Origin of the sequence: Niallia sp. Sow4_A1, assembly GCF_052116745.1 — a bacterium.
GTDB classification, from domain to species: domain Bacteria; phylum Bacillota; class Bacilli; order Bacillales; family Cytobacillaceae; genus Niallia; species Niallia hominis.
Window position 1 is genome coordinate 1 of record NZ_JBQKKM010000032.1, and the last position, 57671, is coordinate 57671.

Genomic DNA, 57671 nt, shown 5'->3' on the forward strand with positions numbered 1-57671 from the left:
TTTTCCAGCTACCGCGCTCTCGCTTGGTGGCCTTTTTGTCTAGTTGGGGGACGAGTCCCCCAACTAGACAAAAAGGATATTTATTCTCCCACAAACATTTTACTCATACTTTCCTGAAATCCCTGAAAAATTGTTTGCCACGTTTATTCAAACTAAAATCCGGAAAAACTACCAGAGCAATATAATTTACAGAATGGATTAATTTGTTTATGATTACGCTTATACTTTTAAAAAGGAGCATAAATAGATGATTAAAAATGAGCTATTATCTTCGTTTACCTTGCCCAATGGAGTAACACTTAAAAACAGAGTAGTTATGGCTCCAATGACCAATTTTTCTTCCAATCAAGATGGGACTGTTACAGAAGCAGAAGTGAACTATTATGCACATCGTTCTCCGGGAGTAAGTATGGTCATTACTGCATGTACAAACGTTACGCGTAATGGCCAAGGTTTCCCAGGTGAATTTGCTGCCTATAGTGACGACTTTATCCCTAGCCTAACGAAATTAGCTTCACGTATTAAAGAACAAGGCGCAAAAGCAGTTCTCCAAATTTTCCATGGTGGCCGGATGTGTCCTCCTGCCTTAGTGAATGGGGATGTTGTGAGTGCTAGTAACATACCTGCTGAAGGAAGCGGAAATCCAACTCCACGAGCTTTATCAGTATCGGAAGTCGAAGCAATCATTGATGCTTTCGGGGAAACTACACGTCGTGCGATTGAAGCTGGTTATGATGGTGTGGAAATTCATGGAGCAAATGGCTACCTTATTCAGCAATTTTTCTCTCCTCAATCCAATCATCGTAAAGATCGCTTTGGCGGAAGCCTTGAAAAACGAATGACTTTTCCATTGGCGATTATCCATCCATGACACTCCTAACCGAGGCTAATATCAGATTTATATTTCAACATGTGATTCATTGATTACAGTAGCTATAATGTCTACAATTTCATTGATATTCTTAGCTTCACCAAATTTAATCATCGGAATAGAAGCATTGACTATCTCTAATGTGTTAATAATAATCTCAGCACGGTCAATCGAGTTTGCTCCTAATTCTTGTAAGCTATCCTGAATCATAATATTTACACCCTCAAGTTCAGGAACAATCTCATAAATACTTTCTTTAATAACTTTAAATATTTCGTTTTTTAGCATATTCATCTACATCCTTTTCACTCAAATTATTTGTACTAAAAGAGTATATAGAAGCATATTTTATAATATAGGAGATGCATTCTTTGTTTGTTGTAATAGACGTACTTCTATATGTTAATTAGGCATTATAATTGATTACTTAAATATCTTCGAAAATAGGTTAAAAGAAACCCATTTTAAGCTAAACAGTGAAAAAATCCGATTTTTTTCATTATACTTGTCTAGGATTTATGTATAATTTCTCAATTTTTTCTTTAACTTCTGGACGATGAAAGGTTATATCATGCATTTTAATCTCTTGTTTAACAACTTCAGAAATTTTTTTTCGATGCTCGTTGACAAGTTGATCCTTTAATGAAACTAACGATATTCTAGGTTTTTCTGCAATGATTTCAGCAAGCTCTAGTGCTTGATTTAATACCTCTTTACGTGGATATACTTCAAAAGGGATACCTCTTTTTTTTAGCTCCTCCCCACGAAAGGTTCTAGCACTCATCAAAATGTCTTCAGCCAGAGCTATTCCAAATTTAGCAGGGAATATATAAGTTGAACCAAAACCTGGTGTAAATCCGAAATTCATAAAGTTAGCAGTATAAACACTTTCTTTTGAAAAAATTACGAAATCCGAAAACATCGCAAACGCTAAACCGCCACCTATTGCATGCCCCTGTACAGCAGCTATTACAGGAATTCTACAATCTAAAGGAAGGCTATAGATATTAGTAGTTCCAGGTGAAATTTTATCAAAATTAGCCTTTCCTTCCTGAATAGCTAATAAAGCATCCTTCGTGCCCCCTGTCGCAAAGTAGTTATCATAACCAGTAATAACCATTACTTTATATTTAGAATTTTTATCAACTTCCGCAAATGCTTCCCTAATTCCTAGTAACAATTCATTTGTAAATGTATTTTTGTTTTCTCTGTCTTGCATTTTTATTAATGCAATTCCTGGTTTGATTTCCTTTAGCTCTACTACCGAATTCATTATTCAACCCTCCCATGGATACACTCCATTTTCTACAAATTGATAAATCCGACTTAAGTTATCTTTATCTGTAAATATCTGCTGATTAGCAGTAACAGCACCATTCTTACTCTTGATAAGCATGTCATTTAGGTCACCCATATAGTTTTTATAATGTTGAATTGCCGATTTAGGCAGCTTAGTTAGGCGAGTAAGATGTTGTTTTAAGAGCACATTACTTTTTGCCTGATATGCATCAACTAATCCCCAGTTATGAGCTTGCTTTACATCTATGCCATTTGTTTTAAGAGTTAAATAATGTGCTCTTTGATAACCTATTTTACGTGTCAGAAAAGGTAGAACCATTGCTGGGTATAAACCAAACAATAACTCGGACAAGCTAAATACAGCAGTTTCGTCAGCTATAACAATATCGCTTGCAGCAACAAATCCCACTCCCCCAGCATTGGTAGTTCCACGTACATGTGAAATGGTAACAAACGGACCATTCGTCATTTTCAACCACAAGTCATAAAGTATATCTGGTCTATAGGCTTGTTCACTACTTTGCTTCATGTCTACTTCTTGTAAATCTGCACCAAAACAGAATACTTCTGGGGAACCTTCAAAAATAACGATACTACTTCTTTCTTTACATATCTTCATAACCTGTGTACATTCTCTTATCAGTACCTCATTAATTGTATTTTTTGCCTCTGGACGATTAAATTGTATAAAACAAATAGGATCTTCAAACCGGACTTTTAGTGTTTTCCACTCCAACCTTATACCCCCACTTGAAATTTACTTTACATTAACCTGCATCACTAATTCGTATACAGCGGTAAACTCACCCTAATTTCTAATGTATTATTCTGTATGATTGCTTGAGTGCTTCCACCCATCTGTTCGGCAAGAAGCTTTACTATAGATAGCCCTAGACCGCCAGATTTACTTCTTGCTTGATCCCCAGTATAGAAACGTTCAAAAAGCCGTTCCCCCTCATTTGCTGTCAAGTTTTCTACCTGGTTTTTGAAGGAAATAATGGCATTTTCCTCCATAAGTAAACTTACTTGGATTTGCCCTTGTGAATGTTGAATACAATTATGAATAAGATTTTTTATTATTCTTTGAACCAAATGTTTATCAGCTAAAACGAAAATAGATGGTGTCTGATTTAATTGAATGGATAATTTATTTTCTTCCAGGTAGGGAATAAAAGTCACAAGACATTCTCCTACAAGGCTATTAAGGTTTGTTCGTTCTAAATTAATCATTGGCTCAGCATTTGAAAGATAAGAGTACTCAAAGAAATGTTGAATCAAATTTTCTAAGTCTTCTGTATGTTTTTCAGCAATTTTAAGCCTTCTTATTTGCTCTTGAGACAACTCTTCTCGTTTCATTAATTGTTGATAGCCCTTAATTGCAGTAAGTGGCGTTCGCAAGTCATGAGAAATATTAACGATTAATTCCTTAAACTTCTTATCTTCACGTATACTTTTAAGACGAATATTCTCTTCGACCTTTAGATATTTGTTAACAATAGTTGTCAGTTTATTAATGTCTTTATTTATTAATTCAACACTTACAGGCTGACGGGTATGTTCTCTTAAACGTTTTTCAAGCTGCAAATTTATTTTACGGAGTTGTAGTTGCATAAGTCCGATATAGATGACTAATACAAGAATTATTACTATTAAAATAACAACTACAATATTCACTTCTGACCAGCCTTCCAATTATTTAATTTCTGACTTTCTAAAAACTCCATTTGTAATGCTAAGCATCCATACAATAAATAATAGGCTGACACCAATAGCTTTTAAAATATCAGCTATTTCTGAATCCATGAAAAGATCCTGATTATTTACAGAAAACGGTGTAAAAGAAAGGATATTTTCTATAGCCGAAATTTCAGTCCCCAAACCTCCTAGTATTTGTAAAACCATGATAATACCGAAGCCTAAGAAGATAACTAACGAAGTCTTTCTTACGATAAACGCAAGAAGTATACCTATACTCATTTGGGAAGCATATGCTAACATCATAACAAGCATAATAACAAGCATTTTTCCTACTACTGCTCCTGTTAAATTTAGTTCTGTCTGATTTGCTAAAATATGAAGGAATATCGATGCAGAAAACGGTTCGGAAAACTCCGCTCCAGTGGAAAACGCAATGATTGTAACGACCGTGTACGGTAAAATCATAAGGAATACTAATAAATATAAAACAATCGCTTTACTAATAATTACAACGCCTCTACTATTGCCACAAGAGGAAATCGTATCATTTATTGATTTGTTACTAAAATCGCTACATATATAGATACCTGCTAAAAATGGTCCAACAATTGCTATTGTCATAACATCACTTAATCCTGATATGGGTCCACTTATTTCAGCACCTACTTTTCCTTGAGCCACTAAATAGGATACTAATGTCACAATTGCGGCGGCAGCCCACATAATTAAAAACAATATTTGAATAGATTTAGACTTTTTTAATTTATATAGATCAGCCTGAATGATATTAATCATTTTTTTCACCTCCAATAACAGAAATAAAATAGTTTTCTAACGTATCTCCCTCTACAGAAAAATTTGTTGCAATAATTCCGTTTTCAAAAATAGTCTTGGCAACTTTTTTCTTATCATCAACATAGCTATAAAGTTTTATAGTCTTATCAGGCATTATTTTATAATTGGTAGTGCCTAATTCTGTTTCTAATATAACTAGAAGATCCTCCGGGTTTTCACATTCAATAAGAAGATGTCTCTGACATTTATTCTCCAGCTCTTCTAGCGTTAAGGTTTGTTTGATTTCTCCATCATGGATAATAATATAATCTGTTGCTACCTGATATAACTCAGGGAGATTATGACTTGAAATAATAACGGTTATATGTCTCTCTTCACATAGCTTCTTAAGTAAAACTCTTATTTCTTTCACACCAATTGGATCTAGCCCATTAATTGGTTCATCAAGAATAAGTAATTCAGGATTATTAATCAAAGAAACTGCAATTCCCAATCTCTGCTTCATACCAAGTGAAAAATCTTTAACCTGTTTTTTTCCTGTATCACCCAATCCCACTAACTGTATTAGTTCATCCTCAATTTCTTCATTCGAAATACCTCGTAAAACTCTATGATATCTGATGTTTTCCTTTGCTGATAGACTGAGGTTAACACTCGGTGATTCTATCATGCACCCAATTCTCTTACGTTCAGCTTGAATATCTTTAGGACTTTCTTTCCCAAAAAGCTCCATTTTCCCTGATGTCGGAAAACTTAGACCTGCAATAATCCTCATTAAAGTACTTTTACCAGCCCCATTACTTCCAATTAATCCATATATTTTTCCAGATTCTATTGTAATGGAAACATTTCGTAACGCATCTGCCTTACGAAATGTTTTGGTAATATCGCTTGTTTTTAACATATAATCTATCATCCATCATCACCTCAATTCCAAATATAATATCTAAAAGTTAAGAAAAGGTTAAGAATAAAAAAAGGGTTAAGAAAATTTTTTCTTAAGCCTTATACATGCGATATCCTAATCCCCATACTGTTTCTACATAGTCGATATCAGGGTTAACCGTTTTTAATTTATTTCGCAAATTACTGATATGTGTTTTTACTGAATTATCATCTCCTAAATATTCTTTATTCCATAAAGATTCATAAATATTACTTTTCGAATAAACTTTTCCAGGATTCCGCATTAATAATTCCATGATGAGATATTCCTTTGCAGTTAGGTCTAATTTTACTCCAGATAAAGTAAGTTCTTTATTCGTAATATCTAAGTTTAAATCTCTATACTTCAATACATTATTTGCTTTCTTCTGACTATTATAATGACGTAGGTTAGTCATTATTCTAGCGGAAACTTCTCCTAAGTTAAATGGCTTTGTTATGTAATCATCGGCACCTAATCTTAATAAGTCAATCTTCGTTGAAACCATATCTTTAGCCGAAATAATGATTATCGGAATGTCGTGAAATGCTCGAATTTCTTTTAAAATTTCCTCGCCACTTTTATATGGAAGCATGATATCTAACAAAATCAAGTTGTATTGATTCTTTTTAGCTTCCATTAGACCTTCCATTCCATTAAGTTCAATGCTCACTTCATATCCTTCATCTTTTAAAAACTCTGCTAGCAATCTACTTACATCTTCATTATCTTCAATAATCAGTATTTTTTCCATTTGTGATTAATATAGAAGTAGTGCTGTTTTCCTGCACTTTACTTCCAACTGTATGTGATCCTAAAATACAGTTTCTCCTTTCCTTCATTTTCTAGTTTATAATTAAATAAAAATTGCTACTCTGAAAGTCTCTTGTTGTCCGAATTTTAAACCTATTAAGCTATTCGACCAAAGGATAGTATAACCCTCTTATTTCTTTATTTACTAAACAAATTGCTTCTAAAGTTTTATAAATTTAACATCATTCCCTTACCCCAAGTCCTATATTGTTGCTATTTTGTTTAAACATACCAAGGTACTAAAGAGAATTCATAAGAAGTAACAAATAAATAAAGAGGATGTTTAAAAAAATAGAACACCCTCCGTTACTGAAATTCATTTGTTAGATGACTCTTCAAAACTTTCATAATAGTAAATATTCTTAAAATAACTTATTCACTTTCCAACATAATAAGTTTCCGTCGGCCCTAAATAGCTAGCTGCCGGCTTCTTACCTTCTGGATAGATTACTAGCTTTTCTAATACATATCCTGGGCTTACTGCATAAATTCTTAGTGTATTCAATCCTGCTTTACACTCGATTCGATGACAGTATCGATGGATATTATTCAGCACATCCACTCCCCAATTATCACTTTCCCCAACGATATATTCTTCTGGGATAATATTAACAATGTTGATGTCATCCTCATTTGCTTGGATACCACAGAATAACGTATTATCCTTTGTAACTGGATTAGAAGGCTGTAGATATAATTCTACTTCATAGGCTCCAGCTTCCTGTATGACAAAATGATATTCCAGATAGGGTGCATCCTCCCCTACTGAAAAATGCTTGGTTGTTGGAAAAGCCTTCACGGCAGATAATGTTTTGCCATAGCCTTCAAGCACTTCAAATCGATACATGTCCCCCTGTTGATTCACTGCTTCCTTGTTTAGAAAATAATGCTCGGCTTCTATCGAAATATAGCCATTCGTATCTATAAAAGTCCGCTCAGGGAATTCTTTGTAATCATTTTGGGCTGCGTATACTAGAATGGTACACGTACCACAAGGCATTTCTACGACAATACGCCCCTCTGAATCGTCTCCCATTTCCTTACGATTAATGCTCACCTGAATGACTTCCGATGTTTTATCTCTACCATCCAAACTACCACTCGTTTTCGAACATGTTAGCCATTGGTTTTCACAAGTAATCATAAAGTCTGCATTTTTGTCACTTAAGCTAGAAATAGTGAATGTCGCTTCCTCTATATGCGGCTGTAGAAATGCATCTAAATACAGTGTATTATTATGCCATGCTGGGCCTTCCGAATGCTGATTCGTCCCATCTATGGAAACAATTAATCTCGGTTTATTAGCGGGGAACACTTGCATAAGAATTGGGTTTTGACATCCTTCTTCATTCCAGTTCGTAAAACCGATATGCTCAGACATCCCCATTCCATACCACTTCCCATTATCAATGGTATGATATTGCTCAACCAGTTCTCTATCTCTGGTCAAACACGCTCTAATTTGTTCCGCTAATTTGTTTGCTTCCATTTTACCAAGCTTGGCATCATCATGATTTTTCCCGGTAAGAAGCCACATCTTCTGCAAGTTCAAGTTTCCTACAGCAGGATAATAGACTAAAGAGAAAAACTTTGGTAATTTCTCTGAATCCACTTGTTTATATAGTGCCTCTGCAGCCTTTAAAAGATAATCGATTTGCTGTAATGTCTGATCTGTTTCCCTATAATGAACAGGATGATAGACTTCTGCATTCATATGCTCTGGTCTGCGATTATGTGCCATTTTCGTGTAGCCTGTTAGGAGTTCAAAAACCTTCTCCTTTTTCACTTCATTAAATACACCGTCAAACTGGGTATCAATCCATTTTCTCGTATAATCATCTGTCTTATTTTTGGCAGAGGTTCCCCATTTTTCAAAGTCATAAGCCAAATCTAAGAAATAAGATAACGGGAATTCCTGTGTAGCAATATCTCCTACATTTACAATCCATAAATCCCGAACACCAAAATCGTAAGCCATTGTCATCTGTTCCCATATCTTCGGAAGATACGAACTATTTATCCATTCATAGGAAATGGGTCCACCATGATAATCAAAATGATAGTACATCCCATAGCCACCTGAATGGCTGCGCATTTCTTCTGTTGGCAATGTACGCAGATTTCCATGGTTATCATCACAGAGCATAAGAATGATATCTTCAAGCTCCTCCGATCCGATTAAGCCAGCCGTATGTTCATCCCCATAAAAGAAGGGTTCTACTTCTTTATATAAAGCTAGCATTCTTGGAACTTCGGAAAGATTTGGATTGATATTTTCTCGGATTAATTGATTTTGCGTTTGGATGACATTTCGCAGTAATTCGATATTATCTGCAAGGGTAGCATCTTTCCCCATAATAGTTGTATCCGCTTCCCCACGCATCCCAACCGTAATGACATTTTCAAAGTTTCCGTTCCGCTTCAGACCATCTTTCCAAAACTTCGTAATGCCTTCTCTATTTGCAATAAAATTCCAGGCGTCTCCATAAATAGAGTCCTTCCCACGCAAATATTTATATTCCTCTCCATTTCGCAAACAAGGCTCATGATGGGACGCCCCCATGACTACCCCATATTCATCTGCTAATACTGCATTTAACAATCCTGGTCCATCCTCGCTAAAACGAGCAGACCACATAGCTGGCCATAGATAATTTCCTTTCAATCTCAGCAATAATTCAAAAACATGGTCATACATTTCCGCATTAAAGCCGCCAAAATTCTTCGTCGTCCAGTTTCCAAAAGCAGGCCATTCATCATTGATAAAAAAACCACGGTAACGCACAGACGGCTCTTTCGAAAGATATTTTAAATCTCCACTTAATGAGAAAGACTCTTTATGCTTTGGTTTAACATCACACCAATCCACCAACGGAGAAACGCCAAGGAGCTCTGATAAATGAAATAGCCCGTAGATTGTTCCACGCTTATCACTCCCAGCGATTACTAGTGCTTTTTCTACATCTTCAAAGGGATTTTCAATGACTTGAAATAAATAAACTTCCCTCTTTCCTTTCACTTCTGACAGATCAATCAGCTGTTTCTCTTCCAATTCATGAAGCATTGGGCTATGGTTCAAGGTTCCATATAAAACAGCATGCTTTCCAAGCTTCTTTCTATCCGAAGTCGCTTGTGGTGCATAGCCAAACACTAACTCCACATCCCCCATAACCTTTCTAGCAATTTTATGTATTCCACTAAATGCCTCTTTTTCTTGGTAAATTAAGGAGCCAGTATGATCAACTGCTGTTACACTTTTTAACATGTCTCTGTTAATCGTAAATTCCATATAAACACCTCTTCTATTGGTTAGGTTTATGACAGATTTTTTACTAGTGGTTGATATCATTGTAAGCGATTACCATTAGTTCTATAACAAATAATACCATATTCTATTTTCCATATGTGCAAAAGAATACAAATTACAGCTTTCTATTAAAAAAAACAGTAGGATTCCCTACTGCTCAGCACTATTTATTTCATCTTTTAGATCCTGAATTCATTCATCTCTAGTCTTTTCAAAAAAAGCATTCACCCGCTTCCCAATAGCCTCCTCTGAAACCGTCAAAAGCTTACCATCACCGACAATCTGCTTCCCTTTCACATACACATCCTTGATAGCATTTGGCTGCATCGAATAGACAATATTTGCAATTAAATTAGTTTTTGGTAATAATGACAAATCATTCGTATCAATCGCCACAAAATCAGCTTGCATTCCCTGTTCTAATTTTCCGATTGGCAAACGCAGGATTTCTCCAGCATTTTTTGTGCCCATATCAAATACTTGCTGGGCATTTACAATCGTTCCATCCAATCTATCAACTTTTTGCAAAATCGAGCACATTCTCATTTCCTCAAAAACAGAAATGCGATTATTGCTACATGCACCATCTGATCCCAATGTAATGTTCACACCTGCCTTCACCAAATCAGGAATCTTTGTAATTCCATCAGCTAGAAACATATTGCTAGATGGACAATAAGCAAGAGATGTGTTTCTAGAACCAAGGAGGTCTATTTCAGCTTGTTCTAGCCAAACCAAATGAATCGCGATCATTCGCTCATCCACTACTCCTAATGAATCTAAGTAATGGACTGGTCTAAGCCCATATTTCGCTAACGTCTCTTCCACCTCAAAGGGTTCTTCTGCTACATGAATATGGAACGGTGTGTCAATTTCACAAGCAAGACGATGCCCGGCTTTAATCATTTCCGGAGATGCAGCATGTGGACTATGCGGCGCTGGTTGGATATGGATCATCGAATTGCCTTGATATTTCTTCGCAAGCGCATAGGTTCTGGAAACAGCATCATCAATTGTCTCGATATACGCTTTTGGAGCACCGTCCCAATCATACATTGTTCGTGCTAACACAAGTCTGATCCCAACATCCTTCGCAGCCTGGATAACTGCTTCATCATAGGCTATCCCATTGTTATGCACATAGAAAAAGTCACTGACCGTTGTCACCCCATAGCGGAGCATTTCTCCAAAAGCAAACAAAGCACCAGTGTAAATCGCCACTTCATCTAAGTAAGGCGTATATTTATATAATGCCTCATCTCGCCATTCCAAAAATGGTCGATCGACCGCAATCCCTCTCAGTAAACTTTGAAAGGAATGATTATGCGAATTAACAGTGCCTGGAATAATCGTTTTTCCTTCTAATGAATGAACCATAGCCCCTTTATACTTTCCCTTTAACTGCCCAGTCGGACCAATTTCCTTAATCACTCCATCTTCCACATATAAGCTATATTGTTCTTTAAATGTTCCGTTCGTATAAACACTATCCCCTATAAATAAATTCCCCACCGATTTACCTCCTTAAAGACTATTATCCAATGCCAAAATAGAATGCAGTAAAACATTGCCGACTTTTTCTATGTCCTCCATCCTGCTCTCCTCTTCAGGACAATGACTTTTCCCAGCTAAACTCGGAACAAATAACATACAAGCTTCGGTGATCGATGCCATATGGGCAGCATCATGGCCTGCCATGCTCCCTAATCGGTAAGACGGAAAGCCAAGATTAGCCGCCTGCTCCTCACAACATGCCATTAACTTTTCACCCATCGGTACAGGCGCTTGATCAAGCTTTACTAAACGCTTTATCTCCACCTTTCTATGTCTATGAATAATTTGTACCTTCTCTTCCCATTTTCCTAAGACATCCTGAATTTTCTCCCTCGTTTGCCCTCTAATTTCTAAAGAGAAGGTTACTTCGCCTGGTATAATATTCGTTGCATTTGGCTGTACGAAAACCTGGCCAATTGTCCCAACAACCTCTTCATCAGGGTAGTTTCGTAAAATTTCTTCTAGGGCAAGCGCCATGCTTGCTGCTGCTAAAAATGCATCCACTCTATCCTTCATTAGTGTTGTCCCTGCATGATTCGCATCCCCTCTAACCGTTACTTCTTCACGGTAAATCCCAGTAATACCCGTTACAATTCCAACTGGGATATCACGTTGCAGCAACCTTTTCCCTTGTTCAATATGAACCTCCAAATAAGCGGCAAATTCACGAGGGCTTCTTACTGCATTTGCAAAATTATTTGAATTTCCCCCTGCATCTTGTAAAGCCTCTGTTAATAATCTTCCGTCTGTATCTGCTACACCTATAATATCTTCAGCTGTTAATTTTCCAGTTATTGCTCTACTGCCAAAAGTGGAGAAACCAAATGGGTTAGGCTCCTCTGCGCTGAATGAAACTAGCTCTAATGGATGCATTGTTTTTACGTTATTTTCTTCTAACACACGCATCACTTCCAATGCGAGAATCACTCCAAGCGCTCCATCATAGATGCCGCCATTTGGAACTGAATCAATATGAGAACCAAATGTAAGAACAGGTAATTCTGGATTATTCCCTTCTTTTCTCCCCCAAATATTTGCTGCTTCATCTACATGGACAGCTAGATTCAAGGAATGAAGCTCCTGCTTTAACCAATTTCTCGCTTCCATTTCAGCGGGAGTAAATGTCGTCCGATCCATCCCTCCATTTGCATTACGACCAATCTCCCCTAAAGCAAACAGCTTCTGTTCTATTCTTTGTTTATTTACATTAAGCATTTTCCCCCTCGCTCCCTCTCGTAATTCTTTCAATCTATGATTAACAACCAAACTCCCCTAACCAAAAGTCAGGAGAGTTTTAGATTGTCATTTCTTAAAAAAACAAACTATAAAAGCAAAAATGCTAGTGGCGTTACAATAATCAGTGTTAAGATTGTTCGCTCAATCCAGATGACAAGCAATTTAGGAATACTAATTGGAATATCTGTTGATAGAATACATGGAACGAGAGAAGAGAAAAAGATAACGGCTGAAACGGATAACGTTCCAATGACGAATCTAGTAATTAGTTCGGCCTCTGCTACAAGCCCCGCTGGCAAGAACATTTCTGCAATCTCAACGGCTGATGCTTTTGCAGCTAGCATCGGATCTGGAATTTGCAGGATCCATGTAAATGGATAGAAAATCATTCCGATAATATCAAAAACCGGTGTATATTCCGCTAACACTAAGCCGAGTAACCCAACAGATAATATCGATGGCAAAATAGCCATTGTCATAATAAATCCATCTTTTAAATTACTAACGATATTTTTATAGATTGGTAATGAATGATCAACAGCCTCCATCGCTTGTTTCCATGCATGTTGAAATCGCTTCTCTTTAATGACCTCTTCTGGATTCGCATTTCCTTGATAATACTCCTCACTCATTCTGTTAAGTGGCCATATGCGCACCGTGATAGCTGTTACGGCAAATGTTACAACTAACGTAACCCAGAAATAAATATTCCAAATGTCCATTAAACCTAGTGTTTTCGCCACAACGATCATAAAGGTGGTAGAAACAGTAGAAAACCCTGTTGCAATAATTGTTGCTTCTTTGATATTGTATTTTCCTTCTTTATACACTTTGTTTGTAATCAACAGACCAATCGAATAGCTTCCTACAAAGGATGCAACAGCATCAATCGCAGAACGACCTGGAGTTTTCCAAATAGGGCGCATAACTGGCTGCAAAAGGACTCCAATAAATTCTAATAATCCATACCCAGCTAATAATGCTAAAAACACAGCGCCAATTGGTACAAGCACCCCAACAGGAATCACTAGCTTATCAAATAGGAATGGTCCCATTCCTGGTTCAAAAAACCATGCAGGTCCAACTTTAAAAACATAAAATATCGCAAAAACAAGACCGATGATTTTGAAAAAGGATAAGACGATATTGACCGCATTTTTTTTCCATGATTTATTAACAAATGGATAAATAGCGCCAAATAAGATAATGAGTAATGCATAATATGGTAAGGCCGCTGGAACGGATTGTTGAACATAGGTGACTAGATGATCGAGTGGAATTGTGGAGCTGTCATTGATGGTAATAGGAATAAAAAAAGTAAAAATACCGATTAAGCTGTAAACAATAAACTTAAAAACTTTTAGACTATTATTTGGGCTTTTTTCTTCTGCAAAAGGGATTTGTTTTTCCGTATTTTCCATGTAAGTTCCTCCATTTTATGATTTTTTATACATCTTGCTTTTGGTGGAGAAAAGGCTAGTAATCTCCACCAAATCATTACCACCTTCATTGAAGCTGTTTTTGTATAACGACTGGTATTCCTTTTTTTATCACAGTATCCACATGGTTCATTCCATACTGATAGGATAGGGTTAGGTAATTGGGTACATCGAAAATGGTTATGTCTGCTTGCTTTCCTTTTTCCAAGCTCCCTATCGTGTCAGCACGACCAATGGCATGTGCTGCATTGATAGTTGTTGCGGTTATAACTTCTTCTGGTGTCATGCCCATTTTCAAGCATCCTAAATTCATAATGAATGGGAGTGATAGGGTTGGCGAGGAACCTGGATTGGCATCTGTTGATAGGGCTACAGCAACTCCTCTATCTATCATTTTTCTTGCCTCTGCAAATTCTGCCATTAGGAAAAATGCGGTACCTGGTAATAAAACAGCTATGACATCACGCTCTGCCATCTGTTCAATCCCTTGACTAGAAGCTCTTAATAAGTGATCTGCAGATATCGCACCTACTTCAGCTGCTAGTTCTGCCCCTCCGTATGGTTCAATTTCATCGGCATGAATTTTCGGAATTAATCCATGTTCCTTCCCAGCTTCTAAAATGCGACGTGATTGTTCTGGTGTAAACACACCACGCTCACAAAAGACGTCATTAAAAGTTGCTAAGCCCCTACGTGCCACTTCTGGAATCATCTCGTCAATGACTTGATCAACAAATCGTTCTGGATCGTCTTTATCTGCCAGCGGGATGGCATGTGCTCCCATAAAAGTAGAAACGATATCCATGTGATGATTCTGCTGTAGTTTTTTTGAAACCTCGAGTTGTTTTATTTCATGCTCTAGGGACAAGCCATAGCCACTTTTAGCCTCTACTGTTGTCACACCATGGGTTAAAAATTTATCTAATCTAGCTTTTGACTCCGCATATAATTGCTCAAATGATGCTTCCTGTGTCGCCCGAGTGGTGGCATGAATCCCTCCCCCTGCGTTCATAATATCCATATAGGTTTTTCCTTGTAGACGCATCGCATATTCATTCTCTCTTGTTCCTGCATGGACTAAATGTGTATGGGGATCAATTAAACCAGGGGTTACCGTCTTATTCGTCGCATCTATATGATTTGCAGTCGCAATCAATTCTGAATATTTTGCTTCGATTGCACTTGTTTCTCCAACATCAAGAACCTTACCATCCTGCACGAGTACTGCTCCATTTTCTATCACTGTAATCTCGCTCATTGCTTGTTTTTTAGCTGGCTTTTCAGAATGACCTTCCACCGTAATTAGTTGTGCTGCATGTTTAATAAACAATAGATCCGTCAAGCATCACACCTCCGCATTTTTTAGCATCGGAATATGGATTCCTTTTTCTTTCGCAGTTTTCACAGCAGATTCATAGCCTGCATCGACATGTCTAACTACTCCCATACCTGGGTCTGTCGTCAATACTCGTTCGATTCGCTTTTCCGCATCTTTTGTCCCATCTGCAACAATGACCATGCCTGCATGAAGTGAGTAACCCATCCCAACACCGCCACCATGATGAACACTCACCCAGCTAGCTCCACCGACACTATTGATTAATGCATTTAGAATCGGCCAATCTGCTACCGCATCACTCCCATCCTTCATTCCTTCTGTTTCACGGTTTGGTGATGCAACAGAGCCAGAATCTAAATGGTCACGTCCGATAACGATTGGTGCTTTTAATTCTCCACTTGCCACCATATCATTAATGATTTTTCCAAACCTTGCCCGTTCCCCATAGCCAAGCCAGCAAATGCGGGATGGCAAGCCTTGGAAACTGATTTTGTCCTGTGCCATTTTGATCCACTTACATAAAGATTCATTGTCGCTAAATTCCCTTAAAATAACCTCATCTGTTTTGTAAATATCTTCCGGATCACCTGATAATGCTACCCACCGAAACGGCCCTTTTCCTTCACAGAATTGAGGACGAATATACGCTGGGACAAAGCCAGGAAAATCAAAGGCATTCTCAACCCCTTCATCTTTTGCAACCTGGCGAATATTGTTTCCATAGTCGAATGTTACTGCCCCTTTAGCTTGCATATCTAACATTGCCTGCACATGTGTTGCAATACTTTTTTTCGCTAATATGGTATACGCTTCTGGATTGGTATTTCTTAATTCTGCTGCTTCTTCAAGCGACATCTGAGCAGGTACATAGCCGTTCAAAGGATCATGGGAAGAGGTTTGATCTGTTAGTACCTCAGGAATAAATCCTCTCTCCAACATTTGAGGTAAAATTTCAGCAGCATTTCCGAGTAAGCCAATCGAAAGAGCACGACCTTTTTGCTTTGCCTCTTTTGCCATTTGGATAGCCTCATCTAAACTATCTGTGGAAATATCCAAGTATTTCGTCTCTAGTCTGCGGTCGATACGATGTTGATCCACTTCTATCGCAATACAAACACCTTCATTTAAGGTTACTGCTAACGGTTGAGCTCCACCCATTCCGCCAAGACCAGCAGTTAGTGTGATTGTTCCTTTCAGGCTGGATCCAAAATGCTGACGGGCACATTCTGCAAAAGTTTCATAAGTACCTTGAACAATCCCCTGGCTGCCGATGTAAATCCAGCTTCCAGCAGTCATCTGCCCGTACATCATTAATCCTTTTCTATCTAATTCATTAAAGTGGTCCCAATTGGCCCATGCAGGGACAAGATTGGAATTGGCAATTAACACTTTTGGCGCGTCTTTATGTGTTTGAAAAACAGCAACTGGCTTTCCTGACTGAACAAGTAATGTTTCGTCCTCCTCCAATTGCTTTAATTCCTTTACAATCGCTTCATAGCATTCCCAGTTACGAGCGGCTTTCCCTATACCTCCATAAACAACTAATTGATCGGGATTTTCTGCTACTTCTGGATTGAGGTTATTATTTAACATCCGTAATGCTGCTTCTGAGATCCAATTTTTCGCGTGTAATGTAGTACCTGTATATTGTTCGACTTGTCTTTTTATTTGTGTCACATGTACCATCCCCCTAAATGATTAAATTTTCTTATAATTTAAACTTTATCAAAATTAATAAATTATAATAGGTAATTATCTTATGAAAAAGGATAATTATTTACGGGTTGTATCTGACAAGCTGTATGTAAACGGTTAAATTTATGATGATAATTTTGGATTGGATAAAAATATTAGATGATAACCTGTTTTATTGTTTTCAACGCAGTTAAAAATCAAAATATCTAAAGACGTCCCTGCCAATTATTTCTCAATAGGAGGCATCTTCTTAAGGCTTTTTTCGTAAAGTTTGTTGCTATCGCCCGCAGCCGGAATACACTTCGCTTTCCGTGGGGCTCGCGCTGAGCCGCTTCGTCGCTACGCTCCTGCAGGGTCTCAGGCTGTCTCGCTAATCCCACAGGAGTCTACGTGTATTCCGGCTGCTAATTGTTTCCAACTAATTCTTTTTACCTATTGAAGATAACAGCCTATATTAAAGTGTTTGCTGCCTGATAAATTCTCTTGGGGATAGTCCTGTTTGTTTTCTAAAGATGCGGCTGAAGTAATTTGGGTTATTAAAGCCGACTAATTTTGCTGTGTTTTGGATTGGTGTATCGGAGGTGCTTAAGATGTCCTTTGCCTTTTGAATACGGATATTTGTCAGGATTTCTCGAAAGCTTCTATTGTTTTTGTTTGTTAATAAATAGCTGAAATAGGATGGACTACGACCGATATGATTTGCTACTTCGACTAACGATAAATCAGAACGATAATAATTTTTTTCCATATAAGTAATCGCTGCTTCCATGATGTCCAGCTTCGGTTTTTCTACTCGTTGATTTTGGATATCAAATAAGTAATCAATAAACAAAATTATTTCCTGGACAATTCGATAAAGAACACTATAATTTAAGATTTTATTAAAAACATCCTTATAATAATTCTCACTGCTGCTATCTTGCAGTCCGCTTTTAATCATATAGCGACGAACCTGTGCAAGAATACTCGTTAACCTTGTTCGAAGCATACTAGGAGAAGGATAAGGACTTTTCATACTGAAAAATTCTCCGTACATCCATGCCTTAATTTCACTAATTTCCTTTTCATCAAGCATATGGACCCAATCCCGTTGCTGTTCCATCGTTAAAAAAGGATCTCTTTCGACCCAATCGTGAAAATCATTGGCGAGAATTACTTGGCGGTATCCTGTATAAAACGTTACGTTAATTGCTTTTCTTAAGTGATTATATGTCTGGTAGAGAGAATGCTGGTCGCGATGACTAATCGCAATTGCAAGAGGCGCATCATGCTCGATTTCCCATTCTCTTAAGAAACGCTTTGCTTCATTGATTTCATCCTGCAGTTCATGTTGAAAGGCAAGGACAAGATGATCACTCGTTGAAAAAATAACAGGCTTGTAATAAAAATCAAATTCATTACTAAATACTCTTATTTCATCCAATGCATCATTCCATTCACTTTCTATGAGAAATACTGGATATTCATACGGAATCATATCATCAATAAACAGTGCTTCATATTTCGAGTCATATGCTGTTCTCGAGGTATTTTTTTCATCGTTCAAAAGGGGTAATTGCATGCGCATTAATTCTTGAAAGGCTTTCTTGACGAGATTCGGCGTTAATGGTTTTACCAGTAAATCAACTGCTTTGACGGACATCGCCTGCATTGCACGCTCAAATGTAGTTTCAGCTGTAAGAGTAACGACCTTCTTTGCATATCTATTAATATAGGATTGAACCATCTTCCAATGGGTGTCTGGAATCATATCTAATTCAATAAACAAAATATCCGGTAAATCTGTTTCAAGCACTGCTAATACTTCTGCCAGTTCATTTCTTTTTTCCATGATAAAATCTGGGGATGAATATTTTGAAACAAGCCATTCTATTCCATTCACTTCTTGCCTGTCACGATCTGCAATCAAGATTTTAAACATAAAAACCTGCTCCCTTATTCATAATGACTTTGACACTATTATAACAGTAGACAGGCATTAGAATAATGCTATAATTTTCATTCTTAAATCTCTGAATCGATTTCAAATGATTCCTTCAATGCTTTACTTAACTTTTCGATATCATCCGCGAAAATCCGATCCTCCTCAATTGGAGCAACATAGTTTCTTACTTGCTCCACTACCTTTTTCGTAAAAGCTCCCATTCTATCTTTTCCGCGAATTTCCGCAGCTTGAGTCGCACAAATTAATTCAATCGCTAACACTTTTCGTGTATGTTCAATAATTTGATAGGCATGCCTCGCACCAATGGTCCCCATACTAACATGGTCCTCCTGATTTGCAGAAGACGGAATCGAATCCACACTAGCTGGATGGGCAAGAATTTTATTTTCCGACACCAATGAAGCTGCGACATACTGCATAATCATCGCCCCAGATTGCAATCCAGGCTTCGAGCTTAAGAATGCTGGCAAATCATTTAATTGAGGATTAACTAATCGTTCAATCCGCCGCTCCGAAATATTCGCCAATTCTGCCATCGCAATCCCCATAAAGTCCATCGCAAGTGCAATCGGCTGACCATGAAAATTCCCGCCAGAAATAACCTTTTCCCCATCGTTAAAAATTAAAGGATTATCTGTCGCTGCATTCATCTCTATTTCTAGTTTATGTTTCACATACTGCAACGTCTGCCAAGTAGCACCATGCACTTGGGGAATACAACGAAGCGAATAAGCATCCTGAATACGTAGTTCCCCTTGTACCGTTATTAGCTTACTACCAGCAAGATATGCGCGCATTCGCTGAGCGACATCAATTTGTTCTTGATATCCTCTTGCTTGGTGCACGTCATCATCGAATGCATCAATAATTCCCCTTAATCCTTCCATCGTAACTGCGGCAATTTGTTCCGATTGATAGGCTAGCTTCTCCGCTTCTAAGTAAGCAACAGCACCCATAGCAGTCATTGCTTGTGTTCCATTTATCAGTGCTAGCCCTTCCTTTGCGGAAAGCCTGATTGGTTCTATGCCTTCAGCTTGTAAAGCTTCCAATGAAGGTCTTCTTTTTCCTTTATAAAATACTTCTCCTTCTCCGAGAAGTGCTAAGGCAAGATGAGATAAGGGCGCAAGATCGCCGCTTGCTCCAAGGGATCCTTGCTGTGGTATGACGGGATGAATGGCTTTATTGAGAAGTGCTAGTAATCTATCAATAATGAGCGGTCGAACTCCTGAATATCCTTTTAGTAAGGCATTCGCCCTTAGAAGAAGAATAGCTCTTGAAACCACTTCAGCAAAAGGTTCACCTACTCCACAAGCATGGGAATGGATTAAATTGAGCTGTAGTGTTTCTACATCTTCCTTATCAATACGGACGTCGCTTAATTTGCCGAAGCCCGTATTAATGCCATAAACCGTTTTTCCTTGGTTTACGATTTCTTCGACGGCTTTTCGACTGTTTTTTACTTTTGTTAGGCTTTCTTTTGATGGTTGGACGGTTTCGTTGGTGTAGAGGATTTTTTTTAGGGTGGGTAAGGTTAGGTTGTTGCCGGTTAGGGTTAGCATGGTGGGTTCCTCCTTTAGGTTTAATCGGGTATAATACAAAAAAACTAATTTCTATTTTCAAGAAAAACATAAGTATTTGATTATTAAAAATTAAGTATATGGATTTCTATCATCCTTAAATTATATCCATTAAGATAATATATAGTGGGGAAGGGATTTAAATACCTTTACCCAGTAATACTTAGTAAAATAGTTTATGACTTCCTTATTAAAAATTAATCGCTTTTCTTTTTACAGAGTAATTTTACTTTCACTTTAAATATATGATCATTACTTTTAAAATAACGTAAAAAAACCTCTACTGTTAGAGTAAAGGGCTCCGTTTTGAGGTGCTTTTCTTTAAATATGTGCCGATTTGATAGTGGCATTGGTATATAAAATGGGAATCTTTCCATTGGAATTGGCGAGTTTCTTTATTTGAAAGGCAAAATCCTTATTTATATAAGAACTCACTACTTACTTTTGGTACGATTAACCCTAATGCAGTTAAAATGAGAATCTCTTGAACTCACTCCCTTTTAAATAAGATGTTTTGTCCTGAATCGAGTAGTGCGGACCTTCTCGAACCCTCGATATTCTCTAATAATCCATGCATTACAAATAAATTCATAAATTTCATCTGTAAGTACAAATTGTTTCTTAGACTTTGGACTTGCAAAGCCACTCACCAAATGTTCCGGAGGCTTAATTTAATGATTCCCCCCCAAAATTTATGTAATATGGACTATTAATGTTTTTAGAAACGCTGACTTACAAGTTTCAGCCAATGCAAAAAATGGGTGTGTGAGTTTTATACAAAACACACATACCCATTTAATATTAGCCTATATATTTGGAGGATCGCTTTAGTCTACTATCCAACAATCTCAAACCCATCAAGCATCGCACGCACTTCATCCGTCGACTTTGTGCTCATCAATTGATTTCTCAATTCGCTCGCTCCTCTAAATCCTTTTACATATATCTTAAAAAAGCGATGAAGAGCTTGGAATGGACGTGGCTCTAATTCACTTGAATATTTATCATGAAGATCAAGCTGCAATCTTAGGAGATCCAAATATTCCTTGCTGCTATGCTCTTTCGGTTCTTTTTCAAAGGCAAATGGATTTTTGAAAATACCACGCCCTATCATAATTCCATCCACACCATATTGCTCGGCTAGCTTCAAGCCCTTTTGACGGTCAGGAATATCCCCATTGATTGTCAAAAGGGTATCTGGCGCAATGCGATCACGGAGCTTTTTGATTTCTGGGATAAGCTCCCAATGGGCATCTACTTGGCTCATTTCTTTTCTTGTACGCAGATGAATGGAGAGATTAGCGATATCTTGTTCCAGTATATGTGCTAACCAATCGTGCCACTCTTCTATCTCCGTATAACCAAGTCTTGTCTTCACACTTACCGGTAATCCTCCTGCTTTTGCCGCTTGGATTATTTCTGCAGCGACTTCTGGACGTAGGATAAGGCCGCTTCCCTTCCCTTTAGCTGCCACATTTGGTACAGGACAGCCCATATTAAGGTCAATCCCCTTAAATCCAAGCTCCGCCATACCAATACTCATTTGGCGAAAATATTCGGGCTTGTCCCCCCAAATATGGGCAACCATTGGCTGTTCATCTTCGGTAAAAGTTAGTCTTCCACGTACACTTTGTTTACCCTCTGGATGACAATAGCTCTCCGTATTTGTGAACTCAGTAAAAAACACATCTGGTCTCCCTGCTTTACTCACCACATGACGAAAAACAACATCTGTCACATCCTCCATTGGTGCAAGCACAAAAAATGGTCGTGGCAAGTCACGCCAAAAATTCTCTTTCATATCTATTCAAATCCTTTCAAAGGGACAAGGGGACAGACCCCTTGTCCCTAATAAGTACAAAATTCATGATTCTTTTACACTTATACCATTTTTCACTAACTTTTATCAAACTAAAGAAAATTTTAACATTATATACTATGTTAAAAATGTATGAAGTGCCTATTTAATATAGTATAGATGGCAGCCAAAAAGGAAGCAAAAGAACTCCCCTGCTTCCTTACCTAATCCTATCTGTTCCCTTCAATTCCCCAACAGTAGCTGCACCAATTCCAAACATAGTCATCTGTAATTCCAGCTCTCGAGTCTCAAAAAGTTCAATTAAATCCTCTGGTGATTCTGTAGCCTCTTTTAAAATCGACCGGGCAAAGCCAACCATATCTGATCCAAGCGCGATAGCCTTAGCAGCATCCATTCCATTTTTGATTCCACCGCTTGCGATAATCGGTTTATCAATCGCGTCTTTAACAGATACAATACATTCGGCAGTTGGGATCCCCCAGCTACTGAAAGCTTCTGCTGCTATTTTCTTGATTTTCTCTTTAGAGCGTAGTTTTTCCACTTGGCTCCATGATGTACCGCCTGCACCAGCGACGTCGATAAATGAGATGCCAACGTCGGTCAATTTTTTCGCGATGGTGCCATCAATTCCGAAGCCCACCTCTTTTGCACCAACGGGAATATCTAGCTGTGTACATACTTGCTCAATACTCCCCAACAAATCTTTAAAATTCCGATCTCCTTCTTGTTGTACAATCTCCTGAATACTATTCAAATGAAGAACGAGCATATCCGCTTCCGTCATCTCGATAATTTGTTTACATTGGTCGATTCCAAAGCCATAATTAAACTGAACCGCACCTAAATTAGCGATGATTGGAATGGTTGGTGCATATTTTCGAACTTGAAAGGATTCTCGATATTTTTCATTTTCAATCAGTGCTCTTGTAGAACCTAAGGCAAATGCCCAACCTCTTTCCTCTGCAGCAATGGCCAGATTTCGATTTATCGTCCCCGCCATTGCTGCTCCACCGGTCATCGAGCTTACCAAAAAAGGCGTCTTCATTTTTTTAGCTAAAAACGCTGTATCTAATGTAATCTCATCAAAATCAATTTCCGGCAAGGCGTTATGTAGAAAACGATACTTTTCAAGACCAGTCGATATGTTATCACCTGTTACTTTTTCATTTAAAACCAACTCAATGTGCTGGGCTTTTCTTTTATCAATTGAATCAGTCATTTTTCCAAACTCCAGTCTAATTATATTTGGTTGCAGGGAGGATATCTAATGGAACAATACCAGCATCCTGCCATTGTTTATGTAATCGTTCAAGCTTGTCTGTACTTGTAAAAGCAATTCCACAATCACCGCCACCTGCACCAGACGATTTTCCGGCGCCATAACAATTAGCAATGGCAATCAATTTTTCTAAATGAATCGTTTCAATTGCGCCACCAGTCTCTTCACTTAACTCTAGCAATGCCAATCGATTAGCGGATAAGCTAGCCATCATTAGTTCCATATCGCTCTGTTTAAACCCTTCTACCATTGTCGATACAGCATCACGGCTTTTACGTAAAAAATCTCCATAAATAGTAGAATTTTTCTGTTTAAGCGGCTCAATCTTCTTTATTAAAGAAGCTGTTTTAGCAGAACTACCAGTCCAGCCGACAGCAAGTACTAATTCTTCAGGGGCTTCTAGTGGCTCGATCTGTAGATGTGGCCACTCTTCTTCTACCAATGGAGTAATAGATCCGTTCTCTTTCAGCCTTTCTTTTAACCACCTCGCTTTAAACGCTGTATAGTGGAGCCAACCACCATATGTCGATGCTGCCACATCTGCACAAGAACCACTCCCTTGTGTCTGATAATGAGCGATTGCAGCTAGTTTGAAAATAAGGGTTTTCGAAACAGGCAAGAAATCTCTATACAATGTTAAAATAGAGGAAACAACAGCGACAACTACGGCTGCACTTGACCCTAGTCCATATTTCCGGCCAGAATCGGCATCATCCAATTCACTCGTTATCGTCAGGGAAAAAGGCTTGGTTTCAATAGACCTTTCTTGTAAATATTGATGCACCACAGCGATTGTATTTTTTATAAAATCTAATCTTGTGTCTTCCTCTTCAAAAATGACTTGTCCACCCTCAAATCGACAAGCAACATTAGGAAGACCCAGCTGCGGCAAAGAAAGAGTCTGTTGTTCACTCTTTGTAATCTGTGCTGTAATAAACCTATCAACTGCTACAACAATCGCCGGATAACCAGGTTCTAATACCGCATATTCTCCGGCAATAAATAGTTTCCCTGGAACTTTGATTTCATGCATCCAGACTCACTCCCTTTATCCATTCCACTCTGATAAATATTCAATCCCAGGTCCTGGATGACATACAATCACATCACGGACAGAAGGCAAAGCAGCAAACTTTTCTTTAATTATCTGTTCATTCTTCGGTTCACAAAGCACTTTTACATTCGGCCCTGCATCAATGGTGAAGTAAGCTTCTATGCCTTGTTGGCGCAATTCCATGACCTTCTGCATAACGTCAAACGTTGCACTTTGCCAATATAAAAATGGCGGCTTTGCTCCTAGCATTGTAGCGTGCATTTTCAGGGCATTCGCTTCTGCGATTTCTCCTAGCTGCGTAAAATCGCGCGCTTTAATGGCTTCCTTTATCCCCTTTAAATCCTCTTCTATTGTTGCTAACCAGCCATCATAGAACGGAGACGTATCTACAGTCCGCTGCATGCCATCTCTGCTCGAAACAGACTTCGGCCCAGCTTCCACTACCACAGATAGAACAGTCACATCCCACGCTTGTTCGTCTATGATTTGTGTCGCAAACGAATCTGTTCCGTCCGTTTTCTCTCCTTTTTGCCATTCAACAAATCCGCCAAAAATAGAGCGAGAAGCAGAACCAGAGCCTTGACGAGCTAAAGCAGACAGCTCTGTGCCTGATAAATCTAACTGTAATGCTTTACTTGCAGCTGCTGCTAATGCTGCATATCCGGAAGCAGAAGAAGCAAAACCGGCAGCTGTCGGCACGTGATTCACCGATGTCACTGTTGCAAAGGTTTTAGTCCCTGCAATATTGCGTACATGATTAAGAAAAGTGGTTATTTTCCCTATCTCCTGATCCGAGACTTGGTTTCCATCTAAGACAAGAGAATCCTTTTCAAACTGATCCGAAAACTGTACCTTTGTTTCCGTATAAAAATGATCCAAAGTAATCGATAAACTACTGTTCATTGGTAAAAACAACTTAGAATCGCGTTTCCCCCAATATTTTATTAATGCAATATTCGTGTGCGCACGAGCGATCGCTTCCATTAACCATACTCCTCATTAATCTAATTAGCATTTAGCTATTGTGTATTGCCATGTTTGAGTAGCACCAGCTTGAACCAAGGCATCTGCAACCTTTTTGCCGATAGTCTCATTTTCTACTAGTGCCAAAATACAACCACCACGGCCACCACCTGTTAATTTCGCTCCTACTGCTCCAGCAGTTCGAGCTGCTTCTACTAGGCCATCTAATCCTAGATCACTGACACCAAGTAAAGAGAGCTGTTGATGTGCTTGATTTAATTTATCGCCAACCTTTTGATAATCACCAACTGCAAGTCCTAACCGTACATCTTCTGTCAATTTGCCAAGTAATGTAATGGATTCCTCGATTTGTTTCGGCTTCCTTTCATACTTGTCTCGAATCGATTTCACTGCTGAATACGTATCGCCAATCCTGCCACTATCTGCTACAACCAAATGAAAGGGAGCACCTATTTTCACCATTTCAACCTCTTGTTGTTTTTGAAACCAAATGGGATTGGCGCTAGATGCTGCCATCATATCGATCCCACTTGGCGTTCCATGAGCAAATTTTTCGGCACGTTCCACCAATGCCATCAGCTGACTATCCTTGAGACTCTGATTGAAGAAAGCAAAAAGACCGCGAACAAGTGCAATCGCAATCGCTGCACTTGAACCTAGTCCACGCCCAATTGGAATCGAGGAGGCAATCCGAATATGTAAGCCTGATGAACGTTTTTCAAGAACCTTCAATGTTTGGATGACACAATCACCAATTCCCTCCATCTTTTCAGGAATCTGTTCAATTGGTCCTTGATAAAAGGGGCTTTCGATTTGGATCGTATTTCCCCCAATCGTTTTCACTGTTACTTTTACTTCTATTTGTTTAAAAGGAAAAGCAATTGCCGGTTGCCCATAAACAACGGAATGCTCCCCAATTAAAATCAATTTACTATGTGCTCGGCCTACCGCAACTTTTTGTGGAGTTTCAAGCATCGATATCCCCACTTTCACTGAATAAATTGGATGTTTACCTAGATGTACCTCTTTTGTCTACATTTTAAAACCAAGTAATGATCCATGGTGCTGAATAAAGGATCATAAACTGAACGCCATAATTCACGCCCCAACGGTGAAGCATACCAGCAAATAACCCGATAACTAGTACACCAATAATATTAATAAAACCAGCGTCCATAAAAGCTAATAATAGCACAAGTCCGAAAAATAGTCCTAGAATTGCTTCATGGGGAACCCACCGAAACACAAAGGCACAAATTTTATGGGCGTATTTGACGGTAACAAAATAAGTGATCGCAAGGGCAATCGTTGCACCGGTAAGCGTCGCCCAGACAAAGTCTGCATTTGATAAGATATGATGCAGGTTATGCTCTGTTGTAAAGACTGGCGGCGCATTAAAAAGGGCATTAGCTGGACCAATCGCCATTGGAGACAAGGGAATACCGAGTGCAATTAAAGGAATCAAGGTTCCAGAAATATACGTAGCATTTGTCAGCCCCTCCATTGATGCAATCGCAACAGATGCTTTTTTCACCGGATCCTTTACTCTACTTGAAAAAAGTTCTCCAAGAAATATAGTCATGCCGACAGGGCTCATAATGAAGGTGATAGAACCGATAAAACTGGCAAGTACACTTGATGCGGTTTCCTGCTTTGTCAATATTTTAAAAGGACTAGGAAATCCTTTAATGGGATTTGTTTGCGCAAAATCAATCGTTTTCTTTGGAAACCTTGGCATACTATCTCGCTTTTCTTTATGTAAAAGTTCAAATATGGTCAAAATGACGGGACCAATTGTAATTCCCAAGAAAAAGGAAATGAAGACATTCGTTCCCTCAGGCACTACTCCGATTCCCCAATAGAGATGGCGCAGGCCTTCAATTAGTAAAGCAAATGGAAGAATCGATACAAGTGCTAACACTTTATTTTTGGTCATTAATGCAAGTAAAACGGCACCAATGAAAAAGAGCGGGTTTGCATATTCTTTGATGACATCAGAAAATGGTATTAAGGCTTGTGCCATAAGTAAGCTTACAGGAACCGAAACGAGCGTCCCAATAACAGAGCCAGATGCCATTTTGCGAATACTGATATCAGGCATACCATGTTTTTTTAATACGAGTGCATGCTCTACCATTGGGGTTGCCATCACCCCGCCAGGAATACCAGCGAGCGCAACTGGAATCGAATCCGTTACTTTATTAGCCACAATCGCAGAGATAAAGAAGGTTAAGACCACAATTGGCTCTACCCCTGCCAATACGATTGCTAACGTCACCGGAGCTAATACAGCTGTTTCATCTGTCCCTGGTGCAACGCCGATTATTGTATATAAAACAGCTGCTAAAACGGCAGCAGCAATCATCTCTATAATTAACATGATATCCATTATTTTTCTCCTGTTCCCTTAAAGTTTCTTTTTGGCTTAATGATAAAACTACAAATGATAAAACCAATAAGAGCACCGGAGAGTCCGAAAAATAGAGGCTTTGGTGCTTCATTTGGCGCAATAAAATAGGCCCCCATTGTGGTTACCGCACAAATTACGATTGCCAACACCAAATCCTTTATTTGAACAAGATCTTCCCAGACCTCAATATTATCGTTTGTATCTTGATTATTTTTATTATCCATACAATCAAACTCCTTGTATTTAATGATCAGAAATGAGCATACTGTTAGGTTCCGCTTCCCCACGAAGATTATACACTAAATTCCATTTGATGAAAACGATTCTCAATTGAATTCTGAAAAATAAGATATGTTTTCATGGTTGTTATACCACAAATTACGTATGGCATAACCACTTCTTTTATTTTAAATAGTGACAGGCACCATAAATAGACAGTTGTCTTTTTATAGTGCCTGTCACCTATTTTTTGTCACCTATTTTTGATATCCATTTTGAGAATATAGGCATATGATATAAAGATTTTAAAGGAAGGGGACAAAAAAATGATGAATTTTAATCAAATAGGCATGAGGTCACATCATGGCGGTGGTGGTCATGCATCAGGTGGCCATGGTGGACACAATAATTGGCATCAACATGGCGGCGGACATCCAAATCCAAATTGGGGAAATGGTGGAAACTGGCATCATCAAGGTGGACATTATCCAGGAGGAGGATTTGCATTAGGTACTCTTACAGGATTAGCACTTGGCGCTGCCGCAACACCAACTCCTTATCCAGTACCTGCTCCTTACCCGTATGCGTATCCTTACCCATCCCCGTATCCTTATCCATATTCGAATCCTTATTATCCAGGATACTAAAGGGATCAGGGGACAGATTTCTTGTCCCCTGAAACATTAATTGTTGAGATATCATTTCTCTCCATTCTTCTAAACCTTTGACCATTCCGTTTGTCCTATTATCGTTAATTAAAACGTTTACCCATCTAACAATTGAATTTTTTCTAATATGACTCTACAAGTTTATTTAGTATATTAAATTATCTGGCTTATCGCATTCTACATCAATGATTGCTTCCACTTGAATTAATCAATCGCACTTGCTTTATTGATTCCTAATTTCAGAAGAAGCTCTCCTTTAAAAAATCTCCAATATGTACCCTAGATGGAACAACATAAATTAATCCCTATTAGCATGAAATTTCAATGTCTTCACCATATAGTCATAAGTGTGACCATTAATCTGTATCTCTTTATCTTCTTGATATCCTATACGAATGTATAACTTTTTTGCATAGGGATTATCCTTGGCAACATTGAGGGATATTCGCTCATATCCTTTCTGTAACGCTAATTCTTCAGCCTTCCTCAACAATTCTGACCCAATTCCATAGCCCTGAAACTTTGGTGAGACAGAAATCGTATCAATATATAAATCTCCAATATCCGCCTCTTGATCAAAGTTAATGTTCTGATTCCTTGTTTTTCTTCTTAAACGTTCAAGTAGAGGCTTGTCCAATTGGTAAGCATCTGTGCCAGAATAAGTTACGATAATTCCAGTTATCTCGTCAAAAATATCCGCAACTATCACATTTTGATAGCTAAGACGATTGTTTTCTTCACGAAAAAATTTTGCAAGAGTCGTATGAATATTTTCCACCTTCGTTTGACCGGTTAACTGCTCAGTGATATCTCCAATTGCAAGATGAATTAGTTCTACAACTTCTTCTGCATCTTTTTTGATAGCTGGTCTGAAATTCAATTCTTCTGGGATAATATCTTCCCAACGAAGTCCAAATGTTGCACCACCATCCGTGTGACCAGCTATAAAATAAAATTCATCGTTTGTATCATATTCAAAATCATCATGCTTGAATCTATTCTTTTTCATTTATTTTACACTCCGAATGTCATATTTGATGACATAATTATAGCAAAGTAAGAAGCTGGGACCAAACTAAATAACTAATCTTTAAAGACGAACAATCTTTAATTTATCTCTTAAATAAAGCTACTTTCTCATGATGGTTATCTATGTTTTTAAATCTAGATAAGTGTAAAAACCAGTCGTTCCATTGCGCTACGGACGCACGATGCGCCGGGGAGGAAGCTAAGCTCCTCGCTGCGCTGCGGGGTCTAAAGCGTCTCTATTTCCCGCAGGAGTCGAGCGTCCTCCGCTCCATTTCACTTCGTTTTTAAACCTTTTTCTAAAAAACAAACACGAACTATAATGTAATTTATTTACATTATAGTTCGTGTTTGTTGTTGATTGAAATACTTATGTCCCAGCCTCTTTGTAATTATTTTATAGTTTTTTTATTAATATGTTTTGATGCTATTAGAATATCCCAACAATTATAGACTGAGAAAATTCAAACCCTATAACATGATTTCCAATACACAATTAATAGATTTTAAATTTCTCACTAACCATTTTGACGGATTGTGCCTAAGTCTCTCGTAACTAAATTTTAGCTCTTTAGAAGTTAGCGTTTTATATTTGTTGCAAGTTAATCCCCTTTGTTAAATAAAAAGTCCATTCGGTAATGAGCGATGAAGAAAAAAATGAAAGGCTAATCTAGATTACCAGATACTGATTGTTGATGTTTTCATCTCTTGTTACCAACTGCCTATCTACATACTATACCTAATTTACTTTTAAGCTTCTTTCCTTTGCGTAACGGAAGTCGTTACGATGAAAATGGTGAGTAAGGGAAAAATAGAAAAAAATGGTGTCAGGCAACAACCTTCCATATAAAGTCTTCCGGGCGGTCAAGTAGGTATATTTTAACCTCTAGCGTTTCCTCAATAATCTTATTTATTTTTGTCCAGTATATTTGCATTGTATATTCTCCTTACTCCATTATTTGCAAGTATCATCCTTCTAGTAAATGGAAATAATAACGGTATAACCTATTAGATGGAGGATTTATATAGTGACCACCAACACTAATTACAATGGAAAATTACCCCCTAACGCAGAATCTTATTGGATAAATACGGCTCATTTACCAGAGTACCCCCGCCTTGAGAATGACATGCAAGTTGATGTCGTTATTGTAGGAGGTGGCATTACAGGCATTACTTCCGCCTATCTGCTGGCGAATGAAGGGCTGAAAGTTGCTATTATCGAAGCAGACAAATTACTGAACGGGACAACAGGACATACCACAGCTAAAATCACTGCCCAGCATGATTTAATCTATGATGAACTAATCCGCTATGCTGGGAACACGATGGCAAGATTATACTACGAGGCAAACACCGATGCTTTAAACTTTGTTCAAGAAACGATCAATAAACATCAAATTGATTGTGAGTTCACTCAGCAAGATGCTTATGTTTATAGCACAACAGAAGAATATGCACTTAAACTAGAAAAAGAGGCAGATGCCTATAAGGAGCTTCTTATTGAAGGCGAACTCGTAAATAAACTCCCTTTCGATTTAGAAATATTTAATGCACTTGTTATGAAAAATCAAGCACAATTCCATCCACTTAAATACTTGGCTCATCTTACAAAAATAATTACCGAAAAAGGTGGATACATCTTTGAAAATACAACAGCTGTAGATATAGAGACTGGCGAACACCCCATCGTTCTTACTCGTGGAGGAGCTCGAATTACAGGAAAATACGTTCTTGCCTGTTCTCATTTCCCTTTTTATGAAGGAGCAGGACTTTACTCTACAAGAATGCATGCAGACCGTTCCTATATTATTGCTGCTAAAATAAAAACAGAATATCCAGGTGGTATGTATATTAGTGCCGATGAACCGAAAAGGTCTCTCCGCTATGCAACAATCAATGGCGAAGAAATGATTCTTATTTCTGGGGAAAGTCATAAAACAGGACAAGGAGGGGAAACACTCAAACATTACGAGGCCTTGGAGACCTTCGGCCAACAAGTATTCGGCATTGAAAATATTACATACCGTTGGTCAGCTCAAGATTTAGTTACACTGGATAAGATTCCTTACATTGGCGAAATTACCCCTGGTCAAAAAAATATATTAATCGCTAGTGGATATCGGAAATGGGGGATGACAAATGGAACCGCAGCTGCGGTTTTATTCCGAGATATCGTACTAGGAAAAAAGAACAAGTACCAGGAATTATATTCTCCTTCCCGTTTTCATCCGAATCCAAGTCTGAAAAACTTCTTAACGGAAAATGCGAACGTTGTTAGTCATTTAATTAAAGGGAAATTAGAAATTCCTCAGAAGAGTATCCATCATCTAGCCAACGATGAGGGAGCTGTTATTGACATTGATGGGCACAGAAAAGGGGCTTATAAAGATAAAGAGGGTATGCTTCATATCGTAGATACAACTTGTACTCACATGGGGTGTGAAGTGAAATGGAATAATGGTGAACGATCTTGGGATTGCCCGTGCCATGGTTCTAGATTCTCGTATACAGGGGAAGTGCTGGAAGGACCTGCCGAGAAGCCATTACAAAAATATGATTATAAACTGATAGATAATCTTACCTCAGAAGACTCTGGTTATTAAGTAAATTAAGTAAGCAAAAAAAACAGCTAAATATTGTTTAGCTGTTTTAGTTTGTCGACAAAAAGGTAAAATAGCTAGAGAAAACATCCATTTTCTATTTCCCTGAAATAGCACCTCTTCCCCTTATTTCTTTGGCTGTAAAATCATAAATATTCATTAACTCTCGTATTCCATTCTTAATTTCTAGTTCATTCAAGAAAGAATAACTAAGCCTTATATATGGGATATCTCTTCCATGCGGGGCGCAGATAGATCCTGGTACATACGAAATAGAACTTGCTAGTGCTCTGTTTTTCAATAAACTTTTATCTATTTCTTCATCAATACGAACCCATAGATTTAATCCTCCACCCGGGCTATCCCATTTAAAATGATTCTTGAGCGCTGCTTCCATTCGCTCTTTTCTTAACTGCAATGCTATTCTTAGTTTTTCCATATGTATACGGACCCTATCCGAAGTAAGGTAAAACAAAAAAGCTTTCTGATTAAGCAAGGGAGTTCCATTATCCGCAAGCGCCTTTCCCTTAATGAGCCATTTGACAAGGCTTGGATGGGCGACCATTGCACATATTCTCAATCCTGGCGCCATATATTTACAGAAACTGCGTAAATAAATAACATACCCTCCTGTATCATATGAAAATATTGGCGGTGGAGGAGTTTCGTGGAAATAGATTTCATGAAAAGAATCATCTTCCAAAATAATGCATTGGTATTTTTCCGCCAAATCTGCGAGTTGCTTTCTTTGTTCAGCTGGCACCGTATAACCTGTCGGGTTGTGATAGGTTGGATTTGTATAAAAAAGCTTTGGTTTATACTTTTTCATAAGCGATTCTACTTCTTTTAGGCAAAAACCTGATTCTGTAATAGGGACGGAAATGAGTTTTGCTCCCCTATTCACAAATATATCGATTGCTCCGCTGTATGTAGGACTTTCAATCATCACATAATCATGCCCCTGAACAAACACCTTTGCAATAATATCAATACCCTGCTGTGCCCAAGATGTAACGATAATGGAGTCTTCTTCTATGTACAGTTTGTCATACTTTTGGAAATAGGCAGATAATCCTACAATCAATTCATCATCTCCCTTTACAGGTGCATAAGTCCCAAGCAAGTGAGGGTATCGATCAAATATCTCTTTAACATGTTGAGAAAGGTATCTGTTTGGCAATAATGTTGGATCAATAACTGCAGCAGAGAATTTATAAAAAGTTTGCTCACGATGAATTTCTGATAAATGGCTATTTTGAATATAGGAGTGGATAGCAGGCTGTTCTCCCTTTTCACTTAAATAATTGCTATCTTTACAATAATAGCCTGTTTTATCTTTTGCGTAGACATGACCTTCCTCCTTTAGAAGTTGATACGCTTTTAAGATTGTCAACCGATGAACCCCTAGCAAATCTGCAAGACCTCTTACGGAAGGAAGCTTTCTGTCTTTTTCCCATTCTCCTGTTTTAATACGTGTCAGTATATATTCATAAACTTGCTTGTATAAGGCAGTATGTTCTGATTTTACAACCATTATAATCCCTCCTCATCTGCTATTATTGTACCATTTGCTTAAATCTGGTCTATATAATTCCATCTGGTCTATCCAGCCTATTTTACAATTAATTGCAGGAGGGATTACGATGACGGTAATTATGTATTGTATCATGTGTTTTATTTTTGGAACTACTTTTTTGGCCATTAAGGTAGGAGTAGATGAAGGCTTTCCGCCCTTTCTATCTGCGGGAATACGGTTTTTAGCAGCAGGTGCCATCCTTTATTTTTTTCTTCTTATACGCAAACGAACATCCTGGAAACTACTGTGTCGCAAAGAACTTATGTTCACAGGATTTTCTTTAACCTTTATTACCTTTGCTAGCCTTTATTGGGCAGAACAATTTGTTTCTTCAGGAATTGCAGCAGTACTTTCGGCTTCAGGACCAATTATGATTATCCTAATTCAGACTGCATTTTTACGAATAAAGATGAATCTATCCAGCATTTGCGGAGTAATAATAGGTTTTATTGGTGTCTTCTTTCTTTTTCTGCCTGGACTTACAATCGATTGGAGCATCCGTTGGATATTAGGATGTGGAATTATCCTCCTAGGTGAAATCGGCTATGCAGTCGGTACGATTTATTCTGGAAAAATTATTGGCATATTTAAAGAGGAAAGTCCAATGGCCATGAACGCTGTGCAAATGATTTATGGAGGGATATTCTTGCTACTTCTATCCCTATTTACAAGGGAAACAGCACCTGCACTAACAATCCCGGGTTTTTTATCTATCGTTTACTTGACAATTGCAGGATCAATGATTGGCCACACTATCTATTACTACCTAGTGGCAAAGACCAATGCCTTTCTTCCCTCGACATGGTTGTATGTATCACCGCTAATCGCTTTAACTATCGGCCATTTTTTCTATGAGGAAAATGTCCACCCAGTCATGCTTATTGGAGTTTTTCTAATATTAAGTAGTCTTGTGTTAATAAACATTAGGAAAATCATAGAATTCATTGGAATCAAAAATATGGCATCCTCTTAAAAAAATGGTGCCAAAAATGGTGTCAGGCACCATCAAAAGACAACTGTCTTTTTACTGTGCCTGACACCCACTTCACAATTGCTCTATCAATCTTTCTATATCCGCCTTCAAGCTTTCCTTTTTATCAACAGGCAATTTCTCAGTTTTGTCGTTATTAATCAGTTTAATCATATCTTGCAGAAATTTAACTGCTTGATCTTCTTTCCCCTTCTCTAGGTGATTTTGGGATTGCTTCAATTTATTGCTTAAGCTTTTATAAAGACTATCCTTTAGCTCCCCTGAACCCTTATACATATCCAATAATTCTTGAATGGACGAATGATCCGCTTCGTATGATCTAACAAAGAAATTATCAAACTTCGTATTATTATAATTGGATCTTACCCCTACTTTTCCTTGTGTAAAGGCAGTACGACTATTGTCCGTAAAATTGATTTTCGGTGTCGTCATATCATCCACATACACTTTAATCGTTGTCCCATTCACTTCAATCTTCATATGATGCCAAGTGGATGTTGGTTCTTTAAGTGAAGCACCATCTAGATACTCCCAATTATAATTTTGCTTTCCTAGGTGGACTCCGTCTTCATTTATATAAGCTACATATCCTTGCATAAAATCAGCATTATTTTGGCTAAGCTCGATTCCATTAGCAGGATTGTTTACTCTAAAGATGACTCCTCCGTCTCCAGAACCTTCTGCCACTTTAACATCCGCTTCTACAATATAGTCTTTCCATTCGTTTTCACCGATGACTGATTTGGCAAATGTCTCACTACTTGCATTGTACTCCCCTATTATTTGTGGCTCTGTTACTTCGATTTCCTCTAGGAACTCAAAATAGTTAAAATCATATTCCCCTTTTACTATTTCTACTTTAATCGTATGCTGCCCAGCTGGTAAGGAAACATCTTCCTTAATAACATTTTCCCAATTATTCCAATCACCAGTACTAGGCACATCAATAACACCTGTTAAATCAATCGAATCATCAAGCCATAAGCGGATTTGACTATCTTTATAGGTTGTAGCTACATTTATGGCCAAATCGTAAGTACCGGCTTCTGCAATATCAACATTATACTTTAACCATTCTCCTGTTTGATTCCATCCAACATTGTAGCCACCTTCAGGGTTAACGCGAATATCTACTGCATCCTGTCGATACTCGCCCCCAATATTTTCGCTTGTTTTATCGTGATACGCTACTCCTTCTCCACCGGTAATATAGTCTGCTGCCATTATTTTACCTGGAAGCTTTTTGTGCTTATCAAATTGGTGGAACATGAACTTCGAAAGCTCAAAGTCCCCTTCTACAGCAACCACTTTTAACGTATGCTTGCCTGCTGGTAATGCTATATCCTGTAATGATACATTCTTCCAAGTGTCCACACTTCCCGTTTTCGGCAAAGCAATTTCATCTGTTACATCTATCTCGTCATCTAAAAGAATTTTCACCTTCGCTCCATCGCTTACAGAGGAAACAAGTAAATCAAGTCCATAGCTTCCTTCTTCTAAAATATCTACATCATACATTAACCATTCTCCCGTTTGAATCGAGCTAACTGCATAATCCCCTTCAGATAATTTTCGAATATCCACATCATCGTTGCGGTATTGTCCACCAGCGTTTCCTTCTGTCTTATCATAATAAGCTACATTTTGGCCACCAGTGTTATAGTCTTCCGCTTCAATGAGCCCAGGGAGTGATCTAGGAATATCAAAGGATGATAATTCCATTTTTGTAAAATCAAATTCCCCTTCCACGAATTCTAGTTTCAATGTGTGATTTCCCTTAGGCAAAGTAATTCCATTTTGAATAACAGGCTTCCAATTGTTCCAGTCACCAGTGGCCGGGACATCAAATACGCCCGTTAAATCTATTTCATCATCTAACCATAAACGTGCCTTGGCACTTGTGAAGGTTGTTGCTACATAGAGCTTGAGATTATATTCGCCAGCTTCTTGCACATTTACATTGTATTTCAGCCATTCACCAGTCTGATTCCACCCAACAGCATATCCGCCGCCTTCCGGATTTGTTCTTATATCTACAGAATCTCTTCTGAATACGCCACCAATATTCTCAGCCGTCGTATCATGATAGGCGACTCCTTCACCGCCAGTGTTGTAATAGGCTGCATTAATTACCCCAGGAACCTTTTTGTATTCATCAAAATCAATATTTTGCTCTTCAAAAGGACCAACTTTCCATGTTCCCTCTATTTCGTCCCATCCTTCTGCATCCCCGTCATTAAAATCGTCATATAAACTGTCAACTGCTTTGTATCCTTGTACTTTAAAGCTTGAAAAATCAAACGACCCCTTTACCACTTCCATGGTTAAAGTATGCTTTCCTTTTGGTAATTTAAGCTTTTCGATAGAGAACGTTCTCCAATCCGTTGATTGCGGAATACTTACATCCCCAGTTATATCCGTCTTTCCATCTAACAAGATCCTTACCTTAGCATCCTTGGAAGATGCGCCTACACGTAAATCCAGATTATATAAGCCTTCTTCTGCAATATTTACATTGTATTTCAGCCATTCGCCTTTTTCATTTGATTCAACATAATAACTGCCGTCGGAATCGTCAGCAATATCCACATCGTCTTGTCGATACGGATTAACCGCTTCTTTTCTTGTTTTATCATGATACCCAACACCTTCTCCACCAGCATTGTAATGAACCGCCTCAACTTTTCCTGGTAAAGGCTTATAGGCATCAAAGACATTACTTCCGTCTACTTTATTACTAAAAGCTGTATAGCCAAAAGCTCCGTGAACATCTGAAGTAGTGTAGCCAATGCTACCAGCACCAATTTTACTAACCTCTCGCGTCTGTTTTTGCATGCCATCCACAAAGATTCTGAATGTATCTTCTGCCTTTTCTACTCTCATTTGATGCAGCTTTGTGTAATCATAGCCTTCTGGTAAATCTGCGTACTCCCAGCCTTGTTCCACACCATCAACAACAAAATTTGTTTCCAGTCGATTATGCTCTGGACTCAAGACAGCTGTCCCGTAGTTCTTTTCATCAGTGTAGGAGAAAACTACACCAAGTCGAGGATTTTCACTCTCCCCTTTTTCTACCATTTTCAGATTAAATTCTGCTGTATATTCCTTATCTGTAGATACTTTACTTACTTGTCTATACCATTTCGTATCACCCAAAGTCTTCTGTTCAAGCCAATTAGAAGAATCATCTGTAATACTCCATTTTCCTCCATTTACATTTTTCCAATCTTCTCCGATGGCAGTGCGATCAAATCGATCACTAAAATCCGGTAATGCAGGATCTGGTTGGTCAGAGGTTGTTGGCCCTAACACTAGCATTTTATCTCCATTCCACGCTATGCGGTCAAAGTTTATGTAACGCCCAGGGTTTGCATGACTATGGTACACAATGTAGTCAGAATCAAGGTCGGGTCCTCGGACAACTGTGTTATGCCCTAACCCTACATTTTCTCCTTCTGTATTTAATAGAAGTGGATTTTGCTCTTTATTTGCTGTAAAACCAGTATTGGGTGAATCACTTACTCCATAGTCAATCCGGTATGCTTTATTCCAAATATGATTTCCCGTATATGTCATATAGTATTTGCCGTTTCTTTTCAGTACAGTTGCTCCTTCTGTCCAGCCATTCATTTCTGCACCAGTATCTGTTGCTTTGCCAAATTCAGCTGGCGATGGCATGGAGCGTGCATCTATTCTGTTTGATCCCGTACTATAAAAGTACCATTTGCCATCATCATCAATAAAAACATGTCCATCAATTCCCATTCCAAGGTTATCCGTTTGTTTTTCAAAAGGGCCTAGAGGACTTGAACTTTTATACACATAATGCCCATTTCCACCTGGAGATGTATACATATAGAATTCACCATTCCAGTAAACTACTTCCGGTGCATAGGCAGCCTTTGTAGTAGGTTCTTCTGTAACAAGACCAGCATATTTCCAATCCATCAAATCTTCAGATGTCCAAGCTTTCACACCACTTTTATCATCTACCGTACTAACATAAAGATAATAAATACCATTGTGCTTTAGAATAAATGGGTCCCCTTCTCCATAATACTCCCCACTATCCCATGTCCAAGATTCTGGTAAATCCATTGGGTTGCTGTATGCGAATGCTGCATACGGTAAAGAGAGCCATAAACTCATACATAGTAATACTTTTCCTAACTTCTTCAGGTTAATCCCCTCCCCATATTTTTAACAATAGTTGCACTACCATTTATATAAAAAGGGTATACCTGATCAGCTATAAGTTGATTTGTACACCCTGGATACCAGTAATCTAGTAAAATCTCAGAAGTAAGGAAAACTATTAAGCTCCATTTAAAAATGTTGTTTCGTCACTTTTTTAAAAGCGCTTACAAACATCTTATATTATCCCAATCCACAAACATATACTAAACTTAGTATATAATATACCTTTTATACTTTTTTGATTGAAAAGTCCTACTTATTAGAAAAAAAAGGAAAGTATTTGAACGGGAGGAAGGGGACAATTTTAAGACAAAAAAATAGCCACCATGAATGAGGTAGCATACTCTTTCCTTATTTTTCATTTCCTGCAGCAAGCACTACATTTACCGGGATAAAAATTCGTTTCGGATCGTATTCGCCAGCTAGTTGTTGCATCAATAATTTCACCGTATCCTTGCTGCATTGCTGAATATCCTGTTGTACAAAAGTTACACCTTCTATTCCAGGCCAATCAAAAGTGACTAACTCTATTGGACGAAAGGACTCTTTTTGGACTTCTAAAATAGCGCGATATGCATACTGTGCCAGTTCTGCATTCATCGTAAACAGGCAAGCCAGCTGATAGTTTTCCATTAAAAATTGTTTAATCAGTGCAGGCGTTTCATCAGCCGATATTTTATCAAATGGCAACGTTAGCCAAAGATTTTTATCAATTGTAATTCCTTTTCTTAAAAAAGCTTGTTCAAATCCTTTTGCCCGTTCTTCCGTCACCGTGTTTGTTATTAATGGAGAGATAAGTGCAATCTGTTCATGCCCTTTATTCAACAGATAAGAAATAGCCTCAAACGCTCCTTGCGTATTTTCTGAACTTACACTATAGGTAGAAATATTCTTCATATATCGATCAATCAATACGAGAGGAAACTTGTCTAACGTAAGTCGAAGAACCGCTTCATTATACGTTTCTTTTTCTGCTGGAAAAATAATAATCCCTTCCACCCCAATAGCACGAAACGTCTCAATAGCCTCTGCCTCTTTTATCTGTGATTCTCTAGAAATCTTAATGACTAAGTTATACCCTCGTTCCGTCACATACTGTTCAAGGAAACTAACAAAATCCTGTTCCACCTTCGTCTTCATCGTTGGAATAATTAACCCAATCAACCCACTTGAAGTTTGATTCTGAGCCATTGAACCTGTAAAACTACTTTCAATGACAAACGTCCCTTTCCCCTTGATCCGCTCCACAATTCCTTTATCAGCTAAGCCAGCTAGTGCATTCTTGGTAGTAATTTGGCTAACATGGAATTCATCCATTAATTCCTTTTCAGAGGGAACTCTGTCTCCTACTCTCCATTTTCCTTCCTTTATTCGCTCTATTATTTTGTTTTGAATTTGCTGATATAATGGTTCATTTTTGATTGTACTCATCCTCCAGGGCTTTTTTGTTTATTTATTGGATAATATATATTTACTATACTAAGTTTGGTAGGAAAGAGAAATGGGGAGTATGAAAGAGTTGTTTTTTTGGAAGTAGTGGAGTTATATCTTTCTTTATTCCCTCCAAGTTTAAGAAATAATAATACAAATATATTAATAGTCAAAAATACTGGATTTCCTTATTAAGCATACCTCTATTCAAGTTTGTCCATGTAAGTCGATATTAAAGTATAATGAAATATTTCCCATAGAAAGAGGCAGATCATGTTTTTAGATTTTCTATTTAAAAATAAGAAAGACAACATTAATAATAATATGAAAGAAACTCCAATCCCTGTAAAAAAGACAAACAACGCGACAACAAAAAAAAAGGACGACCGAACTGCAGTTAGAAAAGGTGAACTTGGAGAATACAAAATCGATATTCAACTATCCCAACTATCTAAAGATTATATGTACTTAAGTGATTTACTAATTAAAAATCCTAAATCATCAACGGGATATTCCCAAATTGACCACATCATCATAACCCCTTATGGTTTATTCGTAATTGAAACAAAGAATTATCAAGGCACTATTTATGGAGGCAAAAATAAAAAAACTTGGTTAATCAATGGTAAGTTTAAAATGATGAATCCTTTAATGCAGAATTATGGTCATATTCAAGCTCTCAAAAATTTTATAGAAGATAAATACCAGCAATACTTTATTTCATTGGTTTCCTTTACAAAGAGATGCACTTTTAAAATTGAGGAAGAATTGAGAAAGATTCATTCTAATGAATTGGTAATTTATGACGTTGAATTAACTCATTTTATTAATAGAAAGGTGGCTGTTCTTAAATTACAATACAAAAAGCCGATTTTTCTAAAAAATGAGATTGAGACGATATACAATTCACTTTTGAATGCTAATATTACAGACGCTGCAATTAGAAAGCAGCATATAGATATTATCAAAGAAAAAAAGAACATCACTGATAAAAAAGAAAAGGAAACTAAATGTATAGTCTGTCAGAAACCAGTATCTGATAAAGTAAAATCCTTCTGTTTATCTAATAAGAAGTTCCAAGGAAAAATTTATTGTTTTGAGCATCAAAAAAGTTTATGAAATAGAAGGAAAACAGAAGTTAATATCCATTTAGATAATAGAATCATTAGTCTAAATGGATACTTAGTACAAAAGGAAACTAAATTTTTTGATACTGGTGGTCGGGGTCGATATAGTTTGATAGTTATTGAGTTTATAAGGTTTTTTACTAGTTATGTGTAAAATTTGTGTAAAAAGATTTAGATGAGCAAAATTTATTCAAGAAAGGTAAGTTTAATATCTTAAAACATTCATACCTATTCCCTAAGTTTATTTGTAAATCATAGTATTAGGAAAATACTTGATCCACGCTTTGCGTTTTATAAAGAAATTATTTTTGGTACAAGTTCAAAGTCTTCTGAGGTTGGATTTAATTCCATTTTATAAATTGGAATATTTAAAGTAAAAGCAATATTAACCAATCGGACTATATGTTCGTCTTTGCATTTATAACCAATATAAATTGCTGATGGGTTTGCTCTCATATAATCAGCCTTAAGAACATTTGCAGGTTTCATTACTCTAAATTCTTGTTCGTATTCCCACTTCTTCTGTTTAATGTAACAAGTTAAGATTTGAACCCATAATAACATTAAATTATCAATTAATATTTCATTTTGTTGTTCTTTAATAGCATTTGCGTAATTATCCTCTACATTAATTAAAAAGCCTTCAAAATACTCCGTAACATCTACTCGTCCCTCTAAATATTGTACCGGAAATAAAGATGGGCTAAGTTCTTTATTTTTATTAAAGTCTGTTGAGTAACTTACGCAAAAACCATGATGATTATTGGAATAATGCGCCCACATTGGTAAATTACTAATCCCTGACTTTGAAAAGGATGCCAATCTTGTATATTTTATTTTATCTTCTACAAAACTTTCATCAAAGAAAAATCCAAATTTGTATTTTTTCAATCTCCCAACATCATAATAATAGGATCGATTATCAAAAGGGTCATTAAAATCACTTGCATATGACAGGTATACTTCTCTGTTTTCTAATGTTGTAAACTTCATATTATTAAGTTCCTCATTGTTAGTTAACGAGTAATATTTATAAACCTCATCAGGAACATGTAATTTTATTATTTTATAAATCGTATTAAAAGCATCGTTCGGGAAACGATTTAGGACTTCTAAAGCTTTTAAATAATCCATTGGATTTTCTTTAATATATTTTTCTCTTTCTTCATTTATATCCATAAGAATCCTCCAACATGTAAAATAGCATTAGGTTAAGACCCTAGAGTTAATCAGAATGCAGTAATAGACAATCATAAACATTTTATTTCCTTTTTCCCTCTTTCATTAAGCGTCCACTTTCATTTAGTTGGATTTTCTTGCTTCGTATATGGAAAGTATAAATTATTAGATTGAATTATGAAAGAGAGTTTTGCTAGCTCGGGCTTTCTCTCTTCTTGTATTAAGTGACCCTGTTTATTAGTTATATGCTGCAATAGTCTAATGAAAGTAAGAGAATAAATTGTAATAGCAAGATTCAACAACTTTTCTTCAAGTACCGGATCAGTTCTTGATAAATCCAAAATAAAAGCAACTGTATTAGGAAGATCCTCAATTGGATTTCTATAAACTTCTAATGAGGAAAAATCTGAATGCTCGTATTTGCTTCCCTCTCTATAAAACATCATGTAGTGAGCAAATAAGAGTTCATCAGTTAAAGCCATTCCCTTTATGTTTAACAGTTTTGTGTCAATACCATCTTGAAGTTTACCTCTAGTTTTCTTTTTTGTTGTAAAGCCTTCATTTTTAAGAAGCTCCTCATATTCTTTTATTCTCTTATCTAACTCTGGAGGGGCTTCCTTAAGCCAGCCATTTTTCAATGCCTTCTTAATATCGTAAAAGAATGAAAGCTCAGCTTTAGTAGGTTGTATCATGTAATTTTTATATCTTTCTCCATCATCATCATTACATAAGTAATCAATTAACATTGCGTTGTTTAGCATTGACCTTACTAATACATAAGCTTCCTCAGCATGGTTATTTTCAATTAATAGCAAAGTACTTTCCAATAAGTTTGATTATTTTGCATAAAGTGTAATCACTTCACGAAAATACTCATAGCCTTCCATTATGATATATGGATTATCTTTTTGAAGAAACTTTGTAGTAATTTCATCAATTAAATAATTTGCATACTGGATTTTTTCATCCTTATTCATAGAATGGCCTCCACCAATATTTTTACAGGTTTCTACCAAATATGCAGGTGAATTAGTTTTCACCTGCATATACATTACAAATATTTTATTTATTCAATTTAAAGTTTACCCATAATATCAAGCAAACTTTGGTAGCTATCTACATCAAATTCACAACTACTCTCTGTGAGTTTAAATATTCCGATTCCAAACGATACAGTAATCATTTCAAAGGTAGAGCTTCAGGAACTGAAAAAGCTGCAATTAACAGGGGTCTATTGGTCTATGAAAGATCTTGAAAAGAGAGTTAATAGAAAAAGTGAGTGGATAAAGGAAAATATCCTATATCCGACAAGATTCCGAAAGATACTTGACGTTGAAAATGGAGGTTTTGTTTTCTACCCGAAAAGCAAAGGTCAAACATGGTCCTTTCAAGCATCACAAATGGCAAAGTTTTTAGACGAAAATTTTGACCGGATTTTTGCTTAAAACCTATCATTCTACCATATTACCGAGCGCAGCACCTTACTGCGCCTGGTTACCCCAACTATCAATAGTGAGGTGACATCATGGCAAGTATTCAAAAACGGGGTAAAACATATCAATTTACCGTGAGTCACACGGTTAACGGCGTAGCGAAGCCGATAAGAAAAGGTGGATTTAAAACCAAAAAAGAGGCACAAATTGCAGCAGCAGAAATAGAAGCGCAATTAAGTAAAGGAATTTTACCACATCTAAAGCCAATGCCGTTTGATGAGTATTTCGAAAAATGGGTGAATCTTTATAAATCCAATTTAACAAAAACAACAAAGCTTCATTACGATTATACATCCAAAGCAATTAAAGAATATTTTGGCGGTAGGCCTTTACAGGAAATTAAGCGCCATGACTATCAATTATTTTTAAATAAATTTGGCGCGGATAAGGCACGAGAAACAGTAGAAAAAGTAAATACGCATATCCGGGGGTGTGTTCAGGATGCAATTGAGGAGCAAATTATCCAGAATGATTTTACTAGGAAAGCCGTATTAACTTGGACAAATCCTGCAAAGAAACCAGAAGAAAAACATTTAAATTATTTAGAAACTAAAAGATTGCGTCAAGCGATTTACAAGCTGTTAGACCAAGGGTTAGGGTATTATTTAATATTACTAGGCTTGACTTCTGGTGCACGTTTTGGAGAGTTAGTCGGACTAACAAGAAAGGATTTCGACTTTAAACATAACACAATAAAAATTGATAAAACATGGGGTTATGCAAAAAGGCATCCCGAAGGTTTTGGTCCGACAAAAAATGAAGCATCCATTCGTACGATCAAATTAGATATAAAAACAATGGCCACATTTAATAGACTCTTTGAGATATTACCGCCAAATATGTATGGGTTAGTTTTTTATAGCCCTGAGTCAAAATACAAAGTAATCAGTAACACAAATGCCAACAAGCTCCTTCGTAAAACCTTAGAAGGCCTCGGGATTGATCCGATTACAATGCACGGACTGAGGCACACACATGCAAGTGTCCTACTATATAAAAAAGTCTCCATAAATTATGTAAGTGAGCGATTGGGGCATAGTGATATCGAAACCACTTATAAGTACTATTCCCATGTGATTAAAGAACTTCGTGAAGAAGAAGAAAAACAAACGATTAGTACTTTTGAAAATTTGTAAGCTCAGAGACTTAGCTCTGAGCTTTTACTACTCTATAGCTAATTCCATTAAAGTACCCGTATGTACAAGTTGAGTTTAATACTTAAAAGTGTATAAACCCGTCCAAAAATAGGACAGGGTTAACACTTCATGTGACACTTTTTTCCATCCCGGTTATTGGTCACATGATAGCAAATATCATATAGAAGAGGAACACCACGACTCTTTATAAAAAATAGTTAATCCCAATAACAATCACTTCGATTGCCACGATAGCCAAGAGGAAATTCAGTTTCCATTTACTTTTTTTCTCTACATTTTCTAAATCTTCTTTGCTGGACATCCTACTTGAAATCAACCCTAGTATGTCATTACTTTTTTTATTAAGAGCTTCCATATGTTCGTGCCACTGTTGGAGTTCCCGTTTCATATTCTCATGATGTTCAAAATGTTTTGCGTCCGAGTATTCTATTTGCTGGGTAATTTTATTGATGAGTGCTTCTTCTCGAACCGTCAAAATAGTTTTGATCGAATCTGAATGTCTTTGAAACATTTCTTCGTATCGCTTATGCATCTGTTTCAGCTGATTTTCCATATCTTGAAGGGCCGCCATATGAGAAGCAATTTTCCCTTCTGTTAAGGCTAGCTTTTCTTTTGTTAGCGTGACATAGGCCTCGTTTTGCTTTAGAAATTGTATATTTCTCTCGTCTGAATTCGATAGTTTCTTTGTAAATTCGGTTACCTCGCTAGAAACATTTCCAATAGCTTGTAACGTGTGACCCAGCAAATCCTTGGTCCTATTCTCAACAGTTTGCTGCAATTCTAACATTCTTTCGTTAAATAACTGAATGCTCTTTTGCAGCTCTTCATAAACAAATAATAGCTGAGTCCTTTCTAACTCTAGGAAATCCTGGTTTTTTTGAATGATATGGTTTTGCTTTTCTTCCAAATAGCCTTTTATTTCCTTTTGTTGCGATTCCATCTGACGAAATAACATACTCGCTCGGCTACTTATATTTTCGGCTTCTTTTTTAAAATCGTTTGAATGGCTTACGGTTATTTCAATGAAACTTTTTTCTAGTTTTTCGATTTTGTCTTTAAAATCATCATAAAAAACATCTTCATTTAACTTTTTTAATTCATCGACTGCCCTATCGTATTCACTCTTCGTTGGTAAATGTGTTTTCACCATATGATTTTTCGCCTCAGTTTAAAGATTCAATTATTTTCTTCCCGTCCTGTAATAAAAGCTGCAGATACTGCGAAGCAAGCCAGCGTTCCTTCTCATCTCCGTATAGAAAATGATACTGCAGCTCCGCTTTATAATTCATCCAATGCTTAATAAAATAGCTTTGTAACTGTGTCGCATGTTCCCGGTCTTGATTCCACATTTCTAAGATTTCTTGATAGTGGCTTTCAAACCTTCCCTTTTCCTCCTGGTACATTACAAACAGCTTCTCTCGTTTTTTCTTTCTCTCCTCGCTTACAAACTTTAAATCTAAAACCTGTTTCTCCAAAAGTTCTACCTGATTTTTCACTTTATTATAGATGGGCTAATGAGGTGATTAAAATTTTGATACATCACATTTACCCAATCAAATGCATAGTCCGTCGTCTCATAAAAAGCCTTCTTATAGGTTTTCTCAAACCTAAAAGCATCAAACATTTTTTCAACTTTCGGAATCGGATAAAGATAAGGCAGCTCTAACTGATGGGTACCTGATATTTTTAAGATGCTCGCTTCTTGTTTAATTGCCCTTAGTTTAGCATCCAATTCCTTTTCCAATCCAAGCTGTAATTTGGATGCCGCTTCATTAATAGCACTTGCTTTCCGATCACTATCCGTGTAACGAATATTTTGATGAATCCGGTGCATAATCGCATCAGGATTTACATCTTGAAACCTAATTCTATTCATGAAGTCTTGATAGAGGTCTAACTCCTTACGTATATGCTCGTATTGTTGAACGTCCGCTTCCTGTTCCTGCTCAAACATAAAAGTTTGTCGTTCTATGAATTTCTTATATTTATCTATTTTATCTTGCTGCTGTTCCAACTCTTGTTTACTTGCTTCTTCCGCTTCTTTGTACAATCCCATTAAACGATTGAAAGATAGTTCATTGACTTCCACATTCTCTAAATCCTCTTGCAAATTCTCCAAAATCTCTGCTATGATATATTTCATTTTTTCGTATAAAAAAGGTTCTTTTTCCCGAATCACATTCCAAGAATTACCCAAATCAATCGGATAAATGGTTTTAGAAAGGTCGAGATCCATCTTCAAAACACGATTTAAAACCTTTGCATAATCAGCAATTAAGTCGTCTGCTGAGACAATCAGGCCGTTCTGGATTTTTCTTCGAATGTTATCCAAAGATAATGCCCGTGTAGGGATGACACGAAAATTACTAAGTTGCTCATACCAGTTTTTGATCCCTTTTAAGGTATATTGCGTAAAGGCAGTTAGTTGTGTCGCATCGTCCACCAGTAAACAAACTTCACTTAACGGAAGCCAGTGTTTTATACATTGTTTTACGTGCTCTACTTCTTTTAATTCGGCAGACTCTATTCCCGGTAAATCTACAATATTAATATGAACATCTCTTTCCTCGAAAAAATAGAAAGGAATCTCAACCGTAACCGGTTCTACAGAATAAGCTCCTTCCTGTTCTACATTGAAACGAAGGGAGTGCAATTCTGCTTCTAATTGCTCTCCCGTTAGTCCGACTCTCTCATAATGATTTGGCAGTCGTAAATGGAAATATTCATCTTGCGACCGTTCATAGCGCATCACCGTTACCGTAGAGGACTCGCCTAATTTTCTCCTGCCCCTAAGCCACGTGGATAACTGCTCAAGCTTGTCCTGCTTAATCCCTAACAAATAGAGTATTACCGTCGTCTTCCCTACTTGGGTGGGTCCGTAAACTGATATCAACAGCTCTTTTGAATAAGTGGACTCCGAAATCTCTACATCCAACCTTACGAAATGGTCGATGAATTCCTTTTTCGCTTGAAAGGCCCATTCAAGTCGATTTTGATGAAATTTAGTGAATGTAGGATTCATTTCTAAAAGCCAACTCCTGCATCTCACCGCACAGATTTTGTAAGCGACTGATGCGATGGTCCAATTCATCCAGTAATCCAAAGTTTTTATCCGTGCCTTTTCTCGCGTGGTAGGTATCGATTAATTTCTCTTCCATTTTGTCTAGGATGTTATTAATCGTTGCAATAATAGATTCTTCTTGTGCGTTAGCAAACAAATGAAAGATTTCTTTCGATAGTTGGCTTCGCTCAAATTTATATTTTTCAATTCGTTCTGATCCTTTATTAATTGCAAGGCCGCTACCAACTGCGCCAACAATGAGTAATCCAATTGGTGCAGCCGCTGCTGATGATACGCCTAATGATGTTAACAAACCTGTCAAGGCACCAAATGTATTGACCGTTCCATCCAATGCATCAATTCCAAAAAAGATGGCAGCACCTTTTACCACAGTAGACGTAGATACAGCTAAATCCTGAAACTCCGCAATCAACTTGTTGGATTTATCCAAGATTTCGTTTTTTACATCTTGATCTAACCGATCAAATTTTTCATGTTCTAAAATGAGGCTGGCAACTACCATCTCTTGTGCAATCCCTACCGCCACAATTGGCAAAACTTTTAAATCGTCCCGAGTTAGTGTTATCGATAAGTCACTTACCCCTAAATTCATGTAACGGTCCATATTAGTTAACGCCGTCTCAATCACACTATTAGTATCCACTGCTGCATTGCTTTTTTCCAAAAGGTTTACAGGAGCAAGCAACGGGTTGACGGGTTTTTCGAGTTTTGTCTGAGTGGTTTGCGTTTGTAAGGAACGGGTTTCATTCGCAACAAAAGACTCTAAAGCATTAATTAGTCTTCTTTCTGCCTCCACCTCGTTTTTGCCTTTCCACTTTTCTTTAATCTCATTTTTAAATAGAAGCTGTTCTTCAAAAGTTCTCTGCTTGATAAATGCAGATTTAAACTTATCTAGAGGACTATATTTCTCTGATTTGATTGACTCATCCATTTGAACTGAACATTCGTTCACGTGCGCGGTAAGTGTTCTGTTTACGACATTCCTAACCTCTTTGGTTACCTTTTCGCGATATTGACGGAAGGCATCGCGAATTTCATATAAACCGAGTTGGCTGCTATTCTTCTCATTTTGCAGATGTTTTTTTAGGGTATCTGCTTTAATCGAGTTGATCTCCTCTTCGAATGATGATGATAACATAATGAGTTCACTCGTTAGAGAAGTCAGCATATGCATCTGCATTGCATATCCGCTAGCATTGGTTAAGGAATACTGACGAATCGCATGTATGATTTTTTCCGGATAGTCCTTTAGATCCTCACTTGTCCCGGTAAAAACAAGCCGATCAGCTTCATTGAAAGGGATATTGTACTTACGAGATAAATCGTTTATTAAGTGCTCTCTCTGCTCAGGATTTAGTTCCTCCGCAAAAGATAGAGCAAAGACTGGGGCACTTTCTCTATAATCCAATGCTATTTTTTCAATCAATAATTGTTGATCCAACTGTGCCAGTTTTTTATGGTTAAAAACAAGCACAACTGACGTGGAAAGTTTTAAAAATGTCTCTAAGTACCTTTGAGATTTTTGATTTCGCTCTTTTTCAAATCCAGGTAAAAGAACTAAAGAAATTTCAGTATTGAAATATCGCTGTGGGAGGCGAACTTCAAGCCATAGCTCATCCATCTCATTATCTGCCGCAATCTGATTAAACTCTGATAACGTTACTTCGATATCATGTAGTTCAAACATGTTAGCATGGTTCCGAATGGCACGACGGACGAAATATTTAGGAAAACTGATCCCTTTTGTCTCGGTAAAGAGTACAGGTAATACTTCTCCACGTCCTGCATCGGATGGAAGTAATGTATCGTCTAATTCATATAAATGGCGAAGAATTTTTGTTTTTCCGACGCCTTGTAAACCGGTAATCGATAGGATAGTTTTGTCAATTGTTAACTTGGCCATGTTTAATTTAAAGAATAATTCTTTCATTTTCGTAAGTATGGCATCTAGTTCTGTTGTTTGTTTCACGCGATGTGCTTTTGCAATAATTTCATTTAAGGTTAAACGCATTTGGTCAATGACAATATCAGGGCTAGTACCCAAATGTGAAATGAATTTTACTGTCATAATCAATCCCTCTTTTAGATTAGTTTGTTAGTAAACACATAATTTTAATAGTAAAAGATACCATAACAATATTTTACCATTTCAGTCCCCTTTAGATGGAATAAACCTATTCATTTATTTTTAAACTTTAAAACTGTATAAGAGGGTGTCCCACTAAAGCCGTCATTCAACGACCTGTTGGGACACCCTCTTACCTGTTTATATATTCGCACAATTTTTTAATCGATAAGTACTTGGCACTTATCAATAAGGTTTGCTTTAGAGAAGTTGATTAGGAAGAAATGGCGAAACAGAATATGCAGCATATGTACGTGTGGTTTTATTAAAAAACAGACAAATACTGTATCCGAATTATACTGAGCACTTACTTGTAAAGCCTGAAGAAGACGGTAGAAGAGATTTTGATAATGTTATTGATAAAATCAAGTTTTTATGAAAGAACCACCTTAAGTAACATGTTACTATTAAGATAAAACAATAAATAAAGGATGATCTAAATGGAAGTCAGCCTTTCAGCAACTGGAACTTGGAAAATAGACAACTCAGAAAAAGAGTATTATGGTGACTTGTACCTAAATAAGGATGAAGGAGGAATAGCTCTTTATATTCGAATACCTAACAGTGGACCAATTATGAGTTTTTTAGAACTTCCACTTGAAATACCTTTTATTAAAGGCTCCACAATGAATGGAGCAAAAATAACTTTATTAGACTGTATAAGAATAAAAACTGAGAGTAGAGTTGGTTCAGAAGAAGTTTTTGGATATCAGGCAAATTATATGCTTGATGGCGTTGACTTTGAAACTACGGATGATATTAGATTTTCAAAAATGAGAATAAGCATACCTGGAATAATAGAATGGGGAGATATTTCCAATTATTTAAGGCCAAAATACGATGGTAAAAGTGACATTTTAATAGAGCTAGACATAACTGAACCAATAGAAATTTATTCTAACGATGAATATTCCTTATCATATTTTTTAGATTTCTCCTCTCCAGGTTTTAATCTTACTCAGGAAGAGATTACTTTAAAACAAACTCCTTATCTGATAGTTGAATCTAAGTCTCTTCAGCGATTGAAGTGGTTTATGAGTAAGGCCAAACAAATGAAAAGACTTATTGAAATAGCGATGGCGGAACCTTTTAGTTTTGATAAAGTGATACTAGAATCGCCTGAGATTTATTATGAATTTGATGATGATGTAAAACATAGTAGACCAATAGAGGTTATTCACGCTTTTAAAGAAAGCATCAGCAAAAATAAAAATAAGCGACGCAGACTTAGACATGATTTTCTTTTTAGTTTAAATGAGCTAAGAAATGCTAACTTCTCAAAATGGCAAGAAATATCATCAATCATGGAACCAATAATAGAGTTGTATATAGACAGTATATATAACGAGAAATTATCTATTAGTCGCCATTTTCAAAACATGGTACAAGCACTAGAAACATACCACTCACGTAGAATATGCAATACTTTACCTGATTTTAAGAAAAGGGTTGAACAGTTAATCTCTATTAGGCCTAAAGGCTTTAGGGATGAAGATAGAAAATTTTTACTAAATGGTAGTCATAAGTACGTAACTTTAAGAAGTCGTTTAGCTGATTTATTAATAGCAGACTATACTTTCTATTTTTATACTGTTGATATAAACCATCTTGACTTTCCCAAAGTAATTGCAGACACAAGAAATTATTATACTCATTATGATAAAAAGCTTGAAGATAGAGCTCTTAAAGGTGAAGACTTAATAAATGGTTTCTATATCCTCCGAAATATTTTAGAGTTTTATCTACTAAAAGAATTCGGTTTTGAAGAAGAATTTATTCACGAAAGAATTAGAGAAAGAATCAAGCCTATAATAATAAGTAACGATGTAAAGAAAGCCGATAAAAATAAACAATATTAGTAAATATGCTTTAAAAGCGCTCCTTTTGTCGGAGTGCCTGGTATTTTTTATGTAATCTTTCTAGGAAGTTATTTAGTGGTTGTAGACTGTGGCGAACTGCAACCTTTTTAATCTCTTGATTTTTCTCTCTGTGTAACACCAGAGATATTAGATGGCCAACCTTTAATCAACAAGTGCCTGTCATTAATCAAATTACTTTCCTAATATTGTCAAAGTGGGGAAAAGAACGGTATCAGACAGCAAACGGTCTAGTAAGTTTATTTCTTGGTTACCTCATTTTCCACCATGAAGAATTCTGGGAGTAACGAAGTTTGTATCTTTTGCAATGACAACCACGCGTTTCTCCCCTTTATTCTTCAGCTAATTCAACTTCCCAATCGTCACCAAAATCTTCTCCAAGAAGTTGAGCTATTTCACCCTCAGTATCATCATTTTCTCTTTGCTCCTTGAGATACTCAAACTCTTCAGCTGGAATGAACCATTTCCCACGATTGGATAATTGCTTACCTGAAATCTTTCCGTCCTTAATCCAATTGCGAACAGTTTCTGTTGATACGCCATAATAATCGGCCACGGTTTTGGTATCTATATACCTTACACCATTTTCATCTATTGTTTCCTCTGAAAGTCCAATAACAACTGGTTTTACAGCATGAGATGTGATTGGGTGATAACTGGCTTCAGAATCACTTACAACATCATCTGCATTTTCTGCTAAAAATGTAATAGTGGTGTCTTTTAACCTTACTGTAACAGAATGTTCCTTAAGCGTATTAATGGCCTTTTGCAAACGTAGGCTCTGCTCTTTTTCTTTCGTCCCCTTCAAAACTTCCTCCAAGTCGTGAATGACATCAGCAATTCTTGATTCTCCTTCATTAATCATTTGGCTAGCACCTCCTTATCCCTAGTATAACCAACCAACCAAATAAGCAAAATAAACCAAAAGATTAAAGCCACTCAAATTATATAGTCAATGCCTTTCCTCTCACAAAATCCCTTAGCTATTTCCTTATATTCCAGATCCCGGTAATCATCCCATGTATAAGTCATTCCCAAACGATGGATATTGTCCTTAAATCGTCTGAATGCTCCCTTTCCACGAATTGAGTTGAGTAATACATCCTGCATTTTAACATCCGAAAGGCTATAACAAAAACTTTCCATCATATCATACTCATAAATATCAAATTGAGAAGGAAGTGCAGCATACTTTCCAAAACTCTCTACTATATCCAAGGCTATTTTCACTTCATCTTGTTGCCATTCAGATAAGTGTTCATAGTCCTCACTATCTTCAGCAATTAATAGAGCCTCTTGTGAGACATGGACGATTTCACCAGTATCTAGATTAAGAAATGATCGGTTATCATCCGATTGCATTTCCATTCCCTCAACTATATCTTCAAGCTTCACCCTCATAGACATTTATCCCTTCTAAAAAATAGTTTCGATTAAATCCTTCATTCCAATTTTCTTATCTAACATTTTGAATTCCAATATTCCACAAAAGCTTGATAACCTTTTTCAGTTATAAAATATGGAATCAACTGCTCTCCCTTTAGCTTATATGAATAAATGGAGGGTTTACCCAACCGAAATGCTTTTTCTATTCTGTGATTGCCATCTATGATAGAAAATATTCCAGGACGGATTTCAGCTTGGACTATAATACTATCTATATTAACTGTAGGTAAATGGTCTTCATTTAAAGATGAATGATGTCCATACCACTTAAACCATTCATTAATATCTACGTATTCTTTATCAACAACTAGTTTCCCACAATGAATGTCTTCCAATATTCTAGATATATTAAAATGAAATACTCCATTTCGAAATATTTCATCGTTTTCCTTAGCAGGACAAGGAACATATAATTTCTTTAGACGAATTTTTCTTGATTGAGTCATCAATTCTATCCCCTTCCAACTATCAAGAACTCCTTCAAATGATGAATCGATGATATTACTTCAAGAAACTGTCTGCGTTTCTTTGAAATTTCTACATACTCCTCGTATATCAATTCTTCATAATCAAAACTTTGGTTGCTATCCATTGTATCGTAGTATTTTTTGTATAAAACGTCCATTACAGCTTCATTCTTTTGTAGTTTTTCTGATATAAGGAATTTTTGCTCCTTGTCTCCCTGATACACATAGATTTCTGAGCTAAGTTCATCTCCTCCTCCAATAATATACCGGGAAAGTTGATATTCAAATAAAAAGTAACTTTCATGCTCCATATAAATAATCATACAGTTTCTAACAGCTTTAGATAAACGATGAAAATCCCGATCATAATCGGAATTTGACTTAGTATTTATTACTATACCTGCTTTTTTACACTCTTTACAAAGATGTTCACGGTGACCTCTACCACTAAATTTTTCATTAGGCAGAAAGTCCCCACATCCTTTGCAGAAATGGCCTCGTTTCTTACTTCTCACTCATAAAACTCCCCATTAATAGTTATTCAAACCTTACCTACTTAATATTTTATCACCTTCGTAAAACCAATACGCTATTAAGCATATTCATTCAGGAACATAGTTGATAAAGTAGATGAGGGAGAAATAAGTATGATTGTCCCTTGGCACTCTGCAGACTGCCTTTTCGATTCATTCGTTTGCGCCGCGGTCCCAAATTCTTGTTCTTATTTTCCTTCTTCTTCCCCATTACTAATAACCTCAAATCTTTATTCACTATTGCAGCATTGTTCAAACAGATTATCTTTTTCTAGCAAAAGCGAAACTCACTTTTTCCAGTTCATCTATAAATGCCGGACGCCTTTTATTTTTTAGTTTTAGCTCATCAATGATGTCAGTTGGCTGTCCTAGACTACAAGCCTTTCTATATTGTTTTATTATGGAAGCAACGCTTTGATATTGCTTCCGATTAGAAGCAGCTTCTGCTTCCTTTCGGATATATTCAATAAAAAGATTGTTCACCTCATCAGGGTATCTTTCTTCTAAATAGGGATAAAGTTCTGTGATCGTGGATGCCTTGGCTTTACAATATTCAAGAATATGCTCCGTTAAATTTTCTTCTTTTATAATAGAAAGGTATGTGTAAGAACGATTCTTTTGGCTTTGGAACCAGGCAATTATATTTTTTAATTTTACTTGCCATTCATCCGGTGAGTAAAGTCCTTTTAATTCTGCATAATAGTTAAAATCGTCGTGTTGTAAAAACTCTAGTGCTAGTCTTTTTTGTTTATCAATGTCACCCATCAGTTTATACGCTTGATAACGATATTCTTTAAACTTTTTAACAGATCCATTCCACTGGTTTGCTGCCTCTCTTTCCCCATCTAATGCAAGCTGAATGGCTTTGTTATATTCTCCTTTTTGCATTGCTTTTGTAATTGCCTGTTCACGAAAATAGGGGTGAACAATATTTTCTTCAATAAATCGTTCCGCTTTTTCATCCTCATCAAAATTTTCAATTATCTTTAGCTGAAGTTTTTTCAATTCAATTATTTCATAACTCGAACGCCAAGAATCTGTAGATACGGTTTTCATCATTCTTGATAACCGTTCTTCTAATGTTCTGCGCAATTCCTCTGCTGCACAAAAGTGCACACATACCCTTAATAAATCAATACGCCACTCACACCAATCGTCATATCTTTCGTTCATAGCTTCTTTAATCAGCGTCTCAAAAAGCTCTGCTTTTTCATGTAATGGGAATTCATCTATTCCCTCACAAATAGCCCGATCAATCGTTTCAATACTCCAAGATATGACCATTCCAATTGAACCACTTGAATCATCTGCGTATTCTAACATTTCAACCGCATTCGCTAAGACGGTTATTCCTAATAAAACAGCTGTTTTGTAATTTCCTTCATCCGCTTTCGTTCGGGCTTTTTCCAAGACCATATCAGCCCCCTCAAGGGCGTAATCAACCTGATTCCATTCGATATAGCCCTTTCTACTAGCTCGACGTATATATTCTTTAATTAATCGATCACTCGATAAAAGTTCATTTTCACTTTTTGAATAGATAAATAATAGCCTTTTTTCAATATCCGGGCGTTCATCCGCGATTTCAAGAAGGATACGTATAAGTTCCTCTTTATCTAGACTTTGTAGCAGTGAGGGCAAGTCCTGCTTTATTTCCCCTGGTATAGGAACACCCTTCTGCTCGCGAATAGCAAAAAGGACTGCTGCCATATGTTTGCATAATTGATCGTAGTCGTAAGGACAGTCGCACGAAATTTCAGTAACATCCTCATTCTCACTTATAACCACATGTACATTATACATTTCCGTACCGTCGACACTTGCGACGTAATGATGTCCATCATCTGTTTCAAGACTAGTAATCAATTTACTGTGATAATAATCCAGGCCACGCCCAAGAATATGCTCCTGAAAGTAATTTTCAAAATTTGATAAATGCATCTCATTACACCCCTAGTGAAGATTTATTTCGTTTTTTTCAAACTCTTTGAATCATCGTTTATCATTAAAGAGTTCACAGGCACCAAAGTACCCATGTAATTAAGGAACCGTGGGAAGAGATGAGAAAAGACAATTGATACCTATGAAAATTTACAGGCTTATTTGAAGTTAAGATCATTGTGGTTTATGATATATGAAGGTTCCGATGCACGAACATCGACGTCAGCATCAGTTATTCGCGGTGCTGGTGGCTAATTTAATACTTGCAAGAAATAAGTAACTCACATTACTTTGCGGCCAGGTTATGTTACTTTTTTATAAGTAGATAGAAGTTCTAAGTCGCTTTGTAATAGTCTTATTATAATAATTGGTTACTCTAAGCGTAACTGTTCACAAACTTAACTTCCTGAATTTATATTTACAACAAAATAAGCCCAGTTAACTTTAGCTGGACCATGATAACAGTTATTTGAATTTCACCAGTAAATTATATG

General features: G+C 37.0%; 45 protein-coding genes and 2 pseudogenes. 8 read left to right on the forward strand and 39 right to left on the reverse strand.

Annotated elements, in window-relative coordinates:
* Positions 1-247: 247 nt before the first annotated feature.
* A pseudogene (locus ACTQ5K_RS16620) lies at positions 248-862 on the forward strand (oxidoreductase); the annotation flags it as partial.
* 36 nt (positions 863-898) lie between these two features.
* On the opposite strand, the gene ACTQ5K_RS16625 reads toward ACTQ5K_RS16620, so the two are convergent.
* The 22 genes from ACTQ5K_RS16625 to ACTQ5K_RS16730 form a co-directional block, all read right to left on the reverse strand.
* Positions 899-1159, reverse strand: a complete 261-nt coding sequence (locus ACTQ5K_RS16625) for an acyl carrier protein (RefSeq protein WP_031536442.1) — start codon at positions 1157-1159, stop codon at positions 899-901.
* A 211-nt stretch (positions 1160-1370) separates the two neighbouring features.
* Positions 1371-2147, reverse strand: a complete 777-nt coding sequence (locus tag ACTQ5K_RS16630; protein ID WP_031536443.1) for a polyketide synthase — start codon at positions 2145-2147, stop codon at positions 1371-1373.
* Positions 2148-2906, reverse strand: a complete 759-nt coding sequence (locus ACTQ5K_RS16635) for an enoyl-CoA hydratase/isomerase (RefSeq protein WP_031536444.1) — start codon at positions 2904-2906, stop codon at positions 2148-2150.
* A 44-nt stretch (positions 2907-2950) separates the two neighbouring features.
* Positions 2951-3844 carry a sensor histidine kinase gene (locus tag ACTQ5K_RS16640; RefSeq protein ID WP_031536445.1) on the reverse strand — a complete coding sequence of 298 codons (894 nt, stop codon included), beginning with the start codon at positions 3842-3844 and terminating at the stop codon, positions 2951-2953.
* Between the two features lie 18 nt (positions 3845-3862).
* On the reverse strand, positions 3863-4663 hold the full coding sequence (locus tag ACTQ5K_RS16645) for an ABC transporter permease (protein WP_031536446.1): 801 nt from the start codon (positions 4661-4663) through the stop codon (positions 3863-3865).
* Positions 4656-5579 carry an ABC transporter ATP-binding protein gene (locus ACTQ5K_RS16650; RefSeq protein ID WP_031536447.1) on the reverse strand — a complete coding sequence of 308 codons (924 nt, stop codon included), beginning with the start codon at positions 5577-5579 and terminating at the stop codon, positions 4656-4658. Before ACTQ5K_RS16650 ends, ACTQ5K_RS16645 begins: the two co-directional genes overlap by 8 nt.
* A gap of 82 nt (positions 5580-5661) precedes the next feature.
* Positions 5662-6342 carry a response regulator transcription factor gene (locus tag ACTQ5K_RS16655; RefSeq protein WP_031536448.1) on the reverse strand — a complete coding sequence of 227 codons (681 nt, stop codon included), beginning with the start codon at positions 6340-6342 and terminating at the stop codon, positions 5662-5664.
* A 435-nt stretch (positions 6343-6777) separates the two neighbouring features.
* Positions 6778-9690, reverse strand: coding sequence for a glycosyl hydrolase 115 family protein (locus ACTQ5K_RS16660; protein ID WP_441994087.1), 2913 nt, complete (start codon positions 9688-9690; stop codon positions 6778-6780).
* 210 nt (positions 9691-9900) lie between these two features.
* Entirely contained in the window at positions 9901-11220 is a 1320-nt protein-coding gene (locus ACTQ5K_RS16665; protein ID WP_251629253.1) for an amidohydrolase family protein, read from the reverse strand.
* Positions 11221-11232: 12 nt separating this feature from the next.
* A complete protein-coding gene (locus ACTQ5K_RS16670; RefSeq protein ID WP_251629255.1) occupies positions 11233-12477 on the reverse strand; it encodes a Zn-dependent hydrolase in 1245 nt (414 codons plus the stop codon).
* Between the two features lie 107 nt (positions 12478-12584).
* Positions 12585-13919 (reverse strand): YjiH family protein, encoded by a 1335-nt coding sequence (locus ACTQ5K_RS16675; RefSeq protein WP_035416227.1) that lies wholly within the window; start codon positions 13917-13919, stop codon positions 12585-12587.
* 85 nt (positions 13920-14004) lie between these two features.
* Entirely contained in the window at positions 14005-15279 is a 1275-nt protein-coding gene (gene hutI, locus ACTQ5K_RS16680; protein ID WP_251629256.1) for an imidazolonepropionase, read from the reverse strand.
* 3 nt (positions 15280-15282) lie between these two features.
* Positions 15283-16953, reverse strand: coding sequence for a urocanate hydratase (gene hutU, locus ACTQ5K_RS16685; RefSeq protein ID WP_251629257.1), 1671 nt, complete (start codon positions 16951-16953; stop codon positions 15283-15285).
* A 472-nt stretch (positions 16954-17425) separates the two neighbouring features.
* Positions 17426-18892 (reverse strand): helix-turn-helix domain-containing protein, encoded by a 1467-nt coding sequence (locus tag ACTQ5K_RS16690; protein WP_251629258.1) that lies wholly within the window; start codon positions 18890-18892, stop codon positions 17426-17428.
* 83 nt (positions 18893-18975) lie between these two features.
* Positions 18976-20475: a histidine ammonia-lyase gene (gene hutH / locus ACTQ5K_RS16695; protein ID WP_031536456.1), complete on the reverse strand. Its 1500-nt coding sequence runs from the start codon at positions 20473-20475 to the stop codon at positions 18976-18978.
* 853 nt (positions 20476-21328) lie between these two features.
* The gene (locus ACTQ5K_RS16700) at positions 21329-22294 is read right to left on the reverse strand and encodes a tRNA dihydrouridine synthase (RefSeq protein ID WP_235252012.1); all 966 of its coding nucleotides are present in this window, start codon (positions 22292-22294) and stop codon (positions 21329-21331) included.
* A gap of 217 nt (positions 22295-22511) precedes the next feature.
* The gene (gene fni / locus ACTQ5K_RS16705) at positions 22512-23531 is read right to left on the reverse strand and encodes a type 2 isopentenyl-diphosphate Delta-isomerase (RefSeq protein ID WP_031536458.1); all 1020 of its coding nucleotides are present in this window, start codon (positions 23529-23531) and stop codon (positions 22512-22514) included.
* A gap of 16 nt (positions 23532-23547) precedes the next feature.
* Positions 23548-24624: a phosphomevalonate kinase gene (locus ACTQ5K_RS16710; RefSeq protein WP_441994088.1), complete on the reverse strand. Its 1077-nt coding sequence runs from the start codon at positions 24622-24624 to the stop codon at positions 23548-23550.
* A 15-nt stretch (positions 24625-24639) separates the two neighbouring features.
* Entirely contained in the window at positions 24640-25629 is a 990-nt protein-coding gene (mvaD, locus tag ACTQ5K_RS16715; protein WP_031536460.1) for a diphosphomevalonate decarboxylase, read from the reverse strand.
* A 24-nt stretch (positions 25630-25653) separates the two neighbouring features.
* Positions 25654-26604, reverse strand: a complete 951-nt coding sequence (gene mvk, locus ACTQ5K_RS16720) for a mevalonate kinase (protein WP_031536461.1) — start codon at positions 26602-26604, stop codon at positions 25654-25656.
* 64 nt (positions 26605-26668) lie between these two features.
* Complete coding sequence (locus ACTQ5K_RS16725) at positions 26669-28018, reverse strand: tripartite tricarboxylate transporter permease (protein WP_441994089.1); 1350 nt, start codon at positions 28016-28018, stop codon at positions 26669-26671.
* Positions 28018-28263, reverse strand: a complete 246-nt coding sequence (locus tag ACTQ5K_RS16730) for a hypothetical protein (RefSeq protein ID WP_441994090.1) — start codon at positions 28261-28263, stop codon at positions 28018-28020. Before ACTQ5K_RS16730 ends, ACTQ5K_RS16725 begins: the two co-directional genes overlap by 1 nt.
* Before the next feature lie 321 nt (positions 28264-28584).
* On the opposite strand from ACTQ5K_RS16730, the gene ACTQ5K_RS16735 reads away from it, so the two are divergent.
* Complete coding sequence (locus ACTQ5K_RS16735; protein ID WP_414630350.1) at positions 28585-28905, forward strand: hypothetical protein; 321 nt, start codon at positions 28585-28587, stop codon at positions 28903-28905.
* Positions 28906-29224: 319 nt separating this feature from the next.
* Here the strand turns inward: ACTQ5K_RS16735 and ACTQ5K_RS16740 are convergent, their stop codons facing one another.
* Positions 29225-29935 carry a GNAT family N-acetyltransferase gene (locus ACTQ5K_RS16740; protein WP_048719076.1) on the reverse strand — a complete coding sequence of 237 codons (711 nt, stop codon included), beginning with the start codon at positions 29933-29935 and terminating at the stop codon, positions 29225-29227.
* An 856-nt stretch (positions 29936-30791) separates the two neighbouring features.
* A pseudogene (locus ACTQ5K_RS16745) lies at positions 30792-30887 on the reverse strand (dihydropteridine reductase); the annotation flags it as partial.
* Between the two features lie 93 nt (positions 30888-30980).
* Here ACTQ5K_RS16745 and ACTQ5K_RS16750 point away from each other — a divergent pair.
* On the forward strand, positions 30981-32558 hold the full coding sequence (locus ACTQ5K_RS16750; RefSeq protein WP_441994092.1) for an FAD-dependent oxidoreductase: 1578 nt from the start codon (positions 30981-30983) through the stop codon (positions 32556-32558).
* 94 nt (positions 32559-32652) lie between these two features.
* Here the strand turns inward: ACTQ5K_RS16750 and ACTQ5K_RS16755 are convergent, their stop codons facing one another.
* Positions 32653-34089, reverse strand: a complete 1437-nt coding sequence (locus ACTQ5K_RS16755) for an aminotransferase-like domain-containing protein (protein WP_441994093.1) — start codon at positions 34087-34089, stop codon at positions 32653-32655.
* A 109-nt stretch (positions 34090-34198) separates the two neighbouring features.
* Between ACTQ5K_RS16755 and ACTQ5K_RS16760 the strand changes: the two genes are divergently transcribed.
* Complete coding sequence (locus ACTQ5K_RS16760) at positions 34199-35104, forward strand: DMT family transporter (protein ID WP_441994094.1); 906 nt, start codon at positions 34199-34201, stop codon at positions 35102-35104.
* A 72-nt stretch (positions 35105-35176) separates the two neighbouring features.
* On the opposite strand, the gene ACTQ5K_RS16765 is transcribed toward ACTQ5K_RS16760, so the two are convergent.
* Positions 35177-39271, reverse strand: coding sequence for a carbohydrate-binding protein (locus tag ACTQ5K_RS16765; protein WP_441994095.1), 4095 nt, complete (start codon positions 39269-39271; stop codon positions 35177-35179).
* A gap of 399 nt (positions 39272-39670) precedes the next feature.
* Positions 39671-40750 (reverse strand): GntR family transcriptional regulator, encoded by a 1080-nt coding sequence (locus ACTQ5K_RS16770; RefSeq protein ID WP_251629269.1) that lies wholly within the window; start codon positions 40748-40750, stop codon positions 39671-39673.
* A 273-nt stretch (positions 40751-41023) separates the two neighbouring features.
* Between ACTQ5K_RS16770 and ACTQ5K_RS16775 the strand changes: the two genes are divergently transcribed.
* On the forward strand, positions 41024-41869 hold the full coding sequence (locus ACTQ5K_RS16775) for a nuclease-related domain-containing protein (RefSeq protein WP_251629271.1): 846 nt from the start codon (positions 41024-41026) through the stop codon (positions 41867-41869).
* Between the two features lie 299 nt (positions 41870-42168).
* Here the strand turns inward: ACTQ5K_RS16775 and ACTQ5K_RS16780 are convergent, their stop codons facing one another.
* The 3 genes from ACTQ5K_RS16780 to ACTQ5K_RS16790 form a co-directional block, all read right to left on the reverse strand.
* Positions 42169-43056: a DUF2971 domain-containing protein gene (locus ACTQ5K_RS16780; RefSeq protein WP_031536472.1), complete on the reverse strand. Its 888-nt coding sequence runs from the start codon at positions 43054-43056 to the stop codon at positions 42169-42171.
* A 119-nt stretch (positions 43057-43175) separates the two neighbouring features.
* Entirely contained in the window at positions 43176-43883 is a 708-nt protein-coding gene (locus tag ACTQ5K_RS16785) for a DUF5677 domain-containing protein (RefSeq protein ID WP_441994096.1), read from the reverse strand.
* A gap of 9 nt (positions 43884-43892) precedes the next feature.
* Entirely contained in the window at positions 43893-44033 is a 141-nt protein-coding gene (locus tag ACTQ5K_RS16790) for a hypothetical protein (RefSeq protein ID WP_441994097.1), read from the reverse strand.
* 165 nt (positions 44034-44198) lie between these two features.
* Here ACTQ5K_RS16790 and ACTQ5K_RS16795 point away from each other — a divergent pair, with 165 nt between their 5' ends.
* Both ACTQ5K_RS16795 and ACTQ5K_RS16800 read left to right on the forward strand, forming a co-directional pair.
* On the forward strand, positions 44199-44501 hold the full coding sequence (locus tag ACTQ5K_RS16795) for a DUF771 domain-containing protein (RefSeq protein ID WP_031536474.1): 303 nt from the start codon (positions 44199-44201) through the stop codon (positions 44499-44501).
* 80 nt (positions 44502-44581) lie between these two features.
* Positions 44582-45685 carry a tyrosine-type recombinase/integrase gene (locus tag ACTQ5K_RS16800; protein ID WP_441131790.1) on the forward strand — a complete coding sequence of 368 codons (1104 nt, stop codon included), beginning with the start codon at positions 44582-44584 and terminating at the stop codon, positions 45683-45685.
* Between the two features lie 205 nt (positions 45686-45890).
* Here ACTQ5K_RS16800 and ACTQ5K_RS16805 read toward each other — a convergent pair whose 3' ends face one another.
* From ACTQ5K_RS16805 to ACTQ5K_RS16820, 4 genes are read right to left on the reverse strand one after another with little or no spacing between them, the layout of a single operon-like run.
* The gene (locus ACTQ5K_RS16805; protein ID WP_031536476.1) at positions 45891-46856 is read right to left on the reverse strand and encodes a hypothetical protein; all 966 of its coding nucleotides are present in this window, start codon (positions 46854-46856) and stop codon (positions 45891-45893) included.
* 13 nt (positions 46857-46869) lie between these two features.
* The gene (locus ACTQ5K_RS16810) at positions 46870-47181 is read right to left on the reverse strand and encodes a hypothetical protein (RefSeq protein WP_441994098.1); all 312 of its coding nucleotides are present in this window, start codon (positions 47179-47181) and stop codon (positions 46870-46872) included.
* Between the two features lie 17 nt (positions 47182-47198).
* Positions 47199-48728, reverse strand: a complete 1530-nt coding sequence (locus tag ACTQ5K_RS16815; RefSeq protein ID WP_441994099.1) for a hypothetical protein — start codon at positions 48726-48728, stop codon at positions 47199-47201.
* Positions 48709-50856, reverse strand: a complete 2148-nt coding sequence (locus tag ACTQ5K_RS16820; RefSeq protein WP_031536478.1) for a hypothetical protein — start codon at positions 50854-50856, stop codon at positions 48709-48711. The genes ACTQ5K_RS16815 and ACTQ5K_RS16820 overlap by 20 nt, the downstream gene beginning before the upstream one ends.
* A gap of 497 nt (positions 50857-51353) precedes the next feature.
* Here ACTQ5K_RS16820 and ACTQ5K_RS16825 point away from each other — a divergent pair, with 497 nt between their 5' ends.
* Complete coding sequence (locus ACTQ5K_RS16825) at positions 51354-52772, forward strand: HEPN domain-containing protein (protein ID WP_031536479.1); 1419 nt, start codon at positions 51354-51356, stop codon at positions 52770-52772.
* Between the two features lie 349 nt (positions 52773-53121).
* On the opposite strand, the gene ACTQ5K_RS16830 is transcribed toward ACTQ5K_RS16825, so the two are convergent.
* The 5 genes from ACTQ5K_RS16830 to ACTQ5K_RS16850 all read right to left on the reverse strand — a co-directional run bounded on the left by ACTQ5K_RS16830 (position 53122) and on the right by ACTQ5K_RS16850 (position 57177).
* Positions 53122-53655 carry a helix-turn-helix domain-containing protein gene (locus ACTQ5K_RS16830; protein WP_051640932.1) on the reverse strand — a complete coding sequence of 178 codons (534 nt, stop codon included), beginning with the start codon at positions 53653-53655 and terminating at the stop codon, positions 53122-53124.
* 74 nt (positions 53656-53729) lie between these two features.
* Positions 53730-54197, reverse strand: a complete 468-nt coding sequence (locus ACTQ5K_RS16835) for a UPF0158 family protein (RefSeq protein WP_031536481.1) — start codon at positions 54195-54197, stop codon at positions 53730-53732.
* Between the two features lie 53 nt (positions 54198-54250).
* Positions 54251-54682: a hypothetical protein gene (locus ACTQ5K_RS16840; RefSeq protein ID WP_031536482.1), complete on the reverse strand. Its 432-nt coding sequence runs from the start codon at positions 54680-54682 to the stop codon at positions 54251-54253.
* A 5-nt stretch (positions 54683-54687) separates the two neighbouring features.
* Positions 54688-55218, reverse strand: coding sequence for a hypothetical protein (locus tag ACTQ5K_RS16845; RefSeq protein WP_031536483.1), 531 nt, complete (start codon positions 55216-55218; stop codon positions 54688-54690).
* Between the two features lie 279 nt (positions 55219-55497).
* Positions 55498-57177, reverse strand: coding sequence for an SWIM zinc finger family protein (locus ACTQ5K_RS16850; protein ID WP_031536484.1), 1680 nt, complete (start codon positions 57175-57177; stop codon positions 55498-55500).
* Positions 57178-57671: the final 494 nt, after the last annotated feature.

Coding starts and splice junctions, on each gene's coding strand:
- ACTQ5K_RS16655 (WP_031536448.1), bottom strand. CDS start 6,342: ATGGAAAAAATACTGATTATTGAAGATAATGAAGATGTAAGTAGATTG.
- ACTQ5K_RS16690 (WP_251629258.1), bottom strand. CDS start 18,892: ATGTTTAAAATCTTGATTGCAGATCGTGACAGGCAAGAAGTGAATGGA.
- mvk (WP_031536461.1), bottom strand. CDS start 26,604: ATGCTTGAAACTCCACAAAAAGTTGCGGTAGGCCGAGCACATAGTAAA.
- ACTQ5K_RS16725 (WP_441994089.1), bottom strand. CDS start 28,018: ATGGATATCATGTTAATTATAGAGATGATTGCTGCTGCCGTTTTAGCA.
- ACTQ5K_RS16625 (WP_031536442.1), bottom strand. CDS start 1,159: ATGCTAAAAAACGAAATATTTAAAGTTATTAAAGAAAGTATTTATGAG.
- ACTQ5K_RS16675 (WP_035416227.1), bottom strand. CDS start 13,919: ATGGAAAATACGGAAAAACAAATCCCTTTTGCAGAAGAAAAAAGCCCA.
- ACTQ5K_RS16760 (WP_441994094.1), top strand. CDS start 34,199: ATGACGGTAATTATGTATTGTATCATGTGTTTTATTTTTGGAACTACT.
- ACTQ5K_RS16815 (WP_441994099.1), bottom strand. CDS start 48,728: ATGAATCCTACATTCACTAAATTTCATCAAAATCGACTTGAATGGGCC.
- ACTQ5K_RS16850 (WP_031536484.1), bottom strand. CDS start 57,177: ATGCATTTATCAAATTTTGAAAATTACTTTCAGGAGCATATTCTTGGG.
- ACTQ5K_RS16765 (WP_441994095.1), bottom strand. CDS start 39,271: ATGAGTTTATGGCTCTCTTTACCGTATGCAGCATTCGCATACAGCAAC.
- ACTQ5K_RS16700 (WP_235252012.1), bottom strand. CDS start 22,294: ATGAAAGAGAATTTTTGGCGTGACTTGCCACGACCATTTTTTGTGCTT.
- ACTQ5K_RS16650 (WP_031536447.1), bottom strand. CDS start 5,579: ATGATAGATTATATGTTAAAAACAAGCGATATTACCAAAACATTTCGT.
- ACTQ5K_RS16645 (WP_031536446.1), bottom strand. CDS start 4,663: ATGATTAATATCATTCAGGCTGATCTATATAAATTAAAAAAGTCTAAA.
- ACTQ5K_RS16770 (WP_251629269.1), bottom strand. CDS start 40,750: ATGAGTACAATCAAAAATGAACCATTATATCAGCAAATTCAAAACAAA.
- ACTQ5K_RS16710 (WP_441994088.1), bottom strand. CDS start 24,624: ATGCATGAAATCAAAGTTCCAGGGAAACTATTTATTGCCGGAGAATAT.
- ACTQ5K_RS16735 (WP_414630350.1), top strand. CDS start 28,585: ATGATGAATTTTAATCAAATAGGCATGAGGTCACATCATGGCGGTGGT.
- ACTQ5K_RS16790 (WP_441994097.1), bottom strand. CDS start 44,033: ATGAATAAGGATGAAAAAATCCAGTATGCAAATTATTTAATTGATGAA.
- ACTQ5K_RS16820 (WP_031536478.1), bottom strand. CDS start 50,856: ATGACAGTAAAATTCATTTCACATTTGGGTACTAGCCCTGATATTGTC.
- ACTQ5K_RS16660 (WP_441994087.1), bottom strand. CDS start 9,690: ATGGAATTTACGATTAACAGAGACATGTTAAAAAGTGTAACAGCAGTT.
- fni (WP_031536458.1), bottom strand. CDS start 23,531: ATGACTGATTCAATTGATAAAAGAAAAGCCCAGCACATTGAGTTGGTT.
- ACTQ5K_RS16775 (WP_251629271.1), top strand. CDS start 41,024: ATGTTTTTAGATTTTCTATTTAAAAATAAGAAAGACAACATTAATAAT.
- ACTQ5K_RS16800 (WP_441131790.1), top strand. CDS start 44,582: ATGGCAAGTATTCAAAAACGGGGTAAAACATATCAATTTACCGTGAGT.
- hutH (WP_031536456.1), bottom strand. CDS start 20,475: ATGCTAACCCTAACCGGCAACAACCTAACCTTACCCACCCTAAAAAAA.
- ACTQ5K_RS16840 (WP_031536482.1), bottom strand. CDS start 54,682: ATGACTCAATCAAGAAAAATTCGTCTAAAGAAATTATATGTTCCTTGT.
- ACTQ5K_RS16740 (WP_048719076.1), bottom strand. CDS start 29,935: ATGAAAAAGAATAGATTCAAGCATGATGATTTTGAATATGATACAAAC.
- ACTQ5K_RS16835 (WP_031536481.1), bottom strand. CDS start 54,197: ATGTCTATGAGGGTGAAGCTTGAAGATATAGTTGAGGGAATGGAAATG.
- ACTQ5K_RS16825 (WP_031536479.1), top strand. CDS start 51,354: ATGGAAGTCAGCCTTTCAGCAACTGGAACTTGGAAAATAGACAACTCA.
- ACTQ5K_RS16805 (WP_031536476.1), bottom strand. CDS start 46,856: ATGGTGAAAACACATTTACCAACGAAGAGTGAATACGATAGGGCAGTC.
- ACTQ5K_RS16670 (WP_251629255.1), bottom strand. CDS start 12,477: ATGCTTAATGTAAATAAACAAAGAATAGAACAGAAGCTGTTTGCTTTA.
- ACTQ5K_RS16730 (WP_441994090.1), bottom strand. CDS start 28,263: ATGGATAATAAAAATAATCAAGATACAAACGATAATATTGAGGTCTGG.
- ACTQ5K_RS16755 (WP_441994093.1), bottom strand. CDS start 34,089: ATGGTTGTAAAATCAGAACATACTGCCTTATACAAGCAAGTTTATGAA.
- ACTQ5K_RS16830 (WP_051640932.1), bottom strand. CDS start 53,655: ATGATTAATGAAGGAGAATCAAGAATTGCTGATGTCATTCACGACTTG.
- ACTQ5K_RS16780 (WP_031536472.1), bottom strand. CDS start 43,056: ATGGATATAAATGAAGAAAGAGAAAAATATATTAAAGAAAATCCAATG.
- mvaD (WP_031536460.1), bottom strand. CDS start 25,629: ATGGAAGCGATCGCTCGTGCGCACACGAATATTGCATTAATAAAATAT.